General features: G+C 58.4%; 54 protein-coding genes, 2 pseudogenes and 1 riboswitch (1 of these 57 cut by a window edge). Of the genes and pseudogenes, 33 read left to right on the top strand and 23 right to left on the bottom strand.

Annotated features, from left to right (window positions below):
* Positions 1-50 precede the first annotated feature (50 nt).
* Positions 51-416 (top strand): DUF6124 family protein, encoded by a 366-nt coding sequence (locus AACY18_RS05855; RefSeq protein WP_339464501.1) that lies wholly within the window; start codon positions 51-53, stop codon positions 414-416.
* A gap of 164 nt (positions 417-580) precedes the next feature.
* Here the strand turns inward: AACY18_RS05855 and AACY18_RS05850 are convergent, their stop codons facing one another.
* On the bottom strand, positions 581-922 hold the full coding sequence (locus AACY18_RS05850) for a hypothetical protein (protein ID WP_339430335.1): 342 nt from the start codon (positions 920-922) through the stop codon (positions 581-583).
* Positions 923-1347: 425 nt separating this feature from the next.
* Between AACY18_RS05850 and mdcA the strand changes: the two genes are divergently transcribed.
* The 9 genes from mdcA (at position 1348) to madM (ending at position 8574) form a co-directional block, all read left to right on the top strand.
* Positions 1348-3018, top strand: coding sequence for a malonate decarboxylase subunit alpha (mdcA, locus tag AACY18_RS05845; protein ID WP_339464500.1), 1671 nt, complete (start codon positions 1348-1350; stop codon positions 3016-3018).
* On the top strand, positions 3018-3890 hold the full coding sequence (locus AACY18_RS05840; RefSeq protein ID WP_339464499.1) for a triphosphoribosyl-dephospho-CoA synthase: 873 nt from the start codon (positions 3018-3020) through the stop codon (positions 3888-3890). The genes mdcA and AACY18_RS05840 overlap by 1 nt, the downstream gene beginning before the upstream one ends.
* A complete protein-coding gene (locus tag AACY18_RS05835) occupies positions 3890-4189 on the top strand; it encodes a malonate decarboxylase subunit delta (protein WP_003229075.1) in 300 nt (99 codons plus the stop codon). The genes AACY18_RS05840 and AACY18_RS05835 overlap by 1 nt, the downstream gene beginning before the upstream one ends.
* Positions 4182-5033 (top strand): biotin-independent malonate decarboxylase subunit beta, encoded by an 852-nt coding sequence (locus AACY18_RS05830; protein WP_339464498.1) that lies wholly within the window; start codon positions 4182-4184, stop codon positions 5031-5033. The genes AACY18_RS05835 and AACY18_RS05830 overlap by 8 nt, the downstream gene beginning before the upstream one ends.
* Positions 5030-5815: a biotin-independent malonate decarboxylase subunit gamma gene (gene mdcE / locus AACY18_RS05825; protein WP_339464496.1), complete on the top strand. Its 786-nt coding sequence runs from the start codon at positions 5030-5032 to the stop codon at positions 5813-5815. The genes AACY18_RS05830 and mdcE overlap by 4 nt, the downstream gene beginning before the upstream one ends.
* Positions 5809-6429, top strand: coding sequence for a malonate decarboxylase holo-ACP synthase (locus AACY18_RS05820; protein ID WP_339430330.1), 621 nt, complete (start codon positions 5809-5811; stop codon positions 6427-6429). Before mdcE ends, AACY18_RS05820 begins: the two co-directional genes overlap by 7 nt.
* On the top strand, positions 6426-7346 hold the full coding sequence (mdcH, locus tag AACY18_RS05815) for a malonate decarboxylase subunit epsilon (RefSeq protein ID WP_339430329.1): 921 nt from the start codon (positions 6426-6428) through the stop codon (positions 7344-7346). Before AACY18_RS05820 ends, mdcH begins: the two co-directional genes overlap by 4 nt.
* 65 nt (positions 7347-7411) lie before the next feature.
* Positions 7412-7804 (top strand): malonate transporter subunit MadL, encoded by a 393-nt coding sequence (madL, locus tag AACY18_RS05810; protein WP_221732363.1) that lies wholly within the window; start codon positions 7412-7414, stop codon positions 7802-7804.
* A 5-nt stretch (positions 7805-7809) separates the two neighbouring features.
* Positions 7810-8574, top strand: coding sequence for a malonate transporter subunit MadM (madM, locus tag AACY18_RS05805; RefSeq protein WP_339430328.1), 765 nt, complete (start codon positions 7810-7812; stop codon positions 8572-8574).
* 106 nt (positions 8575-8680) lie between these two features.
* Here madM and AACY18_RS05800 read toward each other — a convergent pair whose 3' ends face one another.
* Entirely contained in the window at positions 8681-9595 is a 915-nt protein-coding gene (locus tag AACY18_RS05800) for a LysR family transcriptional regulator (protein ID WP_339464494.1), read from the bottom strand.
* Positions 9596-9736: 141 nt separating this feature from the next.
* Here AACY18_RS05800 and trhA point away from each other — a divergent pair, with 141 nt between their 5' ends.
* Complete coding sequence (gene trhA / locus AACY18_RS05795; RefSeq protein ID WP_339430326.1) at positions 9737-10354, top strand: PAQR family membrane homeostasis protein TrhA; 618 nt, start codon at positions 9737-9739, stop codon at positions 10352-10354.
* A gap of 42 nt (positions 10355-10396) precedes the next feature.
* On the opposite strand, the gene AACY18_RS05790 is transcribed toward trhA, so the two are convergent.
* Both AACY18_RS05790 and AACY18_RS05785 read right to left on the bottom strand, forming a co-directional pair.
* Entirely contained in the window at positions 10397-11116 is a 720-nt protein-coding gene (locus AACY18_RS05790; protein ID WP_339430325.1) for a 16S rRNA (uracil(1498)-N(3))-methyltransferase, read from the bottom strand.
* Between the two features lie 153 nt (positions 11117-11269).
* A complete protein-coding gene (locus AACY18_RS05785) occupies positions 11270-12676 on the bottom strand; it encodes an adenosylmethionine--8-amino-7-oxononanoate transaminase (RefSeq protein WP_339430324.1) in 1407 nt (468 codons plus the stop codon).
* Between the two features lie 223 nt (positions 12677-12899).
* On the opposite strand from AACY18_RS05785, the gene AACY18_RS05780 reads away from it, so the two are divergent.
* Positions 12900-14675: a flavin monoamine oxidase family protein gene (locus AACY18_RS05780; protein WP_339464493.1), complete on the top strand. Its 1776-nt coding sequence runs from the start codon at positions 12900-12902 to the stop codon at positions 14673-14675.
* A 155-nt stretch (positions 14676-14830) separates the two neighbouring features.
* Here AACY18_RS05780 and AACY18_RS05775 read toward each other — a convergent pair whose 3' ends face one another.
* Positions 14831-14983 carry a hypothetical protein gene (locus AACY18_RS05775; protein ID WP_339430322.1) on the bottom strand — a complete coding sequence of 51 codons (153 nt, stop codon included), beginning with the start codon at positions 14981-14983 and terminating at the stop codon, positions 14831-14833.
* Positions 14970-16742, bottom strand: coding sequence for an anti-phage dCTP deaminase (locus tag AACY18_RS05770; RefSeq protein WP_339464492.1), 1773 nt, complete (start codon positions 16740-16742; stop codon positions 14970-14972). Before AACY18_RS05770 ends, AACY18_RS05775 begins: the two co-directional genes overlap by 14 nt.
* Before the next feature lie 416 nt (positions 16743-17158).
* On the opposite strand from AACY18_RS05770, the gene AACY18_RS05765 reads away from it, so the two are divergent.
* Together AACY18_RS05765 and AACY18_RS05760 are read left to right on the top strand one after the other, a co-directional pair.
* On the top strand, positions 17159-17710 hold the full coding sequence (locus AACY18_RS05765; protein WP_339430320.1) for a cytochrome b: 552 nt from the start codon (positions 17159-17161) through the stop codon (positions 17708-17710).
* A gap of 31 nt (positions 17711-17741) precedes the next feature.
* The gene (locus tag AACY18_RS05760) at positions 17742-18335 is read left to right on the top strand and encodes a YceI family protein (RefSeq protein ID WP_339430319.1); all 594 of its coding nucleotides are present in this window, start codon (positions 17742-17744) and stop codon (positions 18333-18335) included.
* Between the two features lie 154 nt (positions 18336-18489).
* Here the strand turns inward: AACY18_RS05760 and AACY18_RS05755 are convergent, their stop codons facing one another.
* From AACY18_RS05755 to ahcY, 4 genes are all read right to left on the bottom strand, one after another.
* Positions 18490-20367, bottom strand: a complete 1878-nt coding sequence (locus AACY18_RS05755; protein ID WP_339430318.1) for a DEAD/DEAH box helicase — start codon at positions 20365-20367, stop codon at positions 18490-18492.
* Positions 20368-20589: 222 nt separating this feature from the next.
* Entirely contained in the window at positions 20590-21402 is an 813-nt protein-coding gene (locus tag AACY18_RS05750; RefSeq protein ID WP_339464491.1) for a substrate-binding periplasmic protein, read from the bottom strand.
* Positions 21403-21571: 169 nt separating this feature from the next.
* The gene (gene metF / locus AACY18_RS05745; RefSeq protein ID WP_339430316.1) at positions 21572-22417 is read right to left on the bottom strand and encodes a methylenetetrahydrofolate reductase [NAD(P)H]; all 846 of its coding nucleotides are present in this window, start codon (positions 22415-22417) and stop codon (positions 21572-21574) included.
* A gap of 160 nt (positions 22418-22577) precedes the next feature.
* Complete coding sequence (gene ahcY / locus AACY18_RS05740; protein ID WP_221732352.1) at positions 22578-23987, bottom strand: adenosylhomocysteinase; 1410 nt, start codon at positions 23985-23987, stop codon at positions 22578-22580.
* 23 nt (positions 23988-24010) lie between these two features.
* Positions 24011-24109: riboswitch (S-adenosyl-L-homocysteine riboswitch) on the bottom strand.
* 197 nt (positions 24110-24306) lie between these two features.
* Here ahcY and AACY18_RS05735 point away from each other — a divergent pair.
* Both AACY18_RS05735 and AACY18_RS05730 read left to right on the top strand, forming a co-directional pair.
* Positions 24307-24714, top strand: a complete 408-nt coding sequence (locus tag AACY18_RS05735; RefSeq protein ID WP_221732351.1) for an acyl-CoA thioesterase — start codon at positions 24307-24309, stop codon at positions 24712-24714.
* Positions 24715-24876: 162 nt separating this feature from the next.
* Positions 24877-25758 (top strand): formate/nitrite transporter family protein, encoded by an 882-nt coding sequence (locus tag AACY18_RS05730; RefSeq protein WP_339430315.1) that lies wholly within the window; start codon positions 24877-24879, stop codon positions 25756-25758.
* A gap of 11 nt (positions 25759-25769) precedes the next feature.
* On the opposite strand, the gene AACY18_RS05725 is transcribed toward AACY18_RS05730, so the two are convergent.
* The gene (locus AACY18_RS05725; RefSeq protein WP_339430314.1) at positions 25770-26630 is read right to left on the bottom strand and encodes a LysR substrate-binding domain-containing protein; all 861 of its coding nucleotides are present in this window, start codon (positions 26628-26630) and stop codon (positions 25770-25772) included.
* Positions 26631-26741: 111 nt separating this feature from the next.
* Between AACY18_RS05725 and AACY18_RS05720 the strand changes: the two genes are divergently transcribed.
* Positions 26742-27155, top strand: a complete 414-nt coding sequence (locus tag AACY18_RS05720; protein WP_339430313.1) for a VOC family protein — start codon at positions 26742-26744, stop codon at positions 27153-27155.
* 58 nt (positions 27156-27213) lie between these two features.
* Entirely contained in the window at positions 27214-28497 is a 1284-nt protein-coding gene (locus tag AACY18_RS05715) for an amidase (RefSeq protein WP_339464490.1), read from the top strand.
* A gap of 83 nt (positions 28498-28580) precedes the next feature.
* Here the strand turns inward: AACY18_RS05715 and AACY18_RS05710 are convergent, their stop codons facing one another.
* Positions 28581-29843: a cation:proton antiporter gene (locus AACY18_RS05710; RefSeq protein ID WP_339430311.1), complete on the bottom strand. Its 1263-nt coding sequence runs from the start codon at positions 29841-29843 to the stop codon at positions 28581-28583.
* A gap of 272 nt (positions 29844-30115) precedes the next feature.
* Between AACY18_RS05710 and AACY18_RS05705 the strand changes: the two genes are divergently transcribed.
* On the top strand, positions 30116-30949 hold the full coding sequence (locus AACY18_RS05705; protein ID WP_339464489.1) for an EamA family transporter: 834 nt from the start codon (positions 30116-30118) through the stop codon (positions 30947-30949).
* 38 nt (positions 30950-30987) lie between these two features.
* A complete protein-coding gene (locus tag AACY18_RS05700; protein WP_339430309.1) occupies positions 30988-31371 on the top strand; it encodes an MAPEG family protein in 384 nt (127 codons plus the stop codon).
* A gap of 98 nt (positions 31372-31469) precedes the next feature.
* On the opposite strand, the gene mltA is transcribed toward AACY18_RS05700, so the two are convergent.
* Positions 31470-32654, bottom strand: a complete 1185-nt coding sequence (mltA, locus tag AACY18_RS05695) for a murein transglycosylase A (RefSeq protein ID WP_339430308.1) — start codon at positions 32652-32654, stop codon at positions 31470-31472.
* A 128-nt stretch (positions 32655-32782) separates the two neighbouring features.
* Between mltA and AACY18_RS05690 the strand changes: the two genes are divergently transcribed.
* Complete coding sequence (locus AACY18_RS05690) at positions 32783-33232, top strand: c-type cytochrome (RefSeq protein WP_339464488.1); 450 nt, start codon at positions 32783-32785, stop codon at positions 33230-33232.
* A 62-nt stretch (positions 33233-33294) separates the two neighbouring features.
* Here the strand turns inward: AACY18_RS05690 and AACY18_RS05685 are convergent, their stop codons facing one another.
* The 4 genes from AACY18_RS05685 to AACY18_RS05670 all read right to left on the bottom strand — a co-directional run bounded on the left by AACY18_RS05685 (position 33295) and on the right by AACY18_RS05670 (position 37901).
* Complete coding sequence (locus AACY18_RS05685; protein WP_339430306.1) at positions 33295-33690, bottom strand: DUF1090 domain-containing protein; 396 nt, start codon at positions 33688-33690, stop codon at positions 33295-33297.
* A 97-nt stretch (positions 33691-33787) separates the two neighbouring features.
* Positions 33788-35464 (bottom strand): NAD-dependent DNA ligase LigB, encoded by a 1677-nt coding sequence (gene ligB / locus AACY18_RS05680; RefSeq protein WP_339464487.1) that lies wholly within the window; start codon positions 35462-35464, stop codon positions 33788-33790.
* Positions 35465-35696: 232 nt separating this feature from the next.
* Entirely contained in the window at positions 35697-36887 is a 1191-nt protein-coding gene (metK, locus tag AACY18_RS05675) for a methionine adenosyltransferase (protein ID WP_339430304.1), read from the bottom strand.
* 18 nt (positions 36888-36905) lie between these two features.
* Positions 36906-37901 carry an ArsR/SmtB family transcription factor gene (locus AACY18_RS05670; protein WP_339430303.1) on the bottom strand — a complete coding sequence of 332 codons (996 nt, stop codon included), beginning with the start codon at positions 37899-37901 and terminating at the stop codon, positions 36906-36908.
* Between the two features lie 259 nt (positions 37902-38160).
* Between AACY18_RS05670 and tkt the strand changes: the two genes are divergently transcribed.
* The 6 genes from tkt to fba all read left to right on the top strand — a co-directional run bounded on the left by tkt (position 38161) and on the right by fba (position 44498).
* Positions 38161-40158: a transketolase gene (tkt, locus tag AACY18_RS05665; protein ID WP_339430302.1), complete on the top strand. Its 1998-nt coding sequence runs from the start codon at positions 38161-38163 to the stop codon at positions 40156-40158.
* Between the two features lie 149 nt (positions 40159-40307).
* Positions 40308-41360 (top strand): erythrose-4-phosphate dehydrogenase, encoded by a 1053-nt coding sequence (gene epd, locus AACY18_RS05660; protein ID WP_339430301.1) that lies wholly within the window; start codon positions 40308-40310, stop codon positions 41358-41360.
* A 12-nt stretch (positions 41361-41372) separates the two neighbouring features.
* A complete protein-coding gene (locus tag AACY18_RS05655) occupies positions 41373-42536 on the top strand; it encodes a phosphoglycerate kinase (RefSeq protein ID WP_221732335.1) in 1164 nt (387 codons plus the stop codon).
* Positions 42537-42570: 34 nt separating this feature from the next.
* Positions 42571-42792 (top strand): hypothetical protein, encoded by a 222-nt coding sequence (locus AACY18_RS05650; protein ID WP_221732334.1) that lies wholly within the window; start codon positions 42571-42573, stop codon positions 42790-42792.
* Between the two features lie 57 nt (positions 42793-42849).
* A complete protein-coding gene (locus AACY18_RS05645; RefSeq protein ID WP_339464486.1) occupies positions 42850-43182 on the top strand; it encodes an MliC family protein in 333 nt (110 codons plus the stop codon).
* Between the two features lie 251 nt (positions 43183-43433).
* Entirely contained in the window at positions 43434-44498 is a 1065-nt protein-coding gene (gene fba / locus AACY18_RS05640) for a class II fructose-bisphosphate aldolase (protein WP_314570210.1), read from the top strand.
* A gap of 100 nt (positions 44499-44598) precedes the next feature.
* Here the strand turns inward: fba and AACY18_RS05635 are convergent, their stop codons facing one another.
* Positions 44599-44910 carry a hypothetical protein gene (locus AACY18_RS05635; RefSeq protein WP_339430300.1) on the bottom strand — a complete coding sequence of 104 codons (312 nt, stop codon included), beginning with the start codon at positions 44908-44910 and terminating at the stop codon, positions 44599-44601.
* Between the two features lie 817 nt (positions 44911-45727).
* Between AACY18_RS05635 and AACY18_RS05630 the strand changes: the two are divergent.
* Positions 45728-46704 (top strand): annotated as a pseudogene (locus AACY18_RS05630) (IS5 family transposase).
* A gap of 238 nt (positions 46705-46942) precedes the next feature.
* A pseudogene (locus tag AACY18_RS05625) lies at positions 46943-47077 on the top strand (fructose-1,6-bisphosphate aldolase); the annotation flags it as partial.
* A gap of 140 nt (positions 47078-47217) precedes the next feature.
* Here the strand turns inward: AACY18_RS05625 and trxA are convergent.
* The 3 genes from trxA to AACY18_RS05610 all read right to left on the bottom strand — a co-directional run bounded on the left by trxA (position 47218) and on the right by AACY18_RS05610 (position 49385).
* Positions 47218-47556, bottom strand: coding sequence for a thioredoxin (gene trxA, locus AACY18_RS05620; protein ID WP_339430299.1), 339 nt, complete (start codon positions 47554-47556; stop codon positions 47218-47220).
* 315 nt (positions 47557-47871) lie between these two features.
* Positions 47872-48234 carry a DUF6124 family protein gene (locus tag AACY18_RS05615; RefSeq protein WP_339464485.1) on the bottom strand — a complete coding sequence of 121 codons (363 nt, stop codon included), beginning with the start codon at positions 48232-48234 and terminating at the stop codon, positions 47872-47874.
* A gap of 482 nt (positions 48235-48716) precedes the next feature.
* Positions 48717-49385: a polysaccharide lyase family 7 protein gene (locus AACY18_RS05610; RefSeq protein WP_339464483.1), complete on the bottom strand. Its 669-nt coding sequence runs from the start codon at positions 49383-49385 to the stop codon at positions 48717-48719.
* Positions 49386-49706: 321 nt separating this feature from the next.
* Here AACY18_RS05610 and AACY18_RS05605 point away from each other — a divergent pair, with 321 nt between their 5' ends.
* The 3 genes from AACY18_RS05605 to AACY18_RS05595 are packed head-to-tail and all read left to right on the top strand — an operon-like array spanning position 49707 to position 52688.
* Entirely contained in the window at positions 49707-51830 is a 2124-nt protein-coding gene (locus AACY18_RS05605; RefSeq protein ID WP_339430296.1) for a putative bifunctional diguanylate cyclase/phosphodiesterase, read from the top strand.
* 43 nt (positions 51831-51873) lie between these two features.
* Positions 51874-52365 carry a M48 metallopeptidase family protein gene (locus AACY18_RS05600; protein ID WP_339430295.1) on the top strand — a complete coding sequence of 164 codons (492 nt, stop codon included), beginning with the start codon at positions 51874-51876 and terminating at the stop codon, positions 52363-52365.
* A 26-nt stretch (positions 52366-52391) separates the two neighbouring features.
* Complete coding sequence (locus AACY18_RS05595) at positions 52392-52688, top strand: winged helix-turn-helix domain-containing protein (protein ID WP_339430294.1); 297 nt, start codon at positions 52392-52394, stop codon at positions 52686-52688.
* A gap of 97 nt (positions 52689-52785) precedes the next feature.
* Here AACY18_RS05595 and AACY18_RS05590 read toward each other — a convergent pair whose 3' ends face one another.
* Complete coding sequence (locus AACY18_RS05590) at positions 52786-53238, bottom strand: GNAT family N-acetyltransferase (protein WP_339430293.1); 453 nt, start codon at positions 53236-53238, stop codon at positions 52786-52788.
* 255 nt (positions 53239-53493) lie between these two features.
* On the opposite strand from AACY18_RS05590, the gene AACY18_RS05585 reads away from it, so the two are divergent.
* The gene (locus tag AACY18_RS05585) at positions 53494-54231 is read left to right on the top strand and encodes a substrate-binding periplasmic protein (RefSeq protein WP_339430292.1); all 738 of its coding nucleotides are present in this window, start codon (positions 53494-53496) and stop codon (positions 54229-54231) included.
* A 39-nt stretch (positions 54232-54270) separates the two neighbouring features.
* On the opposite strand, the gene yccS is transcribed toward AACY18_RS05585, so the two are convergent.
* Positions 54271-55787: the 3' portion of a YccS family putative transporter gene (gene yccS, locus AACY18_RS05580; protein ID WP_339464482.1), read on the bottom strand. Its footprint extends 676 nt past the window's final position; only the last 1517 of its 2193 coding nucleotides appear in the window; its start codon lies beyond the right edge, outside the window — the gene reads right to left on this strand; its stop codon occupies positions 54271-54273.

Here is a 55787-nt window from a genome sequence, read left to right as displayed (position 1 = left end):
CCCCTTCTTTTAGCAGAGAAGCGGTTCCAGCTTTATTTCGGAACCTGAAGATGATTAAACCTACGCCTAACCCCCCGCTCACAGACCCGGCATCCCCCTACGAATCCCCCGATTCAAAGAAATTCCACGAAGCCGCCGAACGCGCCCTCGACCATTACCTCGGCCCGACCAACGCCGACCTGATGGCCACGCCTTACACCCCCAACACGCTGTACATGGCCAACCCCAATGCCGACACCGAATCCCTGCTGGCCGACGCCAGCGAAACCCTCGGCTCGGCTACGGTCATGCTCAACAACCATGCGGCAATGGTGGAAGGTACGCACCGCAAGACTGTGCAAGGTATTGCGCAGGTGGTGATGGTGGCGGAGATGGCTGTGAATCGTATTTTGGACAAGTTAGTGCCCACAGATTGATCCAGTTTTTTTCAATGATGTTGACTCGTCTTAATGATCGTTCCCATACATAGCATGAGGACGATCATCGGCGGACTGATCCAGCCTTCTTGTGATTTTTGTGCCTTAACTTAACGTGTGCAGCAGGCTAAGTCGGGTTTTAGTTGAGCTGCATGTTTGTGGCATTAGCAAGGGTTATACGTAAGTTTGCCATTGCAATTATTTAGCCCGGTTTCAAGAATCGTATATACCGAAACGCTTTCCTTGTTATATACCGTGTCATTGATTTCTCTCGAGTTGATACGATTCTCAATCTCGCGATGTGTGCTCGAGGCCAGGCAAGTAGCTTCTATCGTACAAATAGCAGCACCTCCAGCCTCATATTTTGTAAGGTTTGATAGTTTGCATGTCTGGGCAGCGCTTGTGGCATCCCATAGTTGCTTACATCCTGCATCGATTTCTGCAAATGCAACATGACTAACAAATGCCGATATTGTCGCCACAATTAAAACCTCAATTTTTTTCATTTCAAACGCTCCATTTTAGAGTTGCGTATGTTCCGATGCTGTAAAACCTTTTGCACGGACATCATTTCACATTTAAAACTTGCGTCCACCTGTCATGTATGACAGGTGTTAATAATGTTAAGAAATAAAAAAGCTGTAGCGCTATAAGAATTTGATCGTCTTGTTCTTGGGATGGTCTGAGGTAATCATTTTTTTGGGACTTTATTTAAAAGGCGTGAATCGCGTCTCAGACATGATTGTTTTAAAATTGAGCTCAATCTCCATAAGGCCGGACACTCAATATTGAATTTCTTGTCCTGTTTAATGCAACGTTGGGTCCAACCAGACCGTTACTTTGAGCGTAATGATTCATCGCCCAGCTTGATTGATGCCCACACTCCACACACCTACCTTAGCTCCACGACAGCGAACCCCGTGGAGTGAGCATGACAACAACAATTTCCCCCGACTCGCGCTGGACGCGGCGGCGCGATGAGAAGCAGCGCCGCCTCGACAAGGTGCGCGGGATGGCCGATGGTGCGGTGTTGCCCACCGACAAAATCGTCGCCGCGCTCGAAGCGTTGATTCATCCCGGCGACCGCGTGGTGCTGGAGGGCAATAACCAGAAGCAGGCGGATTTCCTCTCCCGTTCGCTGGCCAAAGCCGACCCGGAAAAGCTCCACGACCTGCACATGATCATGCCCAGCGTCGGCCGCTCCGAGCACCTCGACCTGTTCGAACGCGGCATCGCCCGTAAGCTCGATTTCTCCTTCGCCGGCACGCAGAGTCTGCGCATCAGCCAGTTGCTCGAAGACGGCTTACTGGAAATCGGCGCCATTCACACCTACATCGAACTCTATGCACGGCTGGTGGTGGACCTGATCCCCAATGTCGTGCTCTCGGCCGGGTTCATGGCCGACCGCGCCGGCAACATCTACACCGGCCCCAGCACCGAAGACACTCCAGCGTTGATCGAACCCGCCGCGTTCAGCGACGGCATCGTCATCGTCCAGGTCAACCAATTGGTCGACGACGTCAGCGAACTCCCGCGTGTGGACATCCCCGCCTCATGGGTCGACTTCGTCGTAGTGGCCGACAAGCCGTTCTACATCGAACCGCTATTCACCCGCGACCCACGCCATATCAAGCCTGTGCATGTGTTGATGGCGATGATGGCGATCCGTGGCATCTACGAAAAACACAACGTGCAGTCGCTCAATCACGGCATCGGTTTCAACACCGCCGCCATCGAGTTGATCCTGCCGACCTACGGCGAATCCCTCGGCCTCAAAGGCAAGATCTGCCGCAACTGGACGCTCAACCCGCACCCGACGCTGATCCCGGCGATCGAGAGCGGCTGGGTCGAAAGCGTGCATTGCTTCGGCACCGAACTGGGCATGGAAAATTACATCGCCGCGCGACCAGATGTGTTTTTCACCGGCCGCGACGGCTCGCTGCGTTCCAACCGGATGTTCTGCCAACTGGCCGGGCAGTACGCGGTGGATCTGTTTATCGGCGCGACGTTGCAGGTCGATGGCGATGGTCATTCTTCGACAGTGACCCGTGGTCGCCTCGCCGGTTTCGGCGGTGCGCCGAACATGGGCCACGACCCGCGTGGTCGCCGTCACGGCACCCCGGCGTGGCTGGACATGCGCCACGACGATTCGCAGCAGCCGATGCTCGAACGCGGCAAGAAACTCGTGGTGCAAATGGTCGAGACCTTCCAGGAGGGCGGCAAACCGACCTTCGTCGAAACCCTCGACGCGGTGGAAGTGGCGAAGAAAAGCGGCATGCCGCTGGCGCCAATCATGATCTACGGCGACGACGTCACCCACTTGCTGACCGAGGAAGGCATCGCCTACCTGTACAAGGCGCGTTCGCTGGAAGAGCGCCAAGCGATGATCGCTGCGGTCGCAGGCGTCACCGCCATCGGCCTGCGCCACAACCCCAAAGACACCGAACGCATGCGCCGCGAAGGCCTGATCGCCTTGCCCGAAGACCTCGGCATCCGCCGCACTGACGCCACCCGCGAATTGCTCGCGGCGAAAAGCGTCGCCGATCTGGTCGAGTGGTCCGGCGGCCTCTACAACCCGCCCGCCAAGTTCAGGAGCTGGTAATGCACGCACTCAACCTGCAAGCGAAACCGCTTTCTCTGGCCGAGCACCTGGCGGATCTGGCGGTGGATGCGCTGATCGACGAAGCCGATCTGTCGCCGAAACCGGCGCTGGTCGACCGTCGCGGCAATGGCGCGCACACCGATTTACACCTGGGCCTGATGCACGCGTCGGCGCTGTCGTTGTGGCCGGCGTTCAAGGAGATGGCTGAGGCCGCCATTGAAATTGGCGAGATCAATCCGACGTTGCGTGAAAGCATTGGCCGCATCGGCCGTGAAGGCGAGCAAGCCATGCTCGCCACCACCCACGGCGTGAACACCCATCGCGGCGCGATCTGGGCCTTGGGCCTGATCGTCACGGCGGCTGCACTGGAAACGAGATCCAGCAGCGCCAGTGCTATCTCTGTGCGCGCCGCACGTCTGGCGTTGCTCGACGACCGCTACGCACCGCGCCCGCTCAGCCACGGCGCGCAAGTCGCGTTGCGCTACGGCGCCCGCGGTGCCCGCGAAGAAGCGCAACTCGGCTTCCCGGCCGTGCTGCAACGTGGCCTGCCGCATCTGAAAAAAAGCCGCGCCCATGGCCACGGCGAACAGAACGCCCGACTCGACGCCTTGCTCGCGATCATGACCGACCTGGCCGACACCTGCGTGCTCTATCGCGCCGGCGAACAAGGCCTGCAAACCATGCAACAGGGTGCGCAAGCGGTGCTCGACGCCGGAGGCAGCGCCAGCCTCAACGGTCGCCGTTGCCTGCACGAACTGGATCAACAACTCATCGCATTGAATGCCTCGCCCGGTGGCGCCGCCGACTTGCTCGCCGCCACGCTGTTGCTCGACCGTATCGAGCACGACGGCATCTTTCAGGGAGCGTTTTGATGGAAACCCTATCGTTTGAATTCCCCGCCGGGCAGCCGCCACGCGGGCGTGCGCTGGTCGGTTGTGTCGGCTCGGGTGATCTGGAAGTGCTGATCGAACCGGGGTTGGCCGGCAAGCTGACGATCAATGTGCAGACCTCGGTCAACGGCGCGCAGCAGCGCTGGCAGCATTTGTTTGCGCGGATGTTCGACGGCACCACGCCACCGGCGATGGCCATCGATATCCACGATTTCGGCGCGACACCGGGTGTGGTGCGCTTGCGTCTGGAACAAGGTTTCGAGGAGATCGGCCATGACTGACAGCGCAGCGCTTCTCAACAAGCACAGCTTCGTCGAACTCGGCGCGCGGCAACGGGCGAAAGCCTTGCTCGACGCCGGCACCTTTCGCGAATTGCTCGACCCGTTTCAACGCGTCATGTCGCCGTGGCTCGAACGCCAAGGCGTGGTGCCGCAGGCCGACGACGGCGTGGTGATCGCCAAGGGCAACCTCGACGGTTTGCCGGTGGTGATTGCCGCCATCGAAGGCGCTTTCCAGGGCGGCAGCCTTGGCGAAGTCGGCGGGGCAAAGATCGCTGGCGCGCTGGAACTGGCCGCCGAAGACAACCGCAAAGGCCTCCCGACCCGCGCCATCCTGCTGCTGGAAACCGGCGGCGTACGCTTGCAGGAAGCCAATCTCGGCTTGGCGGCGATTGCCGACATTCACGCGGCGATTGTCGATTTGCAGCAGTACCAACCGGTGGTGGGCGTGGTGGCGGGCAGCGTCGGCTGCTTCGGCGGCATGTCGATTGCGGCTGCGCTGTGCAGCTATTTGCTGGTGACTCAGGAAGCGCGCCTTGGTTTGAACGGCCCGCAAGTGATCGAACAGGAAGCCGGGATCGAAGAATACGATTCCCGCGACCGGCCGTTTATCTGGAGCCTGGCCGGGGGCGAGCAACGCTTTGCCAGTGGTCTGGTGGATCGCTATGTCGGCGATGATGTGGCGCAGATTCGTCAGCAGGTCGGCGAGTTGTTGCAGCAAGGCTTGCCGGCGCAACCGCGCAGTCAAAGGGCCGAGTGGTTCCTGCAACGTCTGGCTAGCCTGGACACTGACACGCAAATCGAGCCTTCGGTGGTTCGCGATCTGTATCAAGGAGAGCGCTCATGAGTGGTTATTCATTGCGCGGTTTGAACTGGTTCAACGCCTTGTGCGCCGGAGCGAAAACCGTCGAAGGTTTGCCGGCGTCACTGCGGGTGGCGGACACGGCGCTCGGTCGCTTGCTGGCCGTGGTCGCTGACCCGGACAACCGTTTCCCTCGCGCTCGCGATGGCGAAGTCGGCTTGCTGGAAGGCTGGGGTCTGGCCAAGGCTGTCGATGACGCGATCAGCGCCGACCGTGAGCAAACGCACAAGCGTGCGTTGATCGCCATCGTCGATGTGCCGAGCCAGGCTTACGGTCGTCGCGAGGAAGCCCTCGGCATTCATCAAGCGCTGGCCGGTGCGGCAGACAGCTATGCCCGCGCACGTTTGGCCGGGCACCCGGTGATTGCATTGCTGGTGGGCAAAGCCATGTCCGGTGCGTTTCTGGCCCATGGTTATCAGGCCAACCGTTTGATCGCCCTGCGTGATCCCGGGGTGATGGTGCATGCGATGGGCAAAGCCTCGGCGGCGCGGGTGACCTTGCGCAGCGTCGAAGAACTCGAAGCATTGGCCGCCAGTGTGCCGCCGATGGCCTATGACATCGACAGCTACGCCAGCCTCGGATTGCTCTGGGAAACCCTGTCGGTGCAACAGATCGAACAGCCGACAGCGCAGGATCTGGCGCGGGTCACTGAGTGCCTGACCCACGCCATCAGCGATATCTCCAACACGGGGCTGAGCAATCGTCTGGGCGCGAAGAATCGTGCCGCGTCCAGCCGCGTGCGGGAACTGTTGAGGGCGCAGTGGTGAACACACCTCTGGCCCACGATCTGCTCTGGGGCATGACCCCGGCGCAATTGCCCGCGGATGCGCCGGGTTGGGCTATCGAGTCGCTCAGCGCCGGGCAACCGGTGGTGGTGCGCCGGGCCTTGAGCGCTGAGGGTTTTGTCGCGGTGGGTGTGCGCGGTGTCTCGCGTGAGCAGCGCTTGGCGGCGTTCATGGCGGTCGATTCGATGGTCTGTCGGGTCAGCCCCGAGGCGCTGAGTCATGTCGACAGTGAGCGTGATCTGCCCGTCATGCGCGCCCTCAAGCAGTTGCGCCCGATGCTCGATGACTGCGGTTGGGTCTGGGGTGTCAGCGGCAGTGCCGGGTTTGAACTGGCCAGCGGCTTTGCCGCGATGCACGAGGGCAGCGATCTCGATTTGATCCTGCGCACACCGCACCTGATTACCCGTAATCAGGCACGCAAACTGGTGGCGCTTTTCGATCAATCCTCATGCCGGGTCGATATGCAATTGCAGACGCCGTTCGGCGCGGTGGCGCTGCGTGAGTGGGCGGGCGCTTCGGCTCATGTGCTGCTGAAAAACGCGCATCAGGCCTGCCTGGTTTCTGATCCATGGAATCCGCAGGAGCAGGCGGCGTGAGCAGTTTGCTGGTGTTTCCCGGCCAGGGCGCGCAACAACCGGGCATGCTCCAGCGTTTGCCTGGGGAGACGCTGACCGAGGCCAGCGACGTGCTCGGCGAGGATGTGTTGTTGCTCGATTCTGCCGACGCGTTGCGCCGCACAAGGGCGGTTCAACTGTGCCTGCTGATCGCCGGGGTCGCGGCGTCGCGGCAGTTGCTGCGTGAAGGCCTCACGGCCGATTACGTCGCCGGTCTGTCCATCGGTGCTTACCCGGCAGCCGTGGTGGCGGGGGCTTTGCGCTTCAGCGATGCGTTGCATCTGGTCAGCCTGCGCGGTGAGTTGATGCAGCAGGCTTATCCACAGGGCTTTGGCATGACCGCGATCATCGGTCTGCAATTATCCACAGTCGAAACGTTGCTGGCGCAGGTTCACGGCGAGGAGTCGCCGGTTTATCTGGCCAACATCAATGCCGATAACCAGGTGGTCATTGCCGGCAGTGATGAGGCGATGCACGCGGTCGCTGAATTGGCGCGCAGCCGTGGCGCAGGACTGGCGAAACGGTTGGCGGTGAGCGTGCCGTCGCATTGTCCGTTGCTGGATGAGCCCGCGCAGAGACTGGCAGAGGCCTTCGCCAGCGTTGAGCTGAAAAACCCGAAAATCGCCTACCTGAGCGGCAGTCGCGCTCGACCGGTGGTCAAGGTCCAAGCCTTGCGTGACGACCTCGCGTTCAACATGTGCCGCGTGGTGGATTGGCGCGGCACCGTACAAAGCGCTTACGAACGCGGCGTGCGGCTACAGATCGAACTGCCGCCCGGTGCGGTGCTGACCGGGCTGGCGCGCCGGGTGTTTGAGCAGGGCACGGTCACTGCGTTTGACAGTGCTCGCCTGGACACCTTGCAGGCGCTGTTGCGTGAGGAGGGAAGCCGCCAACTCTAAGACCGCCGACTCAAGCTTCGAACAACAAAAACAACATTCGACGATGCAATTTGAGGACTACAACAATGATTATTTACGGTGTGGCGTTTCTGGCGTTTTGTACCCTGGCGGGTATCTGGATCGGTGAAATGCTGGGCAAGTTGATCGGCGTGCCGGCCAATGTCGGCGGCGTCGGTATTGCGATGCTGCTGTTGATCGGTCTGGGCAGTTACCTCAACAAATCCGGTTGGTTCAAGGGCAAGACCGAGCAGGGTGTGGAGTTCTGGAGCGCGATCTACATTCCGATCGTGGTGGCGATGGCGGCCCAGCAAAATGTTTATGGCGCGCTGAAGGGCGGGCCGATGGCGATTCTGGCGGGAACGCTGGCGGTGGTCATTGCCTTTGCCATGGTGCCCGTGCTGGTACGCCTTGGTAACAAGGAACCGGCCGCCGTCATTCCACCCAAGACTGTGGGGTAAGCGCCATGTACGAATCATTGATGAAAGTCATCACCGGTTACGGTCTGATCAGCGGGTTCCTGATTGTCGGCCTGACCATGTGGGTGTCCTACTGGATGTCCAACACCTTCACCAAGGGCCGCTTGCACGGTTCGGCCATCGCCATTTTGCTCGGGCTGTTGCTGTCGTATATCGGTGGTGCGGTGACCGGGGGCCAGAAAGGCGTGGTGGATATTCCGATGCTCTCGGGCATCGGCTTGCTCGGCGGGGCGATGCTGCGTGATTTCGCAATCGTCGCCACAGCGTTCGGCGTGAGTGTCGATGAACTCAAACGTGCCGGATTTGTTGGGGTGCTGGCGCTGTTTGTCGGCGTTGGCACGTCCTTCATCGCAGGCGTCGGCGTGGCGATGGCGTTCGGTTACACCGATGCCGTGAGCCTGACCACCATTGGCGCAGGGGCGGTGACTTACATCGTCGGCCCGGTGACCGGTGCCGCCATTGGCGCCACTTCCGAAGTCATGGCGCTGTCGATTGCGGCAGGGCTGATCAAGGCGATTCTGGTGATGGTGATGACGCCGTTCGTGGCGCCGATGATTGGCCTGAACAGCCCTCGCAGTGCGGTGATCTTTGGCGGGTTGATGGGCACGTCCAGCGGCGTGGCCGGCGGCTTGGCGGCGACGGATCCGAAGCTGGTGCCTTATGGTTGCCTCACCGCCGCGTTCTATACCGCGCTGGGGTGTTTGCTCGGGCCTTCGGTGTTGTTTTTGCTGATGCGTGGGTTGATGGGTTAAGACAGCCTGCTGTCGGGTCTGACGCCTTCGCGAGCAAGCCCGCCTCTACATGGGGAATGCGTTTTCCTGTGGGAGGGGGCTTGCCCGCGAAGGACGCGACTCGGTTTCAGACCTGCCGATTGGCATACATTCGACACTCCGCCAACAACGCCAGCAGATTCGGATCGCGCTCCTTGGCCTTCAAAAACACCACGCCAATGTGCTGCTGCAACCGGTACTTCTCCTGCAACGGGATGAGCTTCACCCGGTTCTCGTACACCGCTGCAATCCTCCCCGGCAGCAACGCATACCCCACACCGGAACTGACCATGCTCAGCAGGGTGAAGATGTCATTGACCTGCATCGCCACTTTCGGCTCGAAGCCTGCCTGTTTGAACACCCGATTGCCGTCCTGATGCGTGGCGAAGCCTTGGGTCAGGGTGATGAAGGTTTCGTTGCGCACCTCTGCCAGATCGACTTCACTGCGCTGGGCAAACGTTGAATCGGCCGGCGTCGCGAGGAAGATGTCATCGCAGAACAGCGCAATCTGCTCGCAGTCCGGGTCGTTGATGCTGTCGTCCAGTGACACCAGAATCGCGTCGACTTCCATGTTTTTCAGCTTGTAGAGCAGGTCGATGTTGGAACCCAGAATCAAATCGATGTTGAGTTCACTGCGGCGGATCTTCAGGCCCATGATCAGTTGCGGCACGGTCTTGACCGTCAGCGAATACAGCGAGCCGAGCTTGAAGCGTTCGGCAGAGAACCCGGCAGCCTCGCGGGTCAGGCGCACGCTTTCGACCACGTCCTGGATCAGCTTCTGCGCGCGCTCTTCCAGCACATAAGCGCTTTCCAGCGGTGTCAGGTTGCGTCCTTCGTGTTTGAACAGCGGGCAGCGCAGGGCGCTTTCCAGTGAATGAATGGCGCGATGCACGCTGACGTTACTGGTTTGCAACTCGGCAGCGGCACGGGCCAGATTGCCGGTGCGCATGAAGGCGAGGAACACCTCGAGTTTTTTCAGGGTCAACTCTTCGTCGATCAGCATGGCGCGGACTCTTTTTGGTATCGGCCGATTGTGCCCAATTACCACGACCTGCGCAGGCTCGTGTTTAACAGAAACATTGCGCTTTTACGCTCAAGGCCCGAGCCTTGCGCGCTGCGGTAATGAATTTGAGGTGAGCGACACATGTATCACGGGGAACGATTGAACGCCTGGACCCATCTGGTCGGGGCGGTGGCGGCTTTTATCGGCGGGGTCTGGATGCTGGTGATCGCCAGCCTCGACGGCAGTCCTTGGAAGATTGTCAGTGTGGCGATTTACGCCTTGACCTTGCTGGTGCTGTACAGCGCTTCAACCGTGTACCACAGCGTGCGCGGGCGCAAGAAAGCGATCATGAAGAAGGTCGATCACTTTTCGATCTACCTGTTGATTGCCGGCAGCTACACGCCGTTCTGTCTGGTGACGCTGCGCGGGCCGTGGGGCTGGACGCTGTTCGGGATTGTCTGGGGGCTGGCGCTGATCGGCATTTTGCAAGAGATCAAGCCGCGCTCCGAAGCGCGGATTCTGTCGATCGTGATCTACGCGGTAATGGGCTGGATTGTGCTGGTGGCGGTCAAGCCGTTGCTGGCGGCGCTGGGCACCACCGGTTTTGCCTGGCTGGCCACGGGCGGGGTCTTGTACACCGTGGGGATTATCTTTTTTGCCCTCGACCATCGGTTGCGCCACGCCCACGGGATCTGGCATCTGTTCGTGATCGCCGGGAGTCTGCTGCATTTTGTGGCGATTCTGTTTTACGTCCTGTAGACGCAATCGTCGTGGGAGGGAGCAAGCCCCCTCCCATAAGGGTTAGAAATCACCCCAAAGTTGCTGGGCCACCGCCAGTGCCACCACCGGTGCGGTCTCGGTGCGCAGCACTCGCGGGCCGAGGCGCGCAGCGTGAAAACCATTGCCCTTGGCCAACTCGACCTCGGCATCGGACAAACCACCCTCAGGGCCAATCAGGAACGCCAGCGTCGCAGGTTTTGCATGGCTCACCAGCGGCTCGGCCACCGGATGCAAAACCAGTTTCAGGTCTGCCTGCGTCTGCTTCAGCCAATCGGCCAGCAACACGGGCGGATGAATCACCGGCACCCGCGAACGACCACACTGTTCACACGCACTGATTGCAACCTGACGCCAGTGCATCAGGCGTTTGTCCGCGCGTTCGTCCTTGAGTCGCACTTCACAGCGCTCGCTGAAGATCGGGGTGATTTCAGTGACACCCAGCTCGGTGGCCTTCTGAATCGCCCAGTCCATCCGCTCACCGCGGGACAGGCCCTGGCCGAGATGAATCTGTAGCGGCGATTCAACCTGACCGGGCAACTGTTCGTCGATCTGCACCACGACGCGCTTCTTGCCGACGTCCACCAAGGAACCGCGAAACTCATGGCCGGAGCCGTCGAACATCTGCACCGCATCGCCTTCGGCCATGCGCAGCACGCGGCTGATGTAATGCGCCTGGGCTTCCGGCAGTTCGTGTTCGCCAGTGCTCAGCGGGGCGTCGATAAAGAAGCGGGACAGTCTCATGTCGGATCTCTGGAAAAATGTGAATCAGGTGGATCGGTGTCGATTTCATTCGCGAGCAAGCCCGCTCCCACAGGGAAATGCATTCCAAAATGTGGGAGCGGGCTTGCTCGCGAAAGCGGCAGTCCAAACACCGCAAATCTAAAGCAAACCGAATCAGCCCGGATCACGGAAGCCGGGATGGAAATCCTTCGGCACCGCCACGCTGACGCTGTCACGCGTCGCGATGTCGATGCCTTCGCTGGCGACCTCGGCGAGGAAGTCGATCTGCTCCGGGGTAATCACGTACGGCGGCAGGAAATACACCACGCTGCCCAGCGGACGCAGCAATGCGCCACGCTCCAGCGCATGCTGGAACACCTTCAAGCCGCGCCGTTCCTGCCAAGGGTAGGCCTCTTTGGTGGCTTTATCCTTGACCATCTCGATGGCCAGCACCATGCCGGTCTGGCGCACTTCGGACACGTTCGGGTGATCGACCAGATGCGCGGTGGCCGAAGCCATGCGCTGGGCGAGGGCCTTGTTGTTTTCGATCACGTTGTCCTGCTCGAAGATATCCAGCGTCGCCAGCGCTGCCGCACAGGCCAGCGGGTTGCCGGTATAGCTGTGCGAGTGGAGGAAGGCGCGCAGGGTTGGATAGTCGTCGTAGAAGGCGCTGTAGACGTCATCGGTGGTCACGCACGCCGCCAGCGGCAGGTAGCCGCCGGTCAGGGCCTTGGACAGGCAGAGGAAATCCGGACGGATGCCGGCCTGTTCACAGGCGAACATCGTCCCGGTGCGGCCGAAGCCGACAGCGATTTCGTCGTGGATCAGGTGCACGCCATAGCGGTCGCAGGCTTCGCGCAGCAGCTTGAGGTATATCGGGTGATACATGCGCATGCCGCCAGCGCCCTGAATCAACGGTTCAACGATCACTGCCGCGACACTGGCATGGTGCTCGGCCAGCGTCTGTTCCATCGCCGCGAACAGGTTGCGCGAGTGTTCTTCCCAACTCATGCCTTGCGGGCGCAGGTAGCAGTCCGGGCTTGGCACCTTGATGGTGTCCAACAACAGGGCTTTGTAAGTCTCGGTAAACAGCGGTACGTCGCCGACCGACATCGCGGCCATGGTTTCGCCGTGGTAGCTGTTGGTCAGGGTGACAAAGCGCTTCTTGTTCGGTTGGCCGCGGTTGAGCCAGTAGTGAAAGCTCATTTTCAGCGCGACTTCGATGCAGGACGAACCGTTATCGGCGTAGAACACCCGGTTCAGGCCTTCGGGCGTCATCTTCACCAGACGCTCTGACAACTCGATCACCGGTTGATGGCTGAAACCGGCCAGAATCACATGTTCAAGCTGATCGACCTGATCCTTGATGCGTTGGTTGATGCGCGGGTTGGCGTGGCCGAACACGTTGACCCACCAGGAGCTGACGGCATCGAGGTAGCGCTTGCCTTCGAAGTCTTCCAGCCAGACGCCTTCACCGCGCTTGATCGGGATCAGCGGCAGTTGTTCGTGGTCTTTCATCTGGGTGCAGGGATGCCACAGCACTGCGAGGTCGCGTTGCATCCACTGGTTATTCAGGCCCATTTACAGTCTCCTCGAGGCGGCTCGCGTCAGGCGCGGGCAAACAATCGCGCAAGCCTATGCAATGCATCGCGCGGGAACAACCCATTGTGTCGATTGAGCTACTTTGTATGAGCCGATAGACGTCGCTGGCGGCGCTTTGATGGCTAACGTATTCTTCGCGGTTCTTTGGGTCGTCTGACCCGCAAAACTGCTTTTTCCTACGTGTATTTCCGGAGTTCGCTGAATGTCTGTCGGTTGGCTGCGCGCCTGTGCGCTGGTGATGTTGGGGCTGTTCAGCGTTACAGCGCTGGCCAAGGATAAAACTGCAATCGTGATCGGCGGCGGCCTGTCGGGTCTGACTGCCGCCTACGAGCTGCAAAACAAGGGCTGGCAGGTGACGTTGCTGGAAGCCAAGCCAAGCCTGGGCGGCCGTTCGGGCATGGCCACCAGCGAGTGGATCGGCAACGACAAGACTCAGCCGGTGCTGAACAAGTACGTCTCGACGTTCAAGTTGAGCACCACGCCGGCGCCGGAATTCGTGCGCACGCCGGGTTATCTGATCGACGGTGAGTATTTCTCCGCCGCTGATCTGGCGACCAAGCAACCGGCCACTGCCGAGGCGATTAAACGCTATCAGAAAACCCTCGACGATCTGGCGCGCTCGATTGACGATCCGCAGAACCCGGCGGCCACCAACACGCTGCACGCACTGGACCAAATCAACGTGTCGAGCTGGCTCGACAAGCAGAACCTGCCGGCCACTGCGCGTCAGTTGATCAACCAGGACATCCGCACCCACTACGACGAACCCTCGCGTCTGTCGCTGCTGTACTTCGCCCAGCAGAACCGCGTTTATCGCGGTGTCTCGGACCGTGACCTGCGCGCCGCGCGTCTGGTTGGCGGCAGCCAGGTGCTGGCCCAGGCTTTCGTCAAACAGATCAAGGTCATCAAGACCAACTCGCCGGTGTCGGCCATCAGCCAGGACAAGGACGGTGTGACCGTCAAAGTCGGCGCTGTGGGTTATCAGGCTGATTACGTGGTGCTGGCCGTGCCGCTGCGCGCCTTGAACAAGATTCAGATGACGCCGGCACTCGACGCTCAGCACCTGGCGGCGATCAAGGGCACCAACTACGGCTGGCGCGACCAGATCATGCTCAAGTTCAAGACGCCCGTGTGGGAAAGCAAGGCGCGCATGTCCGGCGAGATCTACAGCAACACAGGTCTGGGCATGTTGTGGATCGAGCCGGCGTTGAAGGGCGGCGCCAACGTGGTGATCAACCTGTCCGGCGACAATGCTCGCGTGATGCAAGCGTTCGGCGACAAGCAGGTGGTCGATCAGGTGCTGATTCGTCTGCACGCGTTTTATCCACAGGCCCGTGGTTCGTTCACCGGTTATGAGATCCGCCGCTACAGCATCGACCCGTCGATGGGCGGCGCCTACCTGGCCTTCGGTCCAGGCCAGATCAGCAAGTTCTGGCGCCTGTGGGAACGCCCGCTGCAACGCATAGCGTTTGCTGGCGAACACACCGACACCTTGTACCCGGGCACGCTGGAAGGCGCACTGCGCACCGGTCAGCGTGCGGCCAGTCAGGTTGAAGATCTGGCGGCAGGCAAATCGTTCGAACCGGCCAAAGTGGTTCCGGCCGCTGCAGCGGCAGGCGCAGCAGGTGCTGTGGCGGCGAAGAAGGGCAACTTCTTCAGCAACCTGTTTGGCGGCTCCGATGACGAGAAGAAGCCAGCGCCAGCCAAGGCCCCGGAACCGGCTCCAGCCCCCGTGGCTCCAGCGCCAACGCCGGCACCTGCGCCAGCTCCGGTGCAAGCGCCGAAGCCTGCTGTTGCGGTAAAAGCTGAGCCAGCGAAGAAAGCGGCGACCAAGCCGGCTGCGAAGAAGCCTGCGGCCAAAACCCAAGCCAAAAAACCTGCGGTCAAGCCTGCAGCGAAAAAGACTGAGCCGGCGAAGAAACCAGTGGCAAAACCTGCCGCCAAGCCTGCTGCAACGACCGAAACCAAGGCGCAGTAAGGCCTTGCGGTAAACAAAAAAGCGCGGCTCTGATGCCGCGCTTTTTATTGGATTGAAACCATGTTTCTATATTCGATGCGGCTATTATTTATATATCAATTATTGCAGTCGGCTCAGTTGTAGGTGCGACCGATAACTCTTATGTTTCGAGCGTATCAACGTTTTTCTTTTTGCTGTGATGGTGTTGAAGCTGCATTGTTATGCTGCGGAGATGCCTTAAGTGCTTCTTGCTTCCAGGACGGCCATTGCTCAACAGTGCGACGAGACTCCGCTAAATGGTTGAGAAAGTCTTCTTTAGTTGGTGTCATTTTGGCTTCCCTCTAGGTACTTTGATAAAAGGTTTGCGGCTATCGTTTCGCGTTCAATGTACGAGCAAGGTAGCATTTGGGTTCGTAATTTAGCATCGTGCTCGCTCCAGTCAAGAGATTGTCCATCGTCAGACTTCCTGATGACAGGATAGCCGCTACCTAGGTTGGTAGAGAATAGATTGAAAAAACTCCTAGGCCCAACTCCGATGAAGGGAGCAAATACGACATTGTCGCTTTGCTGATTTAGTGATATGGAGTCGGAATGAAAGTCCAAGGCTTTGCTCTTCGGGTAAGGTTCAACATATATTACTCTTCTTATTCCGGAGGCGACTATGTGCTTGGCGCAATTGTGGCACGGGAAAGTTGTGCAGTATAAGTCACTGCCAGAGGTGCTGATCCCTAGTCGTGCACTCGAAAGCAACGCTTCCATTTCGGCATGAACGACCCTGCCATATTCCGTAATGTCTTTGATTTTGCTTTTTTTAATGAGGGGGCGAAGCTCTTCACGATACTCCATCGGAATCACCTTCAGAATGCTGTCGATTATCAGCCTTTTTTGAGTGGCATTGGAGTCCTCTCCCTTCATATAATCGCGACCATCTTTTGCGTCTACGATTTCCTGTGTGCTTTCATCTATTTCTGGCCAATATAGTCCGCCGTGTGCTTTTGGTACATCGTTAGCTCCCGTGGAAACTATACATTTATCCTTTGTCAGTACCGCGCCAACTTGTCGGGATAAATCAGCTGATCTCAGCGATGCCGAAAATGCCATGAACATGGCATATTCATCAAATGTTGGCGTTATATAGGGCTTCCCGAAAAGTAAATCAAAAACTCTCCAGATTTGCTTCTTTAGCGAATCTGAGTTTCCGTTATAGTTAATAAAGAAATCTGAAAGATGGTACGTGTCTCGGGTATGCTGGCCATAATCGTCTCGTTCGTCTGCGTCTCTATCGATCAACTTTGACGCCTGCTCCTCGGAAATTGATTTGTCTTTAGTCAGATAATTATGTCTCCTTGTGTGATCGGCATGCACACCAATCAGGAAAAATCCATTTGAGTAAATTTTTCGAAGCCTCTGCACTTCAGCCGGGTTCTTCAAAGAGTTGATAATAAAGGACTTCCTGCGAAATGCTTCCTGCTCTTTTCGAAGTAAATTGATTCTTGCAGCAGCACCTAGTGCCAGTATTGAATTGTCCTTGCTGTTTTTTCTTAGGTTGTTTCCTTCTTCCATGTAAGCAGTAATTCTTCCATACTCGTCTGAGCTGGGAGATGGATTTCCCAGGTTTGAAATTATGTCGGTAGAGATTTTGATACGATCAGCGGTATAGTTGAATTTAAGTAGGCGCTCCTCTATTAATCCTGCGACTTCGGCGAGGTTGGTTCCAATCGTGCCGACTAGGCCGATCACTAGTTCTGAGTCGGAATAAGAATCGTCAAGAAAATAAGTGTCTGGCCCTCGAGAGTCTGCTGAAAGTTCTGCTACAGCAGCCTCTGTTTCAGTGGTGATTTCTCCGGTTTCAGAAATTTCTTCGTGTGCCTGATGATTCAGTAAATCCTCTATCAGCGATTTTAGTTGCTCTGAGGAATTCTGGTCTCCTTGGAAGGTAATGTTTCCCGTCGACGGGTACCAATTCATTATTCCTCTATTGTTGGCTCTGAACTGATGTTGATTTTGGTTGACAGTCCTCCACTCGCCTGCATTTTGCAGTGACAATAATTTTATTTTTAACTCGTCGAATTCGCCGTCAAATCGCATCCCTTATCCCTGTACTGATATTGAACTGGCATCCGGCTACTTGCCGCAGATTCCGGTTCTTGATCATTGGGAGGGTAGTAGACGACTAGTGAGCGGTCTAGCCGCGGCGACAAGGGCAATATTTTTTGCCATTTTTGGCTATAAAAGACGATGTCCTCTAAGCGTCAACCTACACAAAACAAGGTTGATTCCTAATTTTTTGTGGAGATTTCCGACACTGAATCAGTTCTGAGAATGCTTTCTGTGTCAGAATTTTTTCCTGTCGGGATAGGATTGAGGTTTTTGGTTAATTTTTCCTTAACGCGGAGGCCAGAAGCTCTTGATCGTATTTCTCGATATTTCAAAGCGAAATTTTCCGCTTTAATTCGATAGATAACTCGCTAGTCTTGGTTCGCAGTTCTCACAGGATTTGGGCAATGCCGCTACGTAACTCTTCTTCGCGCTATGGTTGGGTCAGCATCTTCATGCACTGGGGCGTGGCGCTGGTGGTCTTTGGACTGTTCGCGCTGGGCTTGTGGATGGTTGGGCTGGATTACTACAGCACCTGGCGCAAAGACGCGCCGGACCTGCACAAGAGCATCGGTCTGGTGCTGCTGGGTGTGATGGTGTTGCGGGTGCTGTGGCGCTTTATCAGCCCACCGCCGCCGACGCTGCAAAGCTACAGCCGCATGACCCGCATCGGCGCTAAATTCGGCCACGGGTTTCTGTACCTGGCGTTGTTCGCTGTGATGATTGCCGGTTACCTGATTTCCACCGCAGACGGTGTCGGGATCCCGGTGTTTGGCCTGTTTGAAGTTCCTGCACTGCTCTCCGGGCTACCGGATCAGGCAGATACCGCTGGGGTGATTCATCTCTGGCTGGCGTGGGTGGTGGTAATTTTTTCCGGCCTCCATGCGTTGGCAGCATTGAAGCACCACTTTATTGATCGTGATGCGACCCTCACTCGAATGCTCGGTCGCAAAGCCTGAAGCTCAACCTCGACTCAAAGGAAAAGAAAGCATGTTGAAAAAGACTCTGGCCGCTCTGGCAATCGGTTCTGCCGTGCTGTCCGCCAACGTAATGGCCGCTGACTACATCGTCGACAAGGAAGGCCAACACGCCTTCGTTGACTTCAAGATCAGTCACCTGGGTTACAGCTACATCACCGGTACGTTCAAAGACATCGACGGCAAGTTCAGCTTTGATGCTGCCAAGCCTGAAGCGAGCAAAATCGAATTCAACGTGCGCACCGCCAGCGTATTTACCAACCACGCCGAACGCGATAAGCACATCGCCAGCAAAGACTTCCTGGACGTGGGCAAATTCGCTGACGCCAAGTTCGTCTCCACCAGCGTCAAGTCCACTGGCAAGAACGCCGCGGGCAAAGACACGGCTGACGTGACCGGCGACCTGACTCTGCACGGCGTGACCAAGCCAATCGTGGTCAAGGCTGTGTTCCTGGGTGAAGGCAAGGATCCATGGGGCGGCTACCGTGCCGGCTTCGAAGGCACCACCAGCATCAAGCGTTCCGATTTCGGCAAGATGATGGATCTGGGCCCACAGTCCGACAACGTCGACCTGTACATCTCGTTTGAAGGTGTGAAAGCGAAGTAACTTTCGCCCGCTACACAAAAACGCCCCCGGTCGTAAGATCGGGGGCGTTTTTTATTGTCTGCATCTCACCACGGTTCCCACAGGAGAATGTAGGCGCAGCATAAAAAATGCCCCGTCTCTTTCGAGCCAGGGCATTTTTCATGGCAGCGTTAACTCAGCGGTTGCGGGTCAGCAACGCTGGTTTTTCGCCACGCGGGCGGCTTGGCAGTTGATCGAGTTGCTCAGGCGTCGGGAAGCGGTCGGCTTTCGATTCCTTGTGCATGATCTTCGGGCCATTGCTGCGCGGGTTCTGCACAGCCGGTTCGGTGCGTGGCTGATCGTCACGGGCCGGACGGCGGTTGCGAGAGGAGGACGACGAGGATTCGTCACGACGACCCTGGCCATCACGCGGAGCGCCGTTGCGCGGGCCGTTGCGTTTGCCCGGCGGAGTACCGGTGCTCGAACCGTTGCTGTTGCGCGGGCCGTTCTGACGACCTTGCGACTGACCGCCGCGTGGTGCGCCCGAACCTGCGCCCTGAGCCGGCGCGCCTGGACGACGGCCACGGCCGCCGGCAGGGGCTGGCTTGGGTACGTAATCAACGCGGTTACCGAAGTTATCGATATCGTCGTCAAGAAATTCGTCCGGTGCACGGTCAGCGGCCGCGCGTGGTGGCTGGCTTGGACGTTGTTCGCGGGACGCACTGCCTTCGCGTGGTTTCTGCTGACGGGCAGGGCGCTCGCCACGTTCGCCGGCGGGCTTGTCTTTGCCCTTGTCTTTGCCTTTGTCTTTACGACCGCCGCCGCCACCGCCGCCATTCGGGCCGTCACCGCGTGGGCCGCGAGGGTTGCGTGGATTGCGCACGTCCGGACGTTCACGTACTTCAGGCTTCTCGGCCTCGATGGTGCTGGAATCGAAGCCCATCAGGTCGCCATCGGCGATTTTCTGCTTGGTCATGCGTTCGATGCTTTTGAGCAGCTTTTCTTCGTCCGGAGCAACCAGCGAGATCGCCTCGCCCGAACGGCCGGCACGGCCAGTACGGCCAATACGGTGAACGTAATCTTCATCAACGTTCGGCAGTTCGAAGTTGACGACGTGTGGCAACTGGTCGATGTCCAGACCGCGAGCGGCGATGTCGGTGGCCACCAGGATGCGTACTTCGCCAGCCTTGAAGTCGGCCAGGGCTTTGGTGCGGGCGTTCTGGCTCTTGTTACCGTGGATCGCCACAGCCGGCAGGCCATGCTTGTCCAGGTATTCTGCCAAACGGTTGGCGCCGTGCTTGGTGCGGGTGAACACCAGCACCTGTTCCCAGGCGCCTGCGGTGATCAGGTGCGCCAACAACGCACGCTTGTGACTGGCCGGCAGGCGGAACACGCGTTGCTCGATGCGCTCGACCGTGGTGTTCGGCGGTGTCACTTCGATGCGTTCCGGGTTGTGCAGCAGCTTGCCGGCAAGGTCGGTGATGTCTTTGGAGAACGTCGCCGAGAACAGCAGGTTCTGGCGCTTGGCCGGCAGACGCGCGAGGACTTTCTTCACGTCGTGGACAAAGCCCATGTCGAGCATGCGGTCGGCTTCGTCGAGGACGAGGATTTCAACGTGGGACAGATCGACGCTGCCTTGGCCGGCGAGATCGAGCAGGCGACCCGGGCAGGCGACGAGGACGTCGACACCACGGGACATGGCTTGAACCTGCGGGTTCATGCCGACGCCGCCGAAGATGCAGGCGCTGACGAATTTCAGGTCACGGGCGTAGATCTTGAAGCTCTCGTGAACCTGGGCCGCGAGTTCGCGGGTCGGGGTCAGAACCAATACACGTGGCTGGCGCGGGCCGTGACGCTGGGATTTGTCCGGGTGGCCGTTGGGGAACAGGCGCTCCAGGATCGGCAGGGCGAAGCCGCCGGTTTTACCAGTACCTGTCTGTGCCGCAACCATCAGGTCGCGACCTTGCAACACGGCGGGAATGGCCCGCTGTTGCACCGGAGTAGGCTCGGTATAGCCCGCATCGTTGATGGCGCGGACTAAAGCCTCGGAGAGACCGAGGGAAGCAAAGGACATGAGTAATCCTGTTTTAGTTAGGGCTTGGCCCAATGGGAGTCTTGCCTGGCGCGAATGACGTTTAAGAGGACGCAATCCCGTCCGGTCCTGCTGCGGTTCCGAAGGCACGTCTGGAGCGCTCGCGCGGGCTGGAAAGCTGCGCTGTAGCGGGTCGAGAGGCCTGTTACGGTTCCGGGCGTCCGGGCGTGAGCCTGGCGGGAACGCCGGAGTATAACAGAGCAATCACTGCGCGCTGCTTTCCTGCTGCTCAACGGTTTTGCGGCTGGCCGAAGCAGAGCCCAACGGCGGCTCCTCGACAGGTGCCGCGCCATAGCGTGCGCTGAGTACGGCATAGGCCGGTTCTCGCTTGAACCGTTTGAGTTCTGCGCCGAAACGCTGCACCAGCAAATCCATCCCGGCATTGCGCCGAACCGCCAGAAACTGGCTCTGGCGGCTAATAACGGCAGGATTTTCACTGATCTGATCGCGCAGATTCAGCTCATCGAGCAAATGCTGGCCGACGCGGCGATCAGTGATCAACAAGTCGATACGACCGCGTACCAGCTTGCCGAAGTTGGCTTCGTGGGTGGGGGCCGGCTCACGGGTAAACAATGTTGATTCGCTGAAGTCGGGACTGTAGAGGTAGCCCGGCGAGGTGCCAATGGTCAGGCCCTTGAGTTGTTCGAGTTGGCTGAAAGGGTGCGGCCGGTCGTTGGCATAGAACATCACGAACTCGACGTCCGACAGCGGTTCGCTGGGATAGAGCAGGGTGGCGTCGCGCTCGTCGCTGTGAAAGATGTCCAGTGCGCCGTCGGCCTGGCCGGTTTCCAGCATCGACAGGCAACGCTTCCAGGGCAGGAATTGCCATTCGACTTCAATGCCCAGGCGCTTGAACACGATGGCCGTGGTTTCGAAGTCCAGCCCGAGTTTCTTGCCGTTCTCCTCGTACACGTACGGCGCCCATGGCTCGGTGACAATACGCAACTTCTCGCCTCGAGCGGCGAAGCTCAGGCAAGCAAAAACCAGCACTGCGAATAACTGCGTGATCAAAGGCATGGCCTGAGATTACGACGAGAAACACGAAAGAGCCAGAAAGTGCCTGCACAAGCTCTGTTTCGGGCCTTTAAAAGCAAAAGATCGCAGCCTTCGACAGCTTTTGAGAGCTGTCGAAGGCTGCGATCTCTTGATCTTGCTTTGCGGCTTTAGCGTGAAGCTTGCAACTGCTTCAACGCGGCAACTTCAGGTTATTCCAGATCGCCAGGCTAGGTTCGGCCTGGTTCATGGAATAGAAGTGCAGCCCCGGTGCGCCGCCCTGCAACAGGCGTTCGCACATCTCGCTGACGACGTGTTCGCCGAAGCGCTGAATGCTCTGGCTGTCATCGCCGTAGGCTTCCAGTTGCTTGCGGATCCAGCGCGGAATTTCCGCACCGCAGGCATCGGAGAAGCGCGCCAGTTTGCTGTAGTTGGTGATCGGCATGATCCCTGGAACCACCGGAATATCCACGCCCAGCGCCTGCAAACGGTCGACGAAGTAGAAGTAGCTGTCGGCGTTGAAGAAGTACTGGGTGATCGCGCTGTCGGCACCGGCGCGGGCCTTGCGCACGAAGTTGGCGAGATCGTCTTCGTAGTTGCGCGCTTGCGGATGCATCTCCGGGTAAGCAGCCACTTCGATGTGGAAATGATCACCGGTTTCTTCACGAATGAATTCAACCAGCTCATTGGCGTGACGCAGCTCACCGCTGGTCATGCCCATGCCGGACGGCAGGTCACCACGCAGGGCAACGATGCGCTTGATGCCGGCAACCTTGTACTCGTTCAGCAGGCCGCGCAGGTCGTCCTTGCTGTCGCCGACGCACGACAGGTGCGGTGCGGCCGGTACTTTGACTTCGCTTTCCAGTTGCAGAACGGTGTTGAGGGTGCGATCACGGGTCGAACCACCAGCGCCATAGGTGCAGGAGAAGAAATCGGGATTGTACGTTGCCAACTGACGGGCAACGTTGAGCAGCTTTTCATGCCCAGCATCGGTCTTGGTCGGGAAGAACTCGAAGCTGTAGCGACGGTCTTGGGACATGGGAAATACCCTTGGAAACACGAAGCCTGTGAGGCTTGCGCCGCCCATGTGGGAGCAGGTTTGCTCGCCAAAGCAGTGGGTCAGGCAACATCTGTGTTGAATGATGTACCGCTTTGGCGAGCAAGCCCGCTCCCACAGGGAGAGCAGGCCGCCGCGTCAATCAGTAGCGGTAAGCGTGCGGCTTGAACGGGCCTTCGACGGTGACGCCGATGTAGTCAGCCTGTTGCTTGGTCAGTTGAGTGACCACGCCACCGAAGCCGCGAACCATTTCCAGGGCCACTTCTTCGTCGAGTTTCTTCGGCAGGACTTCAACGGTCAGGCGCTCGGCTTTCTGGGCTGGCGACAGGTCGGCGTACTTCTGGCCGAACAGGAAGATCTGTGCCAGAACCTGGTTGGCGAACGAACCGTCCATGATGCGGCTCGGGTGACCGGTGGCGTTGCCCAGGTTCACCAGACGACCTTCGGCCAGCAGGATCAGGTAGTCGTCGTTCTGTGCGTCGAAAGCGCCCGAACCGGTACGGTGGATCTTGTGTACCTGTGGCTTCACTTCTTCCCATGCCCAGTTCTTGCGCATGAAAGCAGTGTCGATTTCGTTGTCGAAGTGACCGATGTTGCAGACAACAGCGCGCTTCTTCAGAGCTTTGAGCATGTTGGCGTCGCAAACGTTGACGTTACCGGTGGTGGTCACGATCAGGTCGATCTTGCCCAGCAGCGCTTTGTCGATGCTGGCTTCGGTGCCGTCGTTGATGCCGTCGATGAACGGCGAAACCAGCTCGAAACCGTCCATGCAGGCTTGCATGGCGCAGATCGGGTCAACTTCGGAGACCTTGACGATCATGCCTTCCTGACGCAGGGACTGGGCCGAGCCCTTGCCCACGTCACCGTAACCGATGACCAGCGCTTGCTTGCCGGACAGCAGGTGGTCGGTACCGCGCTTGATCGCGTCGTTCAGGCTGTGACGGCAGCCGTACTTGTTGTCGTTCTTGGACTTGGTCACCGAGTCGTTGACGTTGATGGCCGGGATTTTCAGCTCGCCCTTGGCCAGCATGTCCAGCAGACGGTGTACGCCGGTGGTGGTTTCTTCGGTCACGCCGTGAACGCGATCCAGAACCTGCGGGTACTTGTCGTGCAGCAGTTGAGTCAGGTCGCCGCCGTCGTCGAGGATCATGTTGGCGTCCCATGGCTGGCCATCCTTCAGGATGGTCTGCTCCAGGCACCACTCGTACTCTTCTTCAGTTTCGCCTTTCCAGGCGAAAACCGGGATGCCGGCCGCAGCGATAGCGGCAGCGGCCTGATCCTGAGTCGAGAAGATGTTGCACGACGACCAGCGTACTTCGGCACCCAGGGCAACCAGGGTTTCGATCAGCACGGCAGTCTGAATGGTCATGTGGATGCAGCCGAGGATCTTGGCGCCTTTCAACGGCTGTTCGCCGGAGTATTTGCGACGCAGCCCCATCAGGGCTGGCATTTCCGATTCGGCGATGATGGTTTCGCGACGGCCCCAGGCAGCCAGGGACATGTCGGCCACTTTGTAATCGTTAAAATCTGCAGGCGTGATAACAGCGCTCATGAAGAGCCTCCATTCGTAATGTATGCGAATGGGCGCCGTTGTGCGTTTAGTGTCTGGCCTGAGCCAGTCAACGCCCCATCCGAGCCTGACAGGTTGAACCTGCTGCAGCGCCCCTCGGACAGGTGGCGGGAAAACGGTAGCAAGTGAACGTTACCGTTTTGAAACGGGGGCGATTATAGCTGTCTAGACTGATCTTCCAAAGGCTTTCTGTCGGCCAAATGAAGATCGCCAATGGCGACCATAGTCGAAGGCTCATGGAGCATGACCGATCAGTCTGCCAAGATGGCGCCCATCTTTCGGCAAATGCTCAGGAGTGAACATGAATTTCCACACCCGCAAATGGGTAAAACCCGAAGACCTCAACCCCAACGGCACGCTGTTCGGCGGCAGCCTGTTGCGCTGGATCGACGAAGAAGCGGCGATTTACGCCATCGTCCAGTTGGGCAATCAGCGCGTGGTGACCAAGTACATCTCCGAAATCAACTTTGTCAGCGCCTCGCGTCAGGGCGACATCATTGAGCTGGGCATCACCGCCACCGAGTTCGGCCGCACCTCGATCACGCTCACGTGCGAAGTGCGCAACAAGATCAGCCGCAAGAGCATTCTCACCGTCGAGAAAATGGTCTTTGTGAACCTGGGGGAAGACGGCTTGCCGGCCCCGCATGGGCGGACCGAGATCAAGTACGTCAAAGACCAGTTCAAGGACGATGAACGGGTCACTCCGTAACATCGGCAGCGAGCAAGTCACGCTCCCGCAGTTTCAGCGCAGCCCCTGTGGGAGCGGGCTTGCCCGCGAGGGCGGTGTGGCAGGCGGCGAAGATTTTCCCGCCTACTGAACAGCCATGAGCGCCGGAGGTCGTAGCTAAAAGCCCCCACCGGTTCCGACGCTATGACAACCCCTACAGACGGCAAGACCCCTGACCTCTCGGCCAAAGAGCAAGACGATGTCAAGGAAAGCCAACCGCCCCGTGCGGCGGTGCTGCACGAAATCATTCGCTCCCAAGGTGATCATGAACTGGAGCGCAGCATCGCTGCGTTGTGGTGGTCGGCGCTGGCCGCCGGGCTGACCATGGGGTTGTCGCTCATGGCCATGGGCTTGCTCAACTCTCGCCTGCCCGACGGTGAAGCGTTCAAGGTGATTGCCAGCTTCGGCTACTGCGCCGGCTTCCTCGCGGTCATTCTCGCCCGCCAGCAACTGTTCACCGAAAACACCCTGACTGCCGTGTTGCCGGTGATGAGCAAACCCTCCCTGGCCAACTTTGCTCGTCTGATCCGCCTGTGGACAGTGGTGTTGGTCGGCAACTTGTGCGGCACCATTCTGGTGGCTTACGGAATGCTGGAACTGCCGATTTTCGATAACAACACGGACCTGGCCTTTCTCGAAATCGGTCGCAAGGTCATGGAAAACCAGCCAAGCCAGATGTTTGCCAAAGGCATCGTATCCGGCTGGATGATCGCCACCATGGTCTGGATGATTCCGTCCATGGAGAGCGCGAAGATCTGGATCATCATCCTCATCACTTACCTCATGGCGCTCGGCGATTTCACCCATATCGTGGTGGGTTCGGCAGAAGTGTCGTATCTGGTGTTTGCCGGCGAGTTGCCGTGGAGTGATTTCTGGATGGTGTTCGCAGGGCCGACGCTGGCCGGGAACATCATTGGCGGTAGCTTCATCTTCGCGCTGATCAGTCATGCGCAAATCCGTAGCGAAAGCCGGCCAGTGAAATCCGCCGCCCCTGACGACGCTTATGGCAAATCGAAGAAGGATTGAGTGCGGTCAGGCTAGGCGGTTGAAAGTGCCTTGCACAAAGCGCTCATCATGTTCGGCCGGTCAGTCTGAACATAGCTGATCAGCGCGATCTCTCGGTCATACCGATCATTGCCAACCCGGCTCACGGCACATTTATGGCCCCATTGTTCAAAGCCCGACCAATAAGGCACGAGGCTCACGCCAAGACCTCCAGTCACGAGCATGGCGATGGTCTCCAATGCATCCAGATCTACCAACGGCGTCGGTATCAATCCATGGTCCGCCAAATAATGTTCGGCATGCCGCCCACCCCACGAATCAGGATCGTAGCGGATGTACGGTTGGGTCATCAGTTGGGTCGGGATGCTATCGGCGCACTCTTGCTTCGACAGAAACACCAGAGGTTCCTTGCGTAGCGATACCGCCTGCAGGGCTTTAGGCAACTCAAACGGCGGAACGACGAGGATCGCAGCGTCCACTTCTCCCGAAAGAAGCGCTTGATACAACGACCGCGATGTTCCGGGCACGATGACCGGCGTGAGCCCCGGCGCCAACTCGGTCAGTGCTCGCAATGCCCCGGGTAGCAGCCCCGTGAGAACAGTAGAAACAGCGCCTATTCTCAACTGCCCGGTAAGCCCCCGCACGTCAGCATCTGCGGCCAGTAATTCGATTTCGCGAACGATGCGTTTAGCTCTGGGCAATAAACCAAGGCAGGCTTGACTCGGCTTGGCTGCGTGCCCGACGCGAGATAGCAGCTCAAAACCGAGTTGCCGTTCGAGCACGAGCACTCGCTGGCTGATCGCCGCTGCCGTCAACCCTTCGATGCGTGCGGCATGTGCTATGGAGCCTGATTCCACGACGGCGATGAGGCTCTTCAAGTAACGCGTATCCATAAGAAATACTTTCGATATCGAAAAAATTACATGCTATCTCTTTTGATATAAATCGCACAGTCTTCAAGTCGCCAGTTATTTCCGTCTTCCGGCGACCTTCAGGAGCTACCTATGCAGTCTATTTTTCATGTTGCTATTCACGTCAGCGATCTGGAACTTTCCCGCCAGTTCTATGGTGAGTTGCTGGGATGTGAGGAAGGTCGTAGCACCGATACCTGGGTCGATTTCAATTTTTTCGGGCATCAATTGTCGTTGCATTTGGGAGAGCCCTTTAGGGTAACTAACACAGGGAAAGTAGGTGAGCACGACGTACCGATGCCCCATCTTGGCGTGATACTCGAGATGTCGGACTGGATTGTTTTAAAAGACCGTTTGATCAAAGGCCGAGTGAATTTTGTTCTGCCCCCCAGCATTCGTTTTCCAGGAGAGCCTGGTGAGCAAGCAACCATGTTTTTTCTGGATCCCGCCGCAAATCCTATCGAGATAAAAGGCTTCACTGACTTGCAGTCAGTTTTTGCCGCTTGAAGTTTCCATGTAGTGCACTCCCATCAAGTGCTTTTCGAAGGGAAGCCCAAGGAGCGATATGCAAACTTTTAATAACGCAGACGCCACTGCCATTTCGCACATGGTGCGTTCTGGTGTCGTGAGCGCAGAAACGGTCGCCGAGCACTTTCTTGAATGTGTCGAATCGCAAGAGCGAAGCATAAATGCGTTTGTGTCCTTCGACCCGGACAAGGTGCGCAGTCAAGCTTGCCAATTAAAAAACAGCGATGCGAAAGGCCTCCTGGCGGGTGTGCCCGTGGGGGTCAAAGACATCTTTGACACCCTGGATCATCCCACCCGTTTTTACTCCCCCATCTATGAGGACAACCGGCCTTCGCGTGACGCTCATGTCGTCGCGCTTCTGCGCCAGGCCGGAGCCGTCATCATGGGCAAGACCCATACCACCGAATTCGCTTACATGCATACCGGTCCAACCCGCAACCCACATGATCTTGACAGAACTCCAGGAAGTTCAAGTGCCGGTTCGGCAGCGGGAATGGCGGCAGGCTTTTTTCCAATCGCATTGGGCTCACAGACAGCCGGATCATTGATCAAGCCAGCATCCTATTGCGCACTGTATGCGTTCAAACCTTCGTATGGGTTGATTTCTCTAGAGGGGGTCAAACCCTTGGCGCCGAGCTTCGATACGGTGGGTTGGTATGGCCGCTCCGTGCGTGATCTGGAACTGATGGCTCAAGTCTTGATCCCCGGTTTGGCCAAGGGTGTTAATGATCGTCGTTTATGTAAGTTCGGCTTCTGTCGTACCGCCCGTTGGGATCAGGTCGACGAGGATGTGGCGCAATCACTGGACGCTGCTGTTGAAGAACTGAGATCGGCGGGACATCAAGTGAGCGAGGTGTTGCTGCCTGAGGAGTTTGCTGCGGTATTTGATGACCATCTGCTGATAAACGATTGCGAGGGCGCTCGTTCATTGGCCAAAGAACTGCAAGCGCATCCTGACAAACTAAGTGAAGAATTATTGGCCATGATCGAGCGCGCCAGTCTGACGACGTGGGAGCAAGAGTCAGCGGCAAAGAAGCGTTTGGCAACGTTGGCCACGGTGTTGGAACCGATATTCGAGCCTTTCGATGCCGTCCTGGGGGCAAGTTGTGGCATCGTCGCTCCGATGGGCCTGGGCGCTACCGGACCTTCCGATTTCAGCAAATTCTGGATGGCGTTTGGCTTGCCTCAAATTAACCTCCCTCTGGTTCGCGATATCGGGGCGTTACCCGCAGGGCTTCAAATGATTGGAAGTTTTAGAGGCGACAGCATTCTGTTACACGCTGCCGAGCAGGTTGATGCGGTGCTGAGAGCTGCTGGTTAATACGTGGGCGCTGTGGCATCTGCTCGGGATGCTGAGCAGGCCGTCGCAGAGCGAGTGCTCTGCGAAGGTGCCTGATTGAGCTGTCAGTGTGCTGAATCGGCAGCGCTGACGTTCTGTGCACGGGTCACCCCGCGAACGACGCGGCCAATGGTCAGGCCCTGAAGCAGGATCGATGACAGCACCACGATGTAGGTGATGCTCAGCAGCAGATCACGCTCTTGCCCCAGTGGCAGCGACAGCGCCAGGGCCACCGAGACCCCGCCGCGCAACCCGCCCCACGTCAGCACGCGGATGGTACCGCGTGGCACGGTGCGCCAGCGCCGCAACAGCAGGATCGCTGGGGCCACGGTGAGCAAGCGCGACAGCAGGATCGCCACCGCCAGCAAGCTCGCCGCTGCTACGTGCAACCAGTTGAACGGCAGCAACAACAGCTCCATGCCGATCAGCGCGAACAGCAGGGCGTTGAGCATGTCATCGAGCAACTCCCAGAAGCCGTCGAGGTATTTGCGCGTCATGTCGTTCATCGCCAGGTTGCGGCCCAGGTTGCCGATGATCAGTCCGGCAACCACCATCGCAATCGGTGCCGAAACATGCAACTCACTGGCCATCGCCGAGCCGCCGATCACCAGTGCCAAGGTCAGCATCACTTCGATCTGGTGCTGCTCGATGCTCTTGATCATCAGATAGACCAGATAACCGATCAGCCCACCGAACAGCACGCCGCCGATGGCTTCGTGAGCGAACAGCATGGCCGTGGCGCTGACGGTCGGGGTTTCGCCGAGTTGGGCAATGCCCAGCAGCACGGTAAACACCACGACGGCGGTACCGTCGTTGAACAGCGACTCGCCGACGATGGTGGTTTTCAGTGGTTTTGAGGCATTGGCGGTACGCAATACACCGAGCACCGCGATCGGGTCGGTGGGCGAAATCAGCGCACCGAACAACAGGCAGTAGAGGAAACTCACGTGCCAGCCGAACAGCGCGAAAATATAGTAGGCAAGGCTGCCGATCAGCGTGGTAGCGATCAAGACACCAACGGTTGCCAACAGGCCGATAGGCCAGCGATAGCTGCGCAGGTCATTCAGATTGACGTGCAAGGCGCCGGCGAACAGCAGGAACGACAGCATCCAGTTCATCAGCAAATCGCCGAAGTCGATCTGGCCGATCAGTTGCTGCACACGCTCTTCGAGGCCGGGATAGCCGAGCACGCTGAGACCCTGTAGCAGCAAGGAAAACATCAGTGCGGTCACCATCACGCCGATGGTCGGCGGCAGGCCGATGAAGCGGAAGTTGACGAAGGTGAGCAGGGTGGTGAGGCAGATGAAAGCGGCTACGAGCTCGAGCATCCGGGGTCCTTGGGATGAGGTGTGGAAAGACAGCGCACCGATTCTTCAGTGCAAGGGTTGGATGGGCTGAATCAGGCTGGGGACACAGTGAGGTGTGATCCGATGAAGAGACCTTCACCCCGGCCCTCTCCCGGAGGGAAAGGAGCCGGTGCTGTTTATCAGTGTGCAATGGAGTGCGGCGTGATCGCTTGCGGTATAAGCAGTTGCTGATATATCACGCATCCATAACCTGACTGACGGGTGCAGGGTCAACCACAAAAAAGGAGTGGGGTGTGCTGGCGACGGCTCTGGTGTTGATAGCGGCGCTGCTGCATGCGGCGTGGAATACCCTGATCAAATTCAGCGCCGAGCGGCTGCTGGTGGTGGCGTGCATGGACAGCGTGGCGCTGTTGTTTGTCGCTGTCGCGTTGCCCTTTGTGAGCTTGCCTCCCGCAGACATCTGGCCGTGGATTCTGGCTTCGGCAGCTTTTGAACTGCTGTATCGCTATCTGCTGATTCAGGCGTATCGGGTCGGCGACCTCGGGCTGGTCTATCCGCTGATGCGTGGTTTGTCGCCGCTGGTGGTGCTGGCGCTGACGCTGATCTTTGCCGGTGAGGAACTCAGCACTCAGCAGATATTCGGCATCATGCTGATTCCGTTCGGGATGGCATGCCTGCTGTGGCAGGGCGGCGGCGGTAAACATTTACCGTGGTCGATGCTGCCCGTGGTGGCGCTTATCGGCCTGTGCATTGGTTGCTACACCTACATCGATGGTCAAGCGTTGCGGCGCTGGTCGCATCCGCTGGATTACCTGGTCTGGGTCACGCTGCTCAGCGCCTGGCCATTTCCCTTGCTGGCGTGGGCCTCCAAGCGCTCGGCGTTCATACAGTTCTGGCGTGAGCAATGGAAGTTGGGGCTGGCGGTCGGGTTCTGCGTGTTGTTCAGCTACGCTCTGGTGCTGTGGGCGATGCAATTGGGCTCGATTGCCGAGGCAGCGGCGTTGCGCGAGATCAGCGTGATCCTGGTGGTGCTGTTCGGCATGCGTTATCTGAAAGAACCTTTCGGTCGGCCGCGGCTCTTAGCCTGTGGGCTGGTGCTGATCGGCATGCTGGTCATGAAGTTCTGACCGCCCGCAAACCCTATCACTCGAAAAAGGATGGCGTTATGACGGTGGCTTTATGGTGTGTGTTGATTGCGATCTTTTTGCCGTATGTGTGCACGATTGTGGCCAAGGTCTCGGGCGGTTTCAGGCTGAGCGACAATCATGATCCCCGGGATTTTCTCGACAGCGTCGGTGGCGTAGCCCGGCGGGCGCATGCGGCGCAGATGAACAGCTTTGAGGTGATGCCGGCGTTTGCGGCGGCGGTGATCGTTGCGCATCTGGTGGGCACGGCGCAGTTGGTGACGGTCAATGTGCTGGCGGTGCTGTTTATCACCAGTCGCCTGCTTTACATCATCTGCTATCTGGCGGACTGGGCGATTTTGCGGTCGCTGGTGTGGTTTGTCGGGATGGGATTGATTGCTTCGTTCTTCTTTGTGTCGATCTGATTCTGGGGTGTGGCTACTGGCTCTTCGCGAGCAGGCCCGCACCCACGGGGATGTATTCCAACTGTGGGAGCGGGCTTGCTCGCGAAAGCGCGAGTAACCTAAGGTTTGTTTTTGGCTGTGTCTGCCACCTGCGGCACTTGTGGCAACGCGACACCTTTGGGCCAGAGCATCCAGATCTGCCCCTGCTGCTTCATGTCCCCGGCCAGTTGCCCGGCTGCATCGCCAGTGCCCCAGAACAGATCTGCACGAACTTCGCCGGCAATCGCGCCGCCGGTATCCTGCGCCGCCACTGGCCGCACCAAAGCCGTGCCGTCCGGACGGGTGGTCGACAGCCACAACAGGCTGCCCAACGGAATGACCTTGCGATCTACCGCCGCGCTATAACCGGCCGTCAGTGGCACGTTCAACGACCCGCGCGGGCCTTCATTGCTGTCCGGGTTGCGCGTGAAGAACACGTAGCTCGGGTTGCTGGCCAGCAGTTCCGGGATGCGCGAAGGGTTGGCCTTGGCCCAGTTGCTGATCGCACCCATGGTGACGTCTTCTTTCTTCAACTCGCCTTGCTCGACCAGCCAGCGGCCGATTGGTCGGTACGGGTGACCGTTCTGGTCGGCGTAGGCGATACGCAGTTGTTTGCCGTCCGCCGTCTGTATCCGCCCGGAACCCTGGATCTGCAGGAATTGCAGATTCATCGGGTCGGTGAGGTAAGCCACCACGGGTGCTTTCACGCCTTTGGATTCGATGGTTGCGGCATCGTCATACGGCTTGAGCACCCGGCCTTCGAGGCGACCGCGCAGACGCTTGCCCTTGAGCTCAGGATAAATGCTGTCGAGGGAGACGATGATCATGTCCTCCGGTACGCCGTACACCGGCACATTGGCCGTTTCGGTTGGCGTCAGGCTGCCGGGGTAGACCGGTTCGTAGTAACCGGTGATCAAGCCGTTGGGGTTGTCGTTCTCGGCGCGCAAGCCGAACACGTCGAGGTTCTGCTTGAGGAACGCGCGGATCTCCTTGGCGCTCTGCGAAACATTGGTCGCCGCTGCGCAGGTGGCGCCCCAGACCGGATCTGCCTTGAGTCGGGTGCAAGCGCTGCGCCACGAACCGAAACCGGCCACCAGATCGCTGTCGGACACGGCCGGCAATGCTTCCCACGTTGCGCTGGAGTAAGTGGCCAAGGCGTGGGTTTTCGGTTTGGCGTCGTCGCCGCCGGTACAACCAGCCAGCATTGCCAGCAGCGCAAGCGTTGCGATCAGCGGGTGACGCCAGGCTTTTAAACGGCTGTTCATGGAGTGATTCCTGTGCTGGCTGCCCGAGAGCTCCATGCGCTCAAGCAATCCGTATTTTTAATAGGGCTATTGGTGTTTGTCGGTGAGGCGAGGATACTGGCCGCCGAATTCCGTGACCTGAAGCCACCATGACTCTTAAAAGAATTTCTGTTGTATTGCTGGCCTGTCTGACCTTGTCCGCCTGCGGCGGTGTCGATCCGAATTCCCCGCTGGGTCAACGCAAAGCGATCTTCAAACAAATGCTCAAGACCAGTGAAAACCTGGGCGGCATGTTGCGTGGGCGCGTTCCGTTCGACGGACCGAAGTTCGCCGAAGGTGCCGTCAAGCTCGATGCGTTGTCCCATGAGCCCTGGAAGCATTTCCCGCAAGTTCGCGAAGAAGATCACACCAGCGCCAAGGACGATGTCTGGCAGAACCAGGCCCGTTTTCAGGAAATGGCCCGTACCCTTGAAGCGGCGACCGGTGAGCTGGTGATCGCCAGCCAGGTTCAGCCCTACAAGGCCAGTAACCTGGGGCCTGCGGTACAGAAAGTTGAAGATGCCTGCAGCGCTTGCCATAAAAAGTTTCGGGATCATTGATCTTTGTAGCCTGACGTCATCGCGGGCATGCTCGCGATGACGTCAGGCAGCTTGCCGGCTTCTTATTTATCGATTTCGTCCAGCGCTTCCTGCAATGCCTTGCGCGCCTCGGCCAGTTTGTCTTTGCGTTTGTTGATCTTCTCGGGATCGCCTTTCTTCATGGCTTTGTCCAGATCCGCCTGGCGCTTGCTGACGTCGTGTTTGGCATCGAGCACCTTGTTTTCGCGCTCTTTCTTCAGGCCGGCGTCGGTGCAATGTTCGGTGACTTCGCGCAGCGCCGTTTCCAGCCCTGTCTGCTGATCGGCATTGCCGCGCGACTTGGCCTGCTCGATCTGGTTCATGATGCCTTGCTTCTTGGCTGCGCAGCCGGTCAGGCCTGGAGCGTCTTCAGCGGCCATCACGGGGGCGGCCATCACACCGCAGAGGGTGAGCAGGGCGAGCGGTGCAAGAAATTTCATAAGAGCTCCATGTGCAAGGGCAATCGGGTCGGTTGGGCACTGCGCTGTTGGAGCGCCTCGGTGGCCGTTGGGTTCCCGGCGCGCCGGGTTTGCATGTTCAGAAACCGTCGATTCCGGCGGCGTGTAAGGTTTCGCTCAGTGCCTGCACCTGCGGTTCGCGGAAGAATGCGCTCAACTGCGCTGCGCGATCGGGGCCGATGCCGGGCTCTGCCTGCCATTGTGCGGTGTCGCGTTGTGCCAGCGCCTGCCATGAGTCGGCCAGTTGTGCCTGGCCGGTGGGCGGTAAGCCCAGCGCTTTGAGCCATCGTGCAAACGGTTGTTGCCGTGCACTGCGAAAACTGTCCATCAGGCGCACGCTGCTGCGTTCGCCAAAGCCGGCAATGTTAGCAAGCTCTGGCTCGTCGAGGGTCAACCAATCCAGCAGGTTGTTCAGACGGCCTGTTTCCAGAAGTTTCTCCCAGGTGCCTCGGCCGACCTGCGACATGGCCAGCCCCTGTTTGCCACTGAGCCACGTCAGGCGGGCGAGAAACTGGGTTTCGCAGCCCGCTGTCGGTTGCCAACAGCTGAGTGCGTGAAATTCGCTGGAGTCGGGGATGTAAATGTCTGCGCGTTCGGTCGTGCGCAGCACAACACGGTCGAGGCGCGGAATCGTCAGCCCGGCGAGACTGATTGCCACCTGATCGCCGGGGCGAATGTCCAGTTCCTGCCAGCGTTTCAGAGAGCTGGCGCTGACCCGTTTGATCTCCCGGTCGTCGAGCATGACGGGTGTCAGTTCGAGTACGGGGGTGATGCGCCCGGTGCGGCCGATGTTGAAGTTGACCTTGCGCACGTCGGCCAACGCCTGAGCGAACGGATACTTCCAGGCGATGGCCCAGTAGGGTGCACGCGCCTGCCAGCGCTCGGCGGACGGCTGCTGGCTTTGGCGCAGAACGACGCCATCGGTGGCAAACGGCAGGGGCGAGCGGTACCAGTGATCGCGCCACTTCTGCGCGTCTGCGAGGTGGGCGACGGGATGGCTGTATCGCTCGGTCGAGGCGAAACCCAATGTCGCCAGGGTGGATGTTCGTTCGGCCAGATCCAAAGGCCCTTGCGGCCAGTCCCAGACGAACAGTCCGATCCCGGCGGCTTGCTCCGAACTCAGGGCTTTGCGGCCCATCAGTCCGGCGACGATTGCGCGGGCGTTGACGCTGCCGGCGCGTGCTTGCACATGCTCGCTCAGTCGCCAATAGAGTTCGCCTTGCACGAGCAAATCCAGCGGTTGCTTGAGTTGTTGGGGAATGGCGCCGATCTTGCGCGCCGATGCGGTCCAGTCCTGCCCGCTGATGCCGTCTCCCCGACTGATCGCCTGGTGCAAACGTCCGCCGCGATACATCAGCGTCACTGCAACGCCATCGACCTTGGGCTGTACCCAGACATCCTTGCGATCCCGAAGCCAGGCCTCAACGGCTTCGGCTTTATGAAGTTTGTCCAGGCCGGTATGGGCGACGGGGTGCGCCACTGTGCCAGAGGCTGTGCGCAAAGGCGCGGCAGTCAATGGCAAGTTGAAGCACTGGCGCCAATCGCTTAGTCGCAAGCGTGATTGGTCGTAGAGTTCGTCGGCAATCAATGAGCGGCCTTGGCGGTGATAGGCGTCGTCCCATTGGTCGATCTGGTTTTGCAGGGTAGTGATTTCGCGTTGGGCTTGGGCCGGAGGCCAGTTCGGGCATTCGGCTTGGGCGTTGAAGCTGTGGAGCGTCAGCAGAAAAGTCATCAACAGGCGCAGTGTGGCAAACATCGTGAGCGTCCTTGCTCAAGGGGAGTGCTTGAAGGCTAGGCGAGGATTCCAGATTGGGTGTGTGGGGTGTTTTGCGGGGTGTTTCTGATCGGGAATTGATGTCGCCTGTTCGGGTGTCTTCGCGGGCAAGCCCGCTTGTGCAGGTGTATCGGTTGAATTCAGCCTCGCATTTGGGGCAAGAAAAAGCCCCGCACGGCGCGAACCGTGCGGGGCTTTTCATGCCGCCAGGGAATTACAGGCCGGCAGCAGAACGCAGGGTGTCGGCGCGGTCGGTTTTTTCCCAGGTGAAGGTGGTGAAGGTGTCTTCGCCAACCGTCTTGGTTTGCGGCGTGCGACCGAAGTGGCCGTACGCTGCGGTTTCCTGGTACATCGGGTGCAGCAGGTCCAGCATGGTGGTGATCGCGTATGGACGCAGGTCGAACACTTCACGCACCAGTTTGATGATCTTGTCATCGCTGATCTTGCCGGTGCCGAAGGTGTTCAGCGAGATCGACGTCGGCTGAGCCACACCAATGGCGTAGGACACCTGGATCTCGCAACGCTCGGCCAGGCCGGCAGCGACGATGTTCTTGGCAACATAACGGCCAGCGTAAGCCGCCGAACGGTCAACCTTCGAAGGATCTTTGCCGGAGAACGCGCCGCCGCCGTGACGGGCCATGCCGCCGTAGCTGTCGACGATGATCTTGCGACCGGTCAGGCCGCAGTCACCTACCGGGCCGCCAATGATGAACTGGCCGGTCGGGTTGATGTGGAACTGGGTGTCTTTGCTCAGCAGTTCGGCAGGCAGTACGTGCTTGACGATCAGCTCCATTACGCCTTCGCGCAGGTCTTTGTACGACACTTCAGGGTTGTGCTGGGTCGACAGGACAACCGCCTCGATACCGACAACCTTGCCGCCTTCGTAACGGCAAGTGACTTGCGACTTGGCGTCTGGACGCAGCCAAGGCAGCAGACCCGATTTACGGGCTTCGGCCTGACGCTGCACCAGTTGGTGCGAGAAGGTGATCGGCGCTGGCATCAAAACGTCGGTTTCGTTGCTGGCGTAGCCGAACATCAGGCCTTGGTCGCCGGCGCCCTGATCTTCAGGCTTGGCGCGGTCAACACCCTGGTTGATGTCCGGGGATTGCTTGCCGATGATGTTCATCACGCCACAAGTGGCGCCGTCGAAGCCGACTTCGGAACTGGTGTAGCCGATGTCGCAGATCACGTCACGAACGATCTGCTCCAGGTCGACCCAGGCGCTGGTGGTCACTTCACCGGCTACGATGGCCACGCCGGTCTTGACCAGGGTTTCCACCGCAACGCGTGCGTGTTTGTCCTGGGCAATAATGGCGTCCAGCACCGCATCGGAAATCTGGTCGGCGATTTTGTCCGGATGTCCTTCAGACACGGACTCGGAGGTGAAGAGGGAGTATTCGCTCATCTCGATGTTTTCCTGAATTTACCGATGGTGAGTGTCGCCAGCCGGTCGCTGAAAGTGGCGAACCTGGATCTGGAAACCATTACGTAAGCCTATATAGAGGCTTTCCCCGGGAACGAGTCCCGCAGCGGTGGCCCAACGGGCCAAATCATCCTGTTCAAACCCCAACCACAGATCACCGCAGGCCTCCCTGGCCCAACTCTGGTTGTGGCTACATAACTCTGTTACGAGCAAGCTACCGCCCGGTTGCAGCAGGTTGGCCATGTGCTTGAGCGCTTCGGCCGGCGCGGCGAAATGGTGCAAGACCATGTTCAGCACTACGCAATCGGCCTGAAGGCTGGAGCTGTTCAATGCATCGGCCAATTGCAGGCTGACGTTAGCCAGTTCTTCGCGAACGCATACCTGACGCGCCAGTTCGAGCATCGCCGGGCTGTTGTCCAGCGCGGTGACGGTGCTGAAGCGGCTGGCCAGTTCCGGCAGAAAAGCACCATCGCCGGGTCCGACTTCAATGGCCGTGGCAGCACCATTGAAGTTCAGTTTGTCGAGCAGGGCCAGCACGCTGTCGCGGTACTGCGGCAGGCCTGCAATCAAGTCTTGCTGGGCGCGGAATTTCTCCGCCACCCGGGCGAAAAAGTCCTGGCTGGCCGCCGCACGTTGTCCGTGAACCTGAGCGATGCGCGCCAAAACATCGGCGGGCAGGGTCAGATTGTCGACTTCTTCTAACAATGCCGCGTGCAGTTTGCCGCCGAGCAGTTCGGTGTGGGGCAGGGCGCGGCGATAAAAGATCGCGTTGCCTTCGCGGCGGGTCGCCACCAGATCGGCCTGGGCCAGCACTTTAAGGTGATGGCTCATGCCCGACTGACCGATACCGAAGATTTGCGCCAGTTCCAGTACACCGAACGAATCGTTGGCCAGCGCGCGCAATACATTCAGCCGCAGCGGATCGCCGCCGGCCTTGCACAGGGCTGCCAGCTCGTCGCAATCATCATGTCGAATGGAAGGCGCGTGTAAGTTCATAGGGCAGGCAGTCTATTGATGGGCACAAAGCACTGCAAGGGCAATATCAAAAAGTTTTGATATTGCACGATAGATGGCACTTCTCGTTGACGGGTTAACTCTACAAACCAGCAGCGGAAAGGTTTCACCCGCACAATCGGCCGCTAACCATGGGAAAAACGCCTCCGGATGACTATCTGTCATTGCCCCGAGGCGCTCCGGTGAGGGAAAATGCCCTCCTTTTTTCCGTTTCAATCTATTCACACCCAGGAGATCAGCGATGCCTAGCCGTCGTGAGCGTGCCAACGCCATTCGTGCCCTCAGCATGGATGCCGTGCAAAAAGCCAACAGCGGCCATCCCGGTGCCCCTATGGGTATGGCAGATATCGCCGAAGTACTTTGGCGCGACTACCTCAAGCACAACCCGAGCAATCCATCGTTCGCTGACCGTGACCGCTTCGTGCTGTCCAACGGCCACGGCTCGATGTTGATCTACTCGTTGCTGCACCTGACCGGTTACGACCTGTCGATCGACGACCTCAAGCAATTCCGTCAACTGCACAGCCGCACCCCGGGTCACCCGGAGTTCGGTTATACCCCGGGCGTTGAAACCACCACCGGCCCGCTGGGTCAGGGTCTGGCCAACGCGGTGGGTTTCGCGCTGGCAGAAAAAGTCCTGGCGGCGCAGTTCAACCGTCCGAGCCACAACATCGTTGACCACCACACCTACGTTTTCCTGGGTGATGGCTGCATGATGGAAGGCATTTCCCATGAAGTCGCTTCCCTGGCCGGTACTCTGGGTCTGGGCAAGCTGATCGCTTTCTACGATGACAACGGCATCTCCATCGACGGCGAAGTCGAAGGCTGGTTCACCGATGACACCCCGAAGCGTTTCGAAGCCTACAACTGGCAAGTGATCCGCAACGTTGACGGTCACGACCCGGAAGAGATCAAGACTGCCATCGACACCGCGCGCAAGAGCGCGCAGCCGACCCTGATCTGCTGCAAGACCACCATCGGCTTCGGCTCGCCAAACAAACAGGGCAAAGAAGACTGCCACGGCGCCCCACTGGGTGACGCGGAAATCGCTCTGACCCGCCAGGCACTGAACTGGAACCACGGCCCGTTCGAAATCCCGGCCGACATCTATGCCGAGTGGGATGCCAAAGAAGCTGGCCGCGCCGTTGAAGCCGAGTGGGATCAGCGTTTCGCTGCCTACTCCGCCGCGTTCCCGGCTGAAGCCAACGAGCTGATCCGTCGTCTGAGCGGTGAACTGCCGGCTGACTTCTCGGAGAAAGCCTCGGCCTATATCGCTGAAGTCGCTGCCAAAGGCGAAACCATCGCCAGCCGTAAAGCCAGTCAGAACACCCTGAACGCGTTCGGCCCGCTGCTGCCGGAACTGCTTGGCGGTTCGGCCGACCTGGCCGGTTCCAACCTGACCCTGTGGAAAGGTTGCAAAGGCGTCAGCGCTGAAGATGCCAGCGGCAACTACATGTACTACGGTGTGCGCGAATTCGGCATGACCGCCATCATGAACGGCGTCACCCTGCACGGCGGCCTGGTGCCTTACGGCGCGACCTTCCTGATGTTCATGGAATACGCTCGCAATGCCGTGCGCATGTCCGCTCTGATGAAGCAGCGCGTGATCCACGTCTACACCCACGACTCCATCGGTCTGGGCGAAGACGGCCCGACGCACCAGCCGATCGAGCAACTGACCAGCCTGCGTACCACGCCGAACCTCGACACCTGGCGTCCAGCCGATGCCGTTGAATCGGCTGTGGCCTGGAAAAACGCTCTGGAGCGCAAGGACGGCCCGTCGGCGCTGATTTTCTCGCGTCAGAACCTGCAGCACCAAACCCGTGATGCTGGCCAGATCGCCGATATCAGCCGCGGTGGCTACGTGCTGAAGGACTGCGCAGGCGAGCCGGAGCTGATTCTGATTGCGACCGGTTCGGAAGTCGGCCTGGCTGTTCAAGCCTTCGACAAACTGACCGGGCAGGGCCGCAAGGTGCGCGTGGTTTCCATGCCTTGCACCAGCGTGTTCGATGCTCAGGATGCTGGCTACAAGCAAGCCGTCCTGCCGTTGCAGGTTGGCGCGCGTATTGCGATCGAAGCGGCTCACGCCGACTTCTGGTTCAAGTACGTGGGGCTGGAAGGTCGCGTGATCGGCATGACCACTTACGGTGAGTCGGCGCCTGCGCCAGCACTGTTCGAAGAGTTCGGCTTCACCCTGGAAAACATCCTGGGTCAGGCTGAAGAACTGCTGGAAGACTGATCCAGAAGTCGCGTCGTCCGGACTGACACCTTCGCGAACAAGCCCGCTCCCACAGGAAAGTGCATTCCAATGTGGGAGCGGGCTTGCTCGCGAAAGCGGTGGTTCAGACGCCACTGCAATAACGGATTCAAACGGTAATCGAGAACCCCATGCCTCAACCGCGTCCTTACAAAGTTGCACTCAACGGCTACGGCCGGATTGGTCGTTGCGTCTTGCGTGCGTTGTTTGAGCGAGGCGAAAAAGCCGGGTTTGAAATTGTCGCAATCAACGATCTGGCTGACATGGCCAGCATTGAATACCTGACACGCTTTGACTCCACTCATGGCCGGTTTCCCGGCGAAGTGCGGGTTGAGGGCGATTGTCTGCATATTAATGGCGACTGCGTGAAGGTCCTGCGCAGTGCCACTCCCGAAGGCATCGATTGGGCGTCCCTGGGCGTCGATCTGGTGCTTGAATGCTCCGGCGCTTACAACACCCGTGAAGACGGCCAGCGTTTCCTCGACGCCGGCGCGCCACGCGTGTTGTTCTCGCAGCCAATGGCCAGCGAGGCGGATGTCGACGCCACCATCGTCTACGGCGTCAATCAGGATTGCCTGACCGGCGACGAACTGCTGGTGTCCAATGCCTCCTGCACCACCAACTGCGGCGTGCCGCTGTTGCGTCTGCTGGACAAGGCCATTGGTCTGGATTACGTGTCGATCACCACCATTCACTCGGCGATGAACGATCAGCCAGTGATCGACGCCTATCACCACGAAGACCTGCGCCGCACCCGTTCGGCGTTCCAGTCGGTGATCCCGGTGTCCACCGGTCTGGCGCGCGGTATCGAGCGTCTGCTGCCGGAACTTGCCGGGCGAATTCAGGCCAAAGCCGTACGCGTGCCGACGGTCAACGTCTCCTGCCTCGACATCACGATGCAGACCACCACCGCGACCGACGCCAATGAAGTCAACCGGATCTTGCGTGAAGCCGCCACCAGCGGCCCGCTCAAAGGCCTGTTGGCTTACACCGAGCTTCCCCACGCAAGCTGTGATTTCAATCATGACCCACATTCGGCCATCGTCGATGCCAGCCAGACCCGTGTCTCAGGCCCAAAGCTTGTGAACATCCTGGCCTGGTTCGATAACGAATGGGGTTTTGCCAACCGAATGCTGGACGTTGCAGAACACTATCTGCAAACAGCAACTTCAAAAAAACCGTAGGAAGTGCGACCCATGACCGTGTTGAAGATGTCCGACCTCGATCTGCAAGGTAAGCGCGTATTGATCCGCGAAGACCTCAACGTCCCAGTCAAGGACGGTGTCGTCACCAGCGACGCGCGTATCCTGGCTTCGCTGCCGACCATCAAGCTGGCCCTGGAAAAAGGTGCCGCCGTCATGGTGTGCTCGCACCTTGGCCGTCCGACCGAAGGCGAATTCTCCGCCGAGAACAGCCTCAAGCCAGTCGCTGACTACCTGAGCAAGGCGCTGGGCCGTGAAGTGCCGCTGGTGGCTGATTACCTGGGCGGCGTTGACGTCAAGGCTGGCGACATCGTGCTGTTCGAAAACGTGCGCTTCAACAAGGGCGAGAAAAAGAACGCTGACGAACTGGCCCAGCAGTACGCCGCCCTGTGCGATGTGTTCGTGATGGACGCCTTCGGCACCGCGCACCGCGCCGAGGGCTCGACCCACGGCGTGGCCAAGTTCGCCAAAGTCGCCGCCGCTGGCCCGTTGCTGGCCGCTGAACTGGATGCACTGGGCAAAGCCCTGGGCGCTCCGGCCAAGCCAATGGCGGCCATCGTTGCCGGCTCCAAGGTCTCGACCAAGCTCGACGTGTTGAACAGCCTGAGCCAGATCTGCGATCAACTGATCGTCGGTGGCGGCATCGCCAACACCTTCCTCGCCGCTGCCGGTCACCCGGTTGGCAAGTCGCTGTACGAGCCGGACTTGCTGGACACCGCTCGCGCCATCGCCGCCAAGGTCAGCGTGCCGCTGCCGGTCGATGTTGTGTGCGCCAAGGAATTCGCTGAAAGCGCTGAGGCGACCGTCAAACTGATCGCTGACGTCGCTGCCGACGACATGATTCTGGACATCGGCCCACAGACCGCCGCGAACTTCGCCGAACTGCTGAAATCGTCGAAAACCATTCTGTGGAACGGCCCGGTCGGCGTGTTTGAGTTCGACCAATTCGGCAACGGCACCAAAGTGCTGGCCCAGGCCATCGCTGACAGCGCTGCGTTCTCCATTGCGGGCGGTGGCGACACCCTGGCCGCCATCGATAAATATGGCGTGGCTGAGCAAATCTCCTACATTTCCACCGGTGGTGGCGCGTTCCTCGAATTCGTCGAGGGCAAAGTGCTGCCGGCCGTTGAAGTCCTGGAAACCCGGGCCAAGGCCTGAGGCCACCCGTTTGGCCAGGCAAAGGAGTGGTCACATGGTCAAGTCGTTAGCACTGTTGCTGCTGACCGGTACGCTGGCGGCCTGCGGGAGCAACCCGAAGGCCGAAGCGACACCGGCACCCAGCGAGTTGAACAAGGGCTGTTATCAGGCCGACTGGCAGGCCGAAACCAACCCGGTGCTGAACAAGCGCTCGGGGCCGGACGGTCTGGAGAAATACGAGACGCAAACCCCGGCCAAGGAACATGGTTGTCCTTGACGGGTCTGACTCTTTAACTCAGGGCTGGCGGCGTGCGCTGCCGGTCGAGGAACACGGATGAAAGGCTTGATCGCCATTGCGGCGTTGGCATTGTTGGGCGGTTGCGCGCAGTTGAACCTGTTTCAGTCGTCCGCCCCGGCGGATAACTGGACGACCTGGACCTGCGACAGCCAGGCCAAAGTGCTGTGGCGTTACGCCGATGCCGACAAGAAGGAAGTCGACGTCCGTTTGGGCGGCGGTGATCAGGTCTATCGCCTGAAAGAAGAGCCGGGCGCCTCGGGCACGCTGTACAGCGACGGCATGCTGGCGTTTCACGTCAAGGGAGAGGAAGGCCTGGTGTACTGGGTCGCCACCAATGACCTGATTGGCCGCGGCTGTAAAGCGCAGTAATTGACACACCACAGTTCTAATGTGGGAGCGAACCTGCTCGCGAAAGCGGTCTGACAGGCAATGCATCAGCGACTGCAAGATTGCTTTCGCGAGCAGGCTCGCTCCCACAGGGTTCTGTGTAGTTCTCAGGATTTTGCTTTACCGAATCACCAGACCGGGCCTCAACCCCCGATCTGCAATCACTTGAATAGCCGCCGCCGCTCCGGCAGGCTGGCACGATTAACGACCCTCAACCGGGAGAGACACACACAATGGCACTTATCAGCATGCGCCAGATGTTGGACCACGCAGCCGAATTCGGCTATGGCGTTCCAGCTTTCAACGTCAACAACCTTGAGCAGATGCGCGCCATCATGGAAGCCGCTGACAAGACTGACTCCCCGGTGATCGTCCAGGCTTCGGCCGGCGCCCGTAAATACGCCGGCGCGCCATTCCTGCGTCACCTGATCCTGGCCGCGATCGAAGAATTCCCGCACATCCCGGTGTGCATGCACCAGGACCACGGCACCAGCCCTGACGTCTGCCAGCGCTCCATCCAACTGGGCTTCAGCTCAGTGATGATGGACGGTTCCCTGGGCGAAGATGGCAAGACCCCGACCGACTACGACTACAACGTCCGCGTGACCCAACAAACCGTGGCCATGGCGCACGCCTGCGGCGTCTCGGTAGAAGGCGAGCTGGGCTGCCTGGGTTCGCTGGAAACCGGCATGGCCGGTGAAGAAGACGGCATCGGCGCCGAAGGCGTTCTGGATCACAGCCAAATGCTGACCGACCCGGAAGAAGCCGCTGACTTCGTCAAGAAGACTCAGGTTGATGCCCTGGCCATCGCCATCGGCACCAGCCACGGCGCGTACAAGTTCACCAAGCCACCGACCGGTGATGTGCTGGCGATCGACCGCATCAAGGAAATCCACAAACGCATCCCGAACACCCACCTGGTGATGCACGGTTCCTCGTCGGTGCCACAAGAGTGGCTGGCGATCATCAACCAGTACGGCGGCGACATCAAAGAAACCTACGGCGTGCCAGTTGAAGAAATCGTCGAAGGCATCAAGTACGGCGTGCGCAAGGTCAACATCGACACCGACCTGCGCCTGGCGTCCACTGGCGCCATGCGTCGCCTGATGGCTACCAACCCGAGCGAATTCGACCCACGTAAATTCTTCGGCGCCACCGTGACTGCAATGCGTGATGTGTGTATCGCTCGTTATGAAGCGTTCGGTACTGCGGGTAATGCTTCGAAGATCAAACCGATCTCGCTGGAAGCGATGTACCAGCGTTATCTGAAAGGTGAGTTGAACGCCAAGGTTAACTAAGCCTGAGCGTTAGACTGGTTTAAAAAAAACCCCGCCGTGAGGCGGGTTTTTTTGTGTTTTTTAGAGGTGAATGATTTCCCCTTTGAAGTTGCAGGAAGCCTTAAGTTCGCCCAAGTCCAAAACCTTGATAAGTCCAGACGCCGTTGGGGCCTGCATAGTTACGGCCTCCAGTTAAGGTGTTGAAATCTGAAGTGTTAAATGTCCAACTTTCCGCGTTTTCTCCGATTGTACCTGTCAGCATAACCGTTGTGGTGGTTGCGCCAATGGTTTGATGTCCTGTCAGTGTGCCCGTGGGGCCGCTAACACTGGCGGTTGCTGTTACTGCTCCACCGATGTCATCACTGTAAGTGACATATAGATAAATGTTGGATCCGCCATAGGCGCCATAGAAGTTACCAACGAGCTTGCCCATTATAAAAATCCTTTTCGTGCGGTTAATAGTGGATGGTGGGAATTGTTTTGTTGCTTTGCCTGTTTTTGCTAGTTGCGGAGTTGAAGTTAAACGGTGTCTTGTACTTCGTCACCTGTCAGAGTTGACAGGTTTTAATGTTGTTTCGCGATAAACAATAGTCTTTCTATGGGCGTAATTAGAGCTACCTTGGGGTCACATATGTAAAATCCGCCGGCCAGGCGCGCGGTCCTTTCAATTCGACCGGAACTGACACCGTATCGCTACTAAAGGCGGGAGTTGAATTCTATATTTCATAGAACGGATCGTGCGGTGGATAATTCGAATTCGATATTGATACCTGTCAGGTTTGACAGTGGTCGTTTTTATTGTTTTCGCACAGGCTTGGGGTTCAACTTGGTAATGGAGGACTGACTCATGAGCAAGAAGGATTTACCACCGAAAGAGAAAGGTCCGGCACCCGTAACGATTCCGCCGGAACCAGCGTCATCGACAGAGGTAATCAAAAACTCAAGGGGACCGGCGCCCTATACACTTCCCAAGCAACCGGAGTGAAAGCAAGGACCGAAAACCTGCAGCCATGCGTAATGCTGTTTATTTAAGTATTTGAACTCACGCTGGACTTTCTGGAAATCCGATGCCGGATCTGTAACATCGGATTTTTTTTGTCCGCTCAGCAGGTCTCGACCTCGGCGAACGTTCAACTTCTGCGACGTGAAAGCGTTCATCTACCCATGAACGAAGGTTTAGGGAAACTCTGAAAAAGACTTCCCGATCTGCTGAAATACCCGCCTCACACGAATCGAACGGTTGAGCTCCGATGAAACAGATGTCCTTCGCCGATGCCGAGTACGCCGGCAAACGTAAGCAGACCCGCCGCGAGCGCTTCCTGATCGAGATTGATCAGGTCGTGCCCTGGAAGGGCCTGATTGCCTTGATCGAACCGCACTATCCGAAAGGCGAAGGTGGTCGTCCGGCGTATCCGTTGATGGCGATGTTGCGGGTGCATCTGATGCAAAACTGGTTCGGCTATAGCGATCCGGCGATGGAAGAAGCACTTTACGAGATCACGATCCTGCGCCAGTTTTCCGAGCTGCATCTGGATCGAATTCCCGATGAAAACACGATCCTCAACTTCCGGCGCCTGCTGAAAAAAACGAATTGGCCGGCGGGATTTTGCAGGTCATCAACGGCTATCTGGGTAACCGCGGCCTGCTGTTGCGCCAAGGCACCGTGGTCGATGCGACGATCATTCATGCGCCGAGCTCGACCAAGAACAAGGACGGCAAACGTGACCCCGAGATGCATCAGACCAAGAAAGGCAATCAGTATTTTTTCGGGATGAAAGCGCACATCGGCGCCGACGCCGAATCCGGTTTGGTACATAGCCTGGTGGGCACGGCGGCGAATGTAGCGGATGTGACCCAGGTCGATCAGTTGCTGCATGGCGAGGAAACGTACGTCTGCGGCGATGCCGGTTACACCGGTGTGGATAAGCGTCCTGAGCATCAGGATCGCCAGATGATCTGGTCGATTGCCGCCCGGCCCAGCACGTACAAGAAACACGGCAAGGAGGGTTTGATCGCTCAGGTGTGCCGAAAAATCGAATACGCGAAGGCTCAGGTACGGGCCAAAGTTGAGCATCCATTTCGCGTGATCAAACGTCAGTTTGGGTATACGAAAGTGCGCTTTCGTGGTCTGGCGAAAAACATCGCTCAGCAGACGACGTTGTTCGCGTTGTCGAATCTTTGGATGGTGCGAAAGCGGTTGTTGAATGCAGGAGAGGTGCGCCCGTGATGCGCGAAATGCACCGAGAAAAGGTGTGATTCAAGGAAAAGACATGAATTAAAAAGCGCCAAAGCCTGATTTTTGTCAGGTCATCGATTTTTTGAGCGCCCAATGAAGGGATATCAAAACATCGGTGACTACTTCAGACCTTCCATAAAGAAAAACTGGACAGAAAAAGGACCGGAAAAGGGGGAGGATTTATTAAATTACTCCATCCCCTTCGATTTTGTGTAAGCGCCGCCGCACAGCGATGCGTGACGTCTGTATCGCGGGTTATGAAGCGTTCGGTAATGCGGGTAATGCTTCGAAGATCAAACTGATCTCGCTGGAAGCGATGTACCAGCGTTATCTGAAAGGTGAGTTGAACGCCAAGGATAACTAAAGTCTGAGTGTTAGCTGCTGATTCAAGAAACCCACCGACGGCGGGTTTCTTGTGGCGGCGTTTACAGAGATTGTGGCGAAATTGGAATTTTATGGGGTGTTTCTCTGGGCTTTTAAAAACCAGAAGTGCAACGAACGGAGTTAATTTTGTTTGAGAGACTCCTCTATGAAACTCTCCAGTTGAGGTCTGGGCACGGCGCCAGTCTGATTCGCCACGACGCTTCCGTCCTTGAATAGCTTCATCATTGGGATGCCGCACACGCCAAGCATGGTCGGCGTTTCAGGGTTCTCATCGACGTTCAGTTTGACAACGGTCAGCTTGCCTTTGTAAGCCTCGGCTATCTCGTTCAGTATTGGAGCCATCGTTTTGCAAGGGGCGCACCATTGCGCCCAGAAATCGACCAATACGGGTAACTCGGATTCTAAAACATCGAGCTTAAAAGAAGCGTCGGTGATGTTTTTTATCAGTTCGCTGCTCATGGGGATTTCCTTGAATTAATAGCACTGGCGGGCCAGACGTTATTGCCTGGCTCGCGTTGTCCTGTGCAGGTTGCTTTGCTTCGTTGAATCTAGAACGGTATATGCCGTGCGTCACCTGTAATAACTGACAGTTTTTTATATGAATTCGCTATGTGACCTAGACCCAGATGTGAACTGAAAAAACTCGATGATCAAACAATCGAGGTGGAGCCAGCGTTCCAGCGTTAGCTAAAAGGTTTGTTGAACAAGCGCTCGGCTTTGACCCACGTTATGAAAAACCCGCCGTGAGGCGGGTTGCTTTTTTGCTGAACAGAACTACTCCTTCAACTCAACATGATCCAGCGCCTGATTCACCGCCAGTTCACCAAGCATGACGACCTGCGCGATGCCCAGCGCGGTCTTGCGGTGTGAGGTGTCGAGCATGGCGGCGAAGTTGTTGAGCATTTCGCTGGCTGAGCCCAGGGTTTCGCTGGCGTTGGCCAGCAAGGATTCGGTGTTGTACTTCGGGTTGGCGAAGTACATGGGCTCGGGTTTATGCGTGCTGGCCATGATGAAGGCGGACGGTTTGAGGTAATGGTCGAGGGCGCGTTCGGCGGCGTCGTTGAGTTTTTTTGAATCGAGGGATTCGTAAGGGGATGCGGGATCTGTTTCTGGCGGGTGTGGCGTTGATCTGATCATGTTTCGTCTCCGGTAAATGGAGCCGACACCGGATCGCTACTAAACGAAGAGGGTGGCAGCTGAACGCAGGTTAGTAGACCGGGGAGACGCGACCGGCGCACCCGAAGGCGCCCTGCGAACAGCTACCATCAAGCGCGGGTTATGCCCGACTGAATGGTGCCAATGCGCATCGCGTAACCACGGGCTACTAAACCCGATCACTGGAAATCAGTGACGCGAATCAAGTTACCGATGGCCCGCCAGGCGCACAAGCCGGCGGATTCTGGCGTAGTGGTAGGCAACGACGCAAGCTGTTGTAGGCATCCGGAAGTAACGGTGAGAGCCTTTAAACACCGGCGTTTAAAAAGGTCTGGCGGGTGACAAATTACCTGTGGCGAGGGCGCTTGCTCCCGCTGGACTGCGCAGCAGGCCCCGCTTTTTTAGGGCCGCTTCGCGCCCCGGGAGCAAGCTCCCTCGCCACAGGGACAGTGTCTATAGAGGGATTATTTGTCGTGATCGATATCGAGCTTGGAGAAGGTCACCTGCCCACCTTCACTCGTATACCCCGTGTTGTCCTGCACATAAACCCCAGCCTTGAAGTACAACGGCTTGTTCCGCCACGTCGCGCTGATTTTCGAATCCCACTGATAACCCGCCGCGCTGACGCCCAGTGCGCCGCCGGGGCTCAAGTGGATGAGGTAGTTGAATTCACGATCCAGTTTGACCCCGGTGGCGAGCGTGATGACGCGGCTTTCGTCGTCATCGGGGTGCATGCGCACCTTGATCACCAGGTTGCCGGTTTGGGTTTTGGTCTTGTACTGGTACTCGAGTTTTACCAGCGGTTTCTGGCTTTGGTAAGCGTGGATCTGGCCGATGACGATCTTTCCGGAACTGGGCACTTTGTTGACCGTAACGGTCGCGCGCAGCAGGTTGTCGGCGTCGGGGTAGTACCAGTTGCGCAAGGTGCCATTGCTGTAGGTTTCGCGCAGTTCGGTGCGCGGGTAGATGGCGTTTTCGGTTTTTGATCCGGTCACCGGCGACCAGAAAAACAGAGTGCCGGTGTCGGAATGGAAGTACTGATCCTTGAAGCCCTTCACCAGTTTTGAGGTTTCGACGGTGTACGGCGGGCTGCCGACTGGAACGCTGAGGTTCCAGGTTGCGAGATCGATCATGTCGGTTCTTCCACTCGATTGATCCTGAACGCGCGTGCCAGAAGCTCTAGTCCGCGCCTTTTGGGGGCGGTCTTTATAAGCGCAGAGGCGTTTTTTGTTAACGGCCGTTTGGCAGATGGTTGGCGTCAACATCCTGTCGAAATGCCATGTTTCCCGGATTGCGTGGGCTGTAGCGACGACCGTTAGTCGGCTAGACAATCATTGGTTAGCTGATGGCCTGATGACAGCTTCTGCTTTTGCCGATCCGGGACTAGAGTGAAGCCTCTATATATGTACGGTTTTTAGCGGAAACCGATCTGATGTCCTGACAAGAGAAGCAGCATGGAATGCGCGCAAACACAGCCAGGTGAAGGCAGCTCAGTCCTATTGATCGTTGATGACTACCCTGAAAATCTGATTAGCATGCGGGCTTTGCTGCAGCGTCAGGATTGGCAGGTGTTGACCGCCGCCTCCGGTTTCGAGGCGCTTAACCTTCTGCTCGAACACGACGTCGATCTGGTGCTGCTGGACGTGCAGATGCCAGGCATGGACGGTTTTGAAGTCGCGCGACTGATGCGCGGCAGCCAGCGTACGCAACTCACGCCGATTATCTTTCTCACCGCCAACGAACAGTCTCAGGCTGCCGTGATCAAGGGGTACGCCAGTGGCGCGGTGGATTATCTGTTCAAGCCGTTCGACCCGCAGATCCTCAAGCCCAAGGTGCAGGCATTGCTGGAGCACCAGCGCAATCGTCGAGCCTTGCAACGTCTGAGCCGGGATCTGGAATCCGCTCGGGCCTTCAATGCATCGGTGCTGGATAACGCCGCCGAGGGCATTTTGGTGCTGGGCGAGGATGGTTTGATTCGCTTTGCCAATCCGGCGATTTCACGGTTGCTCAATGCGCCGGTAAGGGATCTGGAGGGTAAGGAGTTTCTCGACTATCTGCAGAAACCGCACATTCCGGTGTGGGCCGATTCCGAGTTTTACACCCGCTATCAGCGTGGTGAAACGCTGAGGCTGCACGATGCGTTATTACGCACGGCGCCGGGCCAGCAGGTGCCGGTGGCGCTGTCTTGTGCTGCGTTGCCCGTCGAGCAACACGCCATGGTAGTGACGGTGCTGGATATGTCGGTGGTGCGCCATTTGCACCAGCAACTCGAATTTCAAGCCGTCACCGATCCGCTGACCGGGCTGCTCAATCGCCGTGGTTTTTACCAGACCGTGGAAAACCTGCTGCTGCGCGGCGAACGCAATGACAGCAGTTGGGTATTGCTGTATCTGGATCTTGATGGGTTCAAGCGGGTCAACGACTCACTCGGGCACGATGTCGGCGACCGTGTGCTGCGCTGGGTGTCCGAGCAATTGAAGGCTTGCCTGCGGCCGTTCGATATTCTGGCGCGCATGGGTGGGGATGAATTCACGGCGCTGCTGGATCTTGAGTTTCCCGAACAGGCGGCGAAGATTGCGGAAAAGCTCATCGAACGGGTGTCGATCTGTCAGCAGATTGAAGGTCTGGATATCGCCCTCGGCGCAAGCATCGGCATCGCCACTTATCCCGATTGCGGGTCGAACCTCGACGGACTGCTGCGTGCTTCGGACATCGCCATGTACGAAGCCAAGCGTGCCGGGCGTCAGCAATATCGTTTCTACGATCACGAAATGAACGGTCGGGCGCGTTCGCGTTTGATGCTCGAAGAAAGCGTGCGTACCGCCATCGAAAACCGCGATTTCAATCTGGTCTATCAACCACAAGTGGCGATCGACAGTGGTCAGATCCGTGGTTTTGAGGCGCTGTTGCGTTGGCAGCACCCGAGTGTCGGCGACGTGCCGCCGGGGCTGTTTTTGCCGTTGCTGGAAGAGGCGCGGCTGATCAGTCGCCTCGGCAGCTGGATTTATCATCGTGGTGCCGGTCAGCGCAAAGCCTGGGAAACCTTGTTTGCCGAAGACCTGGTGCTCGGCGTGAGTTTGAGCAACACCCAGTTCAGCCTGCCGAATCTGGTCACCGAGTTGCGCCAGGTCATGGAGCGGCACGCTCTGCAGCCGCGGCAACTGGAGGTCGAAGTCACCGAAGAGGCATTGATGCAAAACCCCGAGGAAACGCGCAAACAATTGCGTTTGCTGCGCAATCTGGGGGTGCGGGTGGCGCTGGATGACTTCGGCTCCGGACCGTGCTCGCTGGCGCACCTGCGCGATCTGGAACTGGATACGCTCAAGCTCGATCGCCACCTGATTGCGCGATTGCCGGACTCCAAACGCGATGCCTCGCTGGTCAGCACGGTGATCGCGTTGTGCAAGCAATACGGGTTGCTGGTGATCGCCGAAGGGGTCGAGACCATCGAGCAGTACCAATGGCTGCAAGCCCATGGCTGCGAGTACGTGCAAGGCTTTTTGGTGGCGCGGCCATTGATCGCCGAAGATGCCGCCAGCTTTACCGAGCCGTTTGACTGGAGCGCGTTGTCCGGCTGAATTCGCTACACTGGCGCACCTTTTCGAACCGTGTCGCTCGTCCATGACTGTGTTGAAGTATCTCCAGGCCTATCCTGCGCCACTGCAGGATCAGGTACGCCAACTGATCGCCGACGGGCGTCTGGGTGAATACCTGGATCAACGCTATTCGGGGTGCCACGATGTGCAGAGCGACAAGGCGCTTTACACCTACGCCCTGGACTTGAAGCAGCAATACCTGCGCAACGCCCCGGCCATCGACAAAGTGCTGTTCGACAACCGCCTCGACCTGACCCATCGCGCCCTCGGCCTGCACACCACGGTTTCGCGTGTGCAGGGCGGCAAGCTCAAGGCCAAGAAAGAGATTCGTATCGCCTCGCTGTTCAAAGAGGCGGCGCCGGATTTTCTGAAAATGATCGTGGTGCATGAACTGGCGCACTTCAAAGAGTCGGATCACAACAAGGCGTTCTATAAATTGTGTGAGCACATGCTGCCGGGGTATCACCAGGTCGAGTTTGACCTGCGGGTGTACCTGACCTGGCGGGATATGCAGTGAAGATCTGTCACGTTGGGAGTGTTTGGATGGATGTCAGCAAAACCAAAAGCAGTTTTTACCGACGTCTATACGTCGCGTATCTGATCGATAGCGGCTTGGCGCCCAGCGTGCCGGCGTTGACTGAAATCACCGGGATGCCCCGGCGCACGGCGCAGGACACAATTGCCGCGTTGGCGGATCTGGACATCGTCTGTGAGTTCGAGCAGGAAGAGGGCGCACGCAACCATGCCGGGCGCTATAGGGTTCGTGAGTGGGGGGCGATTGATCGCGGGTGGATCGAGCGCAATTTGCGCCAGATCAAGGCTGTGCTTGAGTATCCCTGAGCCTTGTATCGATTGAACTGACACCTTCGCGAGCCAGCCCGCTCCCACAGGAGAATGCATCCCGACCGTGGGAGCGGGCTGGCTCGCGAAGGGGCTGTCAGGAACGGCGCATCCCGATGTGCGCAATGCCATCCTCCAGATATTCCTCACCCACTGCGACAAACCCGTACTTGCCGTAATACCCCTGCAAATGCGCCTGTGCCGACAGGTAGATCGGCACCTGCGGCCAATGCCGCTCGGCCTGTTTCAGCGCCTGTTCCATCATCTCGTGGCCCAGCCCTTTACCGCGCGCCTGTGCTGAGGTCGCTACCCGGCCGATGACCACGTCACCGCCCTGGGACTCCGGATCCAGCAGGCGCAGGTAGGCCACCAGTTGACCCTTGTCCCAGCCCATCAAATGGTAGGTGTCGCCCTCCAGATCCTGCCCGTCGAGATCCGGATACGCACATTTCTGTTCGACCACGAACACTTCCGTTCGCAACTTCAACAGTGCATACAACTGCTCTTTGCCCAGATCGTTGTGATGTTTGCAGACCCACTCGATTGTCATTGTCCGACTCCTTGAACGTGTGGCCCGATACTAAGCGCACTGGCCGCAGATGTCTTTATGGCGTAAGAGTCTGTGACAAAGGTCAAAATGCCACTATTCCTTTCTCGCGACAGTGACATCTTTGTGTAATCTGCATAGGAGCGCTGTGCAATGGCTCCAATGAGCTAATGTTAGGGCCTGGGTTTTGCCGGTAAGGGGCCTTGGGGTTTTGACTGAAAACGCGCCGGGCTGCTCGCCCGCTAAGGATTTTCAAGCATGCCGCGACTGCATCGAGCCTTTGCTTTGATCGGGTTGCTCTTACTGGCTCAAACCGCCGTAGCGGACAAGTTGCGGCTGGTGTTTGATATCTGGCCACCCTTTACCGATGACACCTTGGTCAACGGCGGTCTGGCCACCGACATTGTCAGCACCGCGCTGGCCCGGGCCGGGTATGCCAGCGATTACGAGCAAGTGCCGTGGGCTCGGGCACTGATGGGTGTCGGTGAGGGTCGCTACGATGTGCTGGTCAACGCCTGGTATAACGACGAACGCACCAGGCTTGGGCAGTTTTCCGGTGAGTACCTGCTCAACCGCGTCCGCTTCCTCAAGCGCAAAGACACGCCGCTCGAATACAGCAACTTGCAGCAACTGCACACTTATCCGATCGCGGTGGTGCGCGGTTACGCCTATTCGGCGCCGTTTGATGCCGACACCGCGTTGCAGAAAGTCCCTGTGCATAACTTCGCCATGGCCGTGCGCATGCTCGCGGCGGACCGGGTCAAGTTGACGCTGGAGGATGAATATGTGGCGAAGTATTACCTGGCGCGGGAATCCGCCAAGGTGCGCAATTCGGTGGAGTTTCTACCCAAGCCGTTGAGTGAGAACAGCCTGCACATTCTGGTGAGCCTGAAAAATCCGCAGCATGAGCAGATTGTCGTGGGGTTTGACAAGGCGATAGCGGCGATGAAGGCGGATGGCAGTTATGACAAGTTGTTGAGGCAGCATGGGATGTGAGGGCTGACCCGGATTCTGTGGTGCTGCGAAGGCGTCCTGTCAGCCAGCGCCAATCTCATTGGTGTCTTTGATCAAATGCGCCGCCAAGGTACGCAACGGCCCCAACTGCCGGCAGATCAACGCCAGTTGCGTCTGCACCAGGCGCTGTCCTTCATCAATCTCATCGGGCATCTGTTCCAGTTCATTGGCCAGCGCTTCTTCTTCATCGCTCTGAATCGCAATCGGCTGCTTGCTCGCCAGCCCTTGAGCGATTTCATCGATGCTCGTCGCCAGTTTCACCCCGGCGCCGTCGATCAAGTGTTCGCGCACATCTGCCGGTAACTGCGTTTCCCGGTGCGCGCCCAGCCCCGACAGGTAGCTGAGCAGGGTGTGCGACAGGACCAGAAAACGGAAGCCCACATCCGCTTCTTTGCGGAAATGTCCCGGCTCCATCAGCATGTTCGCCAGCGTCGTCGACAGCGCTGCATCGGCGTTGTGCGCGTTGCGTCGAGCCAGACGATAAGCCAGGTCGTCGCTTTTGCCCGCGGCGTATTGCTGCATGATCTGGCGCAGGTAGATGCTGTTGCAGGTCAGGGTGTTGGCCAGCACTTTGTTCAGGCGTCGACCCTGCCAGTCCGGCAGGAACAGGAAAACCGCCAGCCCCGCGATCAGACTGCCGAGCAAGGTATCGAACAGCCGTGGCAGGAACAGCCCGTAACCGTCGCCGACCTGGTTGAAGCAGAACAGCACCATGATGGTGATCGCGGCGGTGGCCAGGGTGTAGCGGGTGGTGCGGTTGGTAAAGAACACCACGCCGGCAGCAATCGCAAAGCACGACTGCACCAACGGGCTTGGGAACAGATCGAACAGCGCCCACGCTACGGTCAGGCCGATGGCAGTGCCGACGATCCGCTGGCCGAGTTTGCGGCGTGTTGCGCCGTAGTTGGGCTGGCAGACGAACAGCGTGGTGAGGATGATCCAGTAGCCTTGCGACGGGTGAATCAAATGCACCATGCCGTAGCCGATACTCAACGCCAGCGGCAGGCGCAGGGCATGGCGGAACAGCAAGGATGTCGGCGTCAGTTGCGTGCGCAGGCGAACCCACACGTCTTTCAGATTGCGCGGCGAGCGGTCGAGCAAACTGCTGTCGGTGGCATCGGCCAAGGCATCGGGGTTGCTCGCATCACTGAGCAATCGGTCGAGGGTGCCGAGGTTGGCAGCCAGTGCGCGCAGTGAGCGCAGCAGGCCGCGCCAGGCCGGGTTGCTCTGGATGCGCAGGTGTTCGAGGGAGGCATCGAGGTCGCTCAGGGCGTCAGCGAAACTGGCGTCGTAGACGAAGGGCTGACGCATCTGGATCGATTCGGCCAATGCCCGGCAGGCCTTGCCTTGCTGGCGCAACAGGCGCTGACAGCGGAACAGCACGTCGCTGTGGAAAAACGCATCGGCCAACGCGTTGTACGGATAGTGCGAAGAACTGGCGCGTTCGTGGATGTCCTGGGCGAGGAAGTACAGTTTCAGGTAACGGCTGACTTTCGAGCCAGGGCGACCGTTGCCGACGCGGTGCAGGATGATTTCCT

It is taken from the genome of Pseudomonas sp. EA_65y_Pfl2_P74 (genome assembly GCF_963970575.1).
GTDB classification, from domain to species: domain Bacteria; phylum Pseudomonadota; class Gammaproteobacteria; order Pseudomonadales; family Pseudomonadaceae; genus Aquipseudomonas; species Aquipseudomonas baetica_A.
Note: the sequence above shows the minus strand (reverse complement) of the source record. Positions and strands in the feature narration are given on the sequence as shown.

Bases quoted from the DNA above. Each gene is read 5' to 3' on its own strand.
- AACY18_RS05855 (WP_339464501.1), top strand. From the start codon at position 51: ATGATTAAACCTACGCCTAACCCCCCGCTCACAGACCCGGCATCCCCC.
- AACY18_RS05850 (WP_339430335.1), bottom strand. From the start codon at position 922: ATGAAAAAAATTGAGGTTTTAATTGTGGCGACAATATCGGCATTTGTT.
- mdcA (WP_339464500.1), top strand. From the start codon at position 1,348: ATGACAACAACAATTTCCCCCGACTCGCGCTGGACGCGGCGGCGCGAT.
- AACY18_RS05840 (WP_339464499.1), top strand. From the start codon at position 3,018: ATGCACGCACTCAACCTGCAAGCGAAACCGCTTTCTCTGGCCGAGCAC.
- AACY18_RS05835 (WP_003229075.1), top strand. From the start codon at position 3,890: ATGGAAACCCTATCGTTTGAATTCCCCGCCGGGCAGCCGCCACGCGGG.
- AACY18_RS05830 (WP_339464498.1), top strand. From the start codon at position 4,182: ATGACTGACAGCGCAGCGCTTCTCAACAAGCACAGCTTCGTCGAACTC.
- mdcE (WP_339464496.1), top strand. From the start codon at position 5,030: ATGAGTGGTTATTCATTGCGCGGTTTGAACTGGTTCAACGCCTTGTGC.
- madL (WP_221732363.1), top strand. From the start codon at position 7,412: ATGATTATTTACGGTGTGGCGTTTCTGGCGTTTTGTACCCTGGCGGGT.
- madM (WP_339430328.1), top strand. From the start codon at position 7,810: ATGTACGAATCATTGATGAAAGTCATCACCGGTTACGGTCTGATCAGC.
- AACY18_RS05800 (WP_339464494.1), bottom strand. From the start codon at position 9,595: ATGCTGATCGACGAAGAGTTGACCCTGAAAAAACTCGAGGTGTTCCTC.
- trhA (WP_339430326.1), top strand. From the start codon at position 9,737: ATGTATCACGGGGAACGATTGAACGCCTGGACCCATCTGGTCGGGGCG.
- AACY18_RS05790 (WP_339430325.1), bottom strand. From the start codon at position 11,116: ATGAGACTGTCCCGCTTCTTTATCGACGCCCCGCTGAGCACTGGCGAA.
- AACY18_RS05785 (WP_339430324.1), bottom strand. From the start codon at position 12,676: ATGGGCCTGAATAACCAGTGGATGCAACGCGACCTCGCAGTGCTGTGG.
- AACY18_RS05780 (WP_339464493.1), top strand. From the start codon at position 12,900: ATGTCTGTCGGTTGGCTGCGCGCCTGTGCGCTGGTGATGTTGGGGCTG.
- AACY18_RS05775 (WP_339430322.1), bottom strand. From the start codon at position 14,983: ATGACACCAACTAAAGAAGACTTTCTCAACCATTTAGCGGAGTCTCGT.
- AACY18_RS05770 (WP_339464492.1), bottom strand. From the start codon at position 16,742: ATGCGATTTGACGGCGAATTCGACGAGTTAAAAATAAAATTATTGTCA.
- AACY18_RS05765 (WP_339430320.1), top strand. From the start codon at position 17,159: ATGCCGCTACGTAACTCTTCTTCGCGCTATGGTTGGGTCAGCATCTTC.
- AACY18_RS05760 (WP_339430319.1), top strand. From the start codon at position 17,742: ATGTTGAAAAAGACTCTGGCCGCTCTGGCAATCGGTTCTGCCGTGCTG.
- AACY18_RS05755 (WP_339430318.1), bottom strand. From the start codon at position 20,367: ATGTCCTTTGCTTCCCTCGGTCTCTCCGAGGCTTTAGTCCGCGCCATC.
- AACY18_RS05750 (WP_339464491.1), bottom strand. From the start codon at position 21,402: ATGCCTTTGATCACGCAGTTATTCGCAGTGCTGGTTTTTGCTTGCCTG.
- metF (WP_339430316.1), bottom strand. From the start codon at position 22,417: ATGTCCCAAGACCGTCGCTACAGCTTCGAGTTCTTCCCGACCAAGACC.
- ahcY (WP_221732352.1), bottom strand. From the start codon at position 23,987: ATGAGCGCTGTTATCACGCCTGCAGATTTTAACGATTACAAAGTGGCC.
- AACY18_RS05735 (WP_221732351.1), top strand. From the start codon at position 24,307: ATGAATTTCCACACCCGCAAATGGGTAAAACCCGAAGACCTCAACCCC.
- AACY18_RS05730 (WP_339430315.1), top strand. From the start codon at position 24,877: ATGACAACCCCTACAGACGGCAAGACCCCTGACCTCTCGGCCAAAGAG.
- AACY18_RS05725 (WP_339430314.1), bottom strand. From the start codon at position 26,630: ATGGATACGCGTTACTTGAAGAGCCTCATCGCCGTCGTGGAATCAGGC.
- AACY18_RS05720 (WP_339430313.1), top strand. From the start codon at position 26,742: ATGCAGTCTATTTTTCATGTTGCTATTCACGTCAGCGATCTGGAACTT.
- AACY18_RS05715 (WP_339464490.1), top strand. From the start codon at position 27,214: ATGCAAACTTTTAATAACGCAGACGCCACTGCCATTTCGCACATGGTG.
- AACY18_RS05710 (WP_339430311.1), bottom strand. From the start codon at position 29,843: ATGCTCGAGCTCGTAGCCGCTTTCATCTGCCTCACCACCCTGCTCACC.
- AACY18_RS05700 (WP_339430309.1), top strand. From the start codon at position 30,988: ATGACGGTGGCTTTATGGTGTGTGTTGATTGCGATCTTTTTGCCGTAT.
- mltA (WP_339430308.1), bottom strand. From the start codon at position 32,654: ATGAACAGCCGTTTAAAAGCCTGGCGTCACCCGCTGATCGCAACGCTT.
- AACY18_RS05690 (WP_339464488.1), top strand. From the start codon at position 32,783: ATGACTCTTAAAAGAATTTCTGTTGTATTGCTGGCCTGTCTGACCTTG.
- AACY18_RS05685 (WP_339430306.1), bottom strand. From the start codon at position 33,690: ATGAAATTTCTTGCACCGCTCGCCCTGCTCACCCTCTGCGGTGTGATG.
- ligB (WP_339464487.1), bottom strand. From the start codon at position 35,464: ATGTTTGCCACACTGCGCCTGTTGATGACTTTTCTGCTGACGCTCCAC.
- metK (WP_339430304.1), bottom strand. From the start codon at position 36,887: ATGAGCGAATACTCCCTCTTCACCTCCGAGTCCGTGTCTGAAGGACAT.
- AACY18_RS05670 (WP_339430303.1), bottom strand. From the start codon at position 37,901: ATGAACTTACACGCGCCTTCCATTCGACATGATGATTGCGACGAGCTG.
- tkt (WP_339430302.1), top strand. From the start codon at position 38,161: ATGCCTAGCCGTCGTGAGCGTGCCAACGCCATTCGTGCCCTCAGCATG.
- epd (WP_339430301.1), top strand. From the start codon at position 40,308: ATGCCTCAACCGCGTCCTTACAAAGTTGCACTCAACGGCTACGGCCGG.
- AACY18_RS05655 (WP_221732335.1), top strand. From the start codon at position 41,373: ATGACCGTGTTGAAGATGTCCGACCTCGATCTGCAAGGTAAGCGCGTA.
- AACY18_RS05650 (WP_221732334.1), top strand. From the start codon at position 42,571: ATGGTCAAGTCGTTAGCACTGTTGCTGCTGACCGGTACGCTGGCGGCC.
- AACY18_RS05645 (WP_339464486.1), top strand. From the start codon at position 42,850: ATGAAAGGCTTGATCGCCATTGCGGCGTTGGCATTGTTGGGCGGTTGC.
- fba (WP_314570210.1), top strand. From the start codon at position 43,434: ATGGCACTTATCAGCATGCGCCAGATGTTGGACCACGCAGCCGAATTC.
- AACY18_RS05635 (WP_339430300.1), bottom strand. From the start codon at position 44,910: ATGGGCAAGCTCGTTGGTAACTTCTATGGCGCCTATGGCGGATCCAAC.
- trxA (WP_339430299.1), bottom strand. From the start codon at position 47,556: ATGAGCAGCGAACTGATAAAAAACATCACCGACGCTTCTTTTAAGCTC.
- AACY18_RS05615 (WP_339464485.1), bottom strand. From the start codon at position 48,234: ATGATCAGATCAACGCCACACCCGCCAGAAACAGATCCCGCATCCCCT.
- AACY18_RS05610 (WP_339464483.1), bottom strand. From the start codon at position 49,385: ATGATCGATCTCGCAACCTGGAACCTCAGCGTTCCAGTCGGCAGCCCG.
- AACY18_RS05605 (WP_339430296.1), top strand. From the start codon at position 49,707: ATGGAATGCGCGCAAACACAGCCAGGTGAAGGCAGCTCAGTCCTATTG.
- AACY18_RS05600 (WP_339430295.1), top strand. From the start codon at position 51,874: ATGACTGTGTTGAAGTATCTCCAGGCCTATCCTGCGCCACTGCAGGAT.
- AACY18_RS05595 (WP_339430294.1), top strand. From the start codon at position 52,392: ATGGATGTCAGCAAAACCAAAAGCAGTTTTTACCGACGTCTATACGTC.
- AACY18_RS05590 (WP_339430293.1), bottom strand. From the start codon at position 53,238: ATGACAATCGAGTGGGTCTGCAAACATCACAACGATCTGGGCAAAGAG.
- AACY18_RS05585 (WP_339430292.1), top strand. From the start codon at position 53,494: ATGCCGCGACTGCATCGAGCCTTTGCTTTGATCGGGTTGCTCTTACTG.